Raw genomic sequence first — 56,497 nt, forward strand, 5'->3', positions numbered from 1 at the left:
CGCGCTGTTTTTTGCGATCATCATGCTGGTGATCCGGGGCGAGGACGCCAATCTGCTTTCCGTGGGCGCCGTCGACTTCGGCATCATCGTCGACTCGGCGGTTATTCTCGTCGAGAACATCTTCCGGAACTTTCAATCGCCGAAGGCGGCGCGCGAGGAGCTGCTCGGTCATTTGACCGAAGGCTTCTGGGGCGAGGACCCAACGACGCCCATGGGCGCTCACGGCCGCGCCGCGATTTGGACCAATCGGCTGCGGCTCATCTTCATCTCGGCGCTTCAGGTCGACAAGGCGGTGTTCTTCACGGCGACGATCACCGTGACGGCCTTTCTGCCGCTCTTCACGATGACCGGCGTCGAGGGCCAGATTTTCGGTCCGATGGCGCGAACCTACGCCTATGCGCTCGCGGGCGCGCTCATGGCGACCTTCACGATCACGCCGGTGCTGGCTTCGCTCGTCTTGCCGCAACATGTCGAAGAGGTCGAGACCTGGGTCGTCCGTCAGCTGCGCGAGCGCTACACGCCCGCGCTGCGCTGGGCGCTTTCCAACGCCAATCTGGCGATCGGCCTCGGCGGCGCTTTTCTGCTTCTCAGCCTTCTCGTCGCGACGCGTCTCGGCAGCGAGTTTCTACCGGCGCTCGAGGAGGGCAATTTCTGGATCCGCGCGCAGATGCCGCCGACGATCTCGCTCGAGGACGGCACGGAAGCGACGCGCAAGATGCGCGAGATCTTGCTGCGTCATCCCGAGGTGATCACCGTGGTCTCCCAGCACGGCCGACCGGACAACGGCTCCGACGCCTCGCCCTTTTCCAACGTCGAGCTCTTTGTGCCGCTGAAGCCTTTCGATAAGTGGCCCTCCCGGCTCACAAAGGAGAAGCTCACCGACATCGTCCAAAAGGAGTTCGAGGACGAGCTTCCAGGCATCAGCTTCAATTTCTCTCAATATATTCAAGACAACGTGGAAGAGGCGCTGTCGGGCGTCAAGGGCGCGAACTCGATCAAGATCGTCGGGCCCAATCTGACGAAGCTAGAGGATCTCGCCGAGCAGATCATGAAGGAGATGCGTCAGGTTCGCGGCGTCGCGGACCTCGGCGTCTTCCACGTGATGGGCCAGCCCAACCTCAACATTAAGGTCGACCGCGCGAAATGCGCGCGTTATGGGCTGAACGTCGGCGACGTCACCACGATCGTCCAGGCCGCGACCGGCGGGACCGTCGCGACGACGGTGCTCGAAGGCGATCGGCAATTCGGCGTGCAAGTGCGGCTGCAGCCGGAGTTTCGGAACTCAATCGACAAAATTGCCGCGATAAAGGTCGGCGTCAACACGCCGGCTTCGGCCAACGCCTATATTCCGCTGCGCGATCTTGCGTCGATCTCGCTCGAGACGGGCGCTTCCTTCATCTATCGCGACCGCAGCCAGCGTTATGTGCCCATCAAGTTCAGCGTGCGCGGCCGCGACCTCGGCAGCACGGTCGCCGAGGCGCAGACGCGCATAACCAAGGCGATCAAGCTGCCGACAGGTTATCAGATCCTTTGGGCGGGCGAGTTCGAGAACCTACAGGAGGCGAAGAAGCGGCTTTATTTCGTGGTGCCGGTCACCTTCGCGTTGATCTTGCTCTTGCTCTATAGTCTCTTCAACTCGCTGCGCGACAGCCTGGTCGCCATGGCCGGCATCCCCTTCGCGATCAGCGGCGGCATTATCGCGCTTTACGTCTCGGGCCTCGACTTCTCCATCTCGGCGGCGATCGGCTTCATCTCGCTCTTCGGCGTCGCGGTGATGGACGGCATTCTGAACATCACTTATTTCCGCGAGCTGACGATTCGAGGCATGGATTTCGAGGAAGCGATCTTCCACGGCTCGGAGCAGCGCATGCGGCCGATGCTGATGACCGCGCTCTCCGCCGGCGTGGGGCTGTTCCCGGCCGCGATCTCCAACGCGATCGGCTCGCAAGTGCAGCGTCCGCTCGCCACCGTCGTCGTCGGCGGCATGCTGCTCGGCCCCATCATGCTGCTTGTCGTCGCGCCGGCGCTGCGCTCGGTCTTCCTCAGCCCGCCGCGCTTCGGCGCGCATGCGTCCGAGACGGACGAAGAAGACTCCCACCGGGCGCATTGACCGGACAAGACGCCACAGCCCCACATGGCGCCGCGCCTGATGCGGTAGGGGATTTTGATTGCGGGGCGCAATGCTTTTGGCGCAGGATCAGCGCGAGGCGCTCGGGCCCGGTCCGGCGACAGATGGCGGGGAAAGCAAATGAAATGCGTGGCTGCCGTCATTCGTCCGTTCAAGCTGACCGACGTCAAAGACGCCTTGCGCAAGATCGGCGTGATGGGACTGACGGTCACCGAGGTGAAGGGCTATGGGCGCCAAGCGGGGCACGCCGACATCTACCGGGACGCGGAGCATGTCGCCATGTTCATCCCCAAAGTGAAAATCGAGGTCGTCGTCAACGCCGAGATGGTCGAGAGGGCGATCGAGAAGATCATTGAGATCGCGAGAACCGGAACGCATGGCGACGGAAAGATTTTTGTCTACACTCTGGATCAGGTCGTCCGCATCCGCACGGGCGAGCGCGACAAGGATGCGATTTGAGCGGCGTGAAAGTTGTTCCGACCGCAAGCCTAACATAGGCGTGCGCGTAACCCGCACATCGCCTCATCTAGCGATTCTCTCTCAGATTGCCGTGCCGGCGCATGCGGCGTGAATTGGCTCGAGCGAAGTCGTTCGAAAAACAATTGCATTGGCGAAAATTTCGTCGTCGTCTCATGTCATCGACGCGATAGAAAACGGCCACACGAATAAAACAAGACTGCATCAGATTCATTGGTCGCCGGACCTCCGTTCAACGCGGGGAGCCGCGCCTAAACTGGCCAAAGGGCGTGGGGTTGCTAGGCCACGCACAAGAAGATCCATGGGAGAGAAAAATGGCTGAGAAAGAAATCGAGCTCACTCCGAAGGTCTATGCGTTTGCCGCCATTGGCGCGGTCATCTTCGGCGCAGCCGGCGCCTGGGCGTTCACCGGCACGCCGGCCGGGATCGTGTCCCCTGCGTTGATCGGCGCCCTCGCTGGCGGCGCTCTCGGCATGTTCTTTTAAGCGTCTAATGCTCTCGTCGCGCGTGCGACTCCGCTGGAATCTGACCAGATCGTGACGGTGGCGGCGTCGCCTAGCGCGCGTCGCCATCTGCATCTTATTGCTTCAAACGATTGGGCGGGGACGAGGTCTCCATCAATTGACTCTGTTCTGCCTCGACACCAACGCGCTGAACTAAGCAATCTGTGTTCGCTGCCCCAGACCCCATCGCGACGAACCCGCGAAGGCTGTCCTCCACGGTCGGTGGAGACCATAGCTCAGGCGCAGATAACGTGGAACAATTCCAAAGTTTAGAGCGCGACTCGCCCGAAAAACCGGTTTCCGCTTTTTCGCATCGCACTCTAAGGGTTCGCATTTCATCATTAATGATCAGTCCGACGGCGTGAATGTACACGTATGAGCTTCGTTGACGAACGGTCCCCCTCATGGCCTCAAAGGCTGTGACCAAGCGCTGACCTCTTGATTTGTCAGAATCTCCGTGGGATGAATCTCATCGATGAAGGGTTGCGATTCCCCCTTCGGAGATCGAGATGTTGCTGGGCGCGCCCACCTGGCCAGAAACAGAATTGCCAGGAGCGCTCTTTCACGAGCACTGGTGGCTTGCGGCCGCGTCAAACGGGCAATTTCAGGAGGTCAAGGTTTCGAACGACGGCCGCGTCGTCGGCCGCCTTCCGTTCGTCGTGCGGAGACGGCTGGGCTTTGTCGAATGTTGCATGCCGCCCTTCACTCATGTGCTGGGGCCCGTTATCGACGCGGGTGTTGGGAAGCCACAAACGCAGCTGCTTCGACGCCTGTCGATCATTCGGGAGCTGATTGACCAGCTTCCAGCCTTCGACTTTTTTCATCAAGCTTTTCCCACATCGGCCGCCGATGGCCTGGCCTTCCAGGAGCAGGGCTTCGACCTAAAGCCACAATATACCTTTGAAATTGATTGCAGACACGACGAGAAAACGCTTTGGGGCGCGATGCACTTCAAGACTCGGCAACATATCCGCCGGGCGGAAGAAAAATTCACTGTCTCCAATGTCGATGACCCGAACGTATTTATTGATTTCTATTTAGACAATCTCAGGAAGCGCCACGTAGCAAGTCACACCGATTTTGCAAACTTTCCCGAGCTGTTTCGCCAGAGCCGCGCTCGGGACAGCGGGATGATCTTGAGCGCGAGATGGCCTGATGGAACGCCCGCAGCGATGGTATATCTCGTCTGGGGACACGGAAGGATGTATTATCTGCTCTCGACCAGGGCTGCGAATATCGGCGATAATGGTTCGATAAACCTGTTGATCTGGTCGGCGATCAAGCACGCGAATAGCCGCAGCCTCGTATTCGATCTCGATGGCGTCTCCACGAGCGGAACGGCGCGCTTTCTCAGTTGCTTCGGCGGATCGCCGAAGTTGCGCATGATCGTAAGCCGAGCGGGCTTGGCCTATGGTGCCGTGCGACACGCCAGACGCGTGCTGTTGTGGTTCCCGGAGCGGGAGACAAGCAACTTCACCTGAGGATTTGCGGCTAAAGCGCGATGCGAAAAAGTGGAGATCGGTCTTTTGCGCGAAATCGCGCTCTAAAATTTTAGAATCGATCGCGTTATGCCAGGGCCTGGAGCTAAAGACTTGTCGCTGCCGATAGACTCATCGAGCCAACAGAGCGCAGGCGGCCAGACGACGGTTCACCATCGAAGCGTCGAGCTGGAGTGTTCCTGGGTCGTGCCGCTGCGCGACTCCGGCGCAAGGCCACCGCTGTTTTGCGCTTGCGCCGGTGATGGCGACGGCGCCGCCTATAGCGATCTCGCTGCGGCGCTGCCGAGCGATCAGCCAGTCTATTCCTTTGGTCTCCCCGCTCTCAGCGGCCGGGAGCAATTTCCCAGCGTCGAGCAGATCGCCGAGAAATATGTCCGGAAGCTCCGCAAGATACAAAAGCGCGGTCCGTACTATCTGTGCGGCTACTCATTTGGCGGCTTGGTCGTATATGAAATGGCGTTACGCCTGATGGAAGAGGGCGAGCAAATTGGGTTGCTTGCGCTTTTGGACACAGAGCATCCATCCTACAGTCAAACTTTACCGTCGGCACAGCGGACGGATTACTATCATACGTACCTGTTCCATAGGCTCCGCAAATACGGCCGTAATGTTATCCATGGCAGGATCGACCAGATCGTCTATGACCTATTCGTGCTTTGCCGCGCGCGGTGCAAGAAGGTCGCGTTTCGGGTCTTCCGAGCGGCGTCCCGCGGTTTGGGCTGGCGGATCCCAAGCGCCTTTAGCAGTAATGAGCTCGTTTTGCTGGCGGCATGGCAAGCCTATAGGCCGCCGAGATACGAGGGCCGTCTCGTGCTCTTTAATGCGGCTGGCCGCGCCCCTGAATATAAAGCGGACAGCACGCTGGGATGGAAAACCTGTGCGACCGGCGCCATCGAGGTGCATGTGACGCCGGGAGATCATCACAACTTATTGCGTCCCCCGCATGCGCGTGACTTTGGCGAGCGCCTGACGCCCCATCTTGGCGCGACCGTACAACCGGATGGCTCGGATCGCGGAGTTGGGCCTTGATCGACTTCTCGGTCGTGATCCCGACTTATCGCAGGCGCGAGCAGCTGAGCGAGGCGATCGCCAGTGTGCTTCGGCAATCGGGCGTGACGTTCGAGGTCTTGGTCGTCGACGATTGTCCCGATGGGTCGGCGGGGGACGACGTGCGCGCGCTGAACGATCCGCGGGTGAGCTATCAGAGAAATCCTCTGCCGACCGGCGGTGTTCCCAGCGTGGTGCGCAACCTGGCGAGGCCCCGCGCGAAAGGGAGCTTCATCCACTTCCTAGACGATGACGACATTGTGCCGGAAGGCCATTACGCCGCCGTCAAGACGGCTTTCGACGCTCATCCCGGCGTGGGCCTCGTGTTCGGCCGGATCGCGCCGTTTGGCGGCTGCCCCGAGACGCAGCTGCAGCACGAACAACGCTACTTCGCCGAGGCCGCACGCAATGCAGCTGCATGCGGGAGATTCGGGTCCCGGCTCGCTTTCACGAGCCGCATGTTGTTCGGGCCTCCCATGCTGGTTTGCAGCGCCGGCGTCGCGCGCCGTGAGTGCGTCGAACGGATCGGCGGCTTCGACCCGGGGATTCGGTTGATGGAAGACGCGGACTTCTTCGTGCGCATCATGCGGGAGTGCGGCGCTCTTTTTCTTGATCGGGTTGCGCTGCATTACCGTATCGGAAGCCCGTCGCTGATGCATTCGCCCACACCCCCGCCGGCGCAACTGCAAGAGCAACGCGACGGTCGTAAGCGCATGCAGCGAAGCTATCGGGCGAAACAGGGCGCGCTGGAGTTTTACACCTTGGCGATCCTCGCGCGCACGGTATTGAAAGTGCTGTGAACGGGCGTTGATCGTTCGGACGAGTTTTTTCGCTTGTCGCCAACTCCAGGCCTCAGTTCTCGCTTTCTCGCTTCGGGAGAAATCGAAGGGGCCTTGGCCTTCCCGACAAATTTAGAGCGCGATTGGCGCGAAAAACCGGTTTCCACTTTTTCGCATCCCGCTCTCGCGATACGCTGAAATGTGACCGGCAGAATTTTTAACGCATTTCCCCCGCTTTCATGGGGAAGATGCTTTACCGAGCAGAAGCTCTACTGTATTCCTCAAGAATCGGCGATTCTGTTGATCGCGCAGTTCTCCGGTTGCGGACATCGGTCCCGTGCCGGAGGAGGATGCTTGCTCCGCAGCCTATAGGCGGGTGCTCTTCATGAGTGTTGCGTAGGGATCGAGTCGTCGCGAGCTCTCGATTTAAATGCGACTGGGAGCCTTCATGGCAGGGGCACTGACGAGGAAGGGGGGCGCGGCGGGCTGCGCGATTGTGCTTGCGGCCGGTTTGGCCGGATGCGCCGTCGGCCCCGACTTCGTCACTCCGCCCGCGCCGGTCGCAGACACCTGGCTCGAATGGCGGAGCCATTCTCTAAAGAGCGGAGCCGAAGAATATCGCGACTGGTGGCGTGTCTTTCACGACCCGGTCCTCAATCAGCTCATCGACATTGCCTATGCTCAAAATCTGACGCTGTTGAGCGCCGGCACGAAGGTGCTCCAGGCGCGCGCCGAGCTCGGCGTCGCAATCGGCGAGTTCTATCCCCAGTCGCAAAGCGTGAGCAGCGCGGTCTCCTACAATCGCGCGAGCAACGCCACGCCCGCGTCGCAAGGGGGAAACTCGACGACGCTCGGGAATTTTTGGGCCGACAGGTGGATGGCTTCGGCGATGTGGGAAGTCGACATTTGGGGAAAGTTTCGTCGCGGCGTCGAGTCGGCCGACACCACCTATCTTGCCTCAATCGCAAGCTACGACGATGTGCTCGTGACGCTTCTCGGCGACGTCGCGCAAACCTACATTGGCATCCGCACGATCGAGCAGCAGATCGCGATCGCCCGCGAGAATATCGTTCGACAGCGGGAGGCCGTCCGAATCGCGCGTGATCGCTACCACGGCGGCGCTTCGACGATGCTCGACGTCTATCAGTCGGAAAACGTGCTCGCCCAGACCGAGGCGACTGTTCCACAGCTCACGATCGAGCTCAGGAAAGGCCAGAATGCGCTGCGCGTGCTGTTGGGCATGGCGCCGGAGCCGTTAGGTTCCTTGCTCGCCTCTTCGACTGGCAAGATTCCATCCCCCTCGGGCGAGGTTGTGGTTGGCGTTCCCGCGGATCTGTTGCGCCGCAGACCCGACATTCGCGTCGCCGAGCTGCGTGCCGCCGCGCAAAGCGCGCAGATTGGCGTGGCGGAAGCGGAACTCTATCCGGCGATCAGCATCACCGGGGCTTTCGGCGGCATGGCGAGCAACGTCAGCGGGCATAGTCTCGTTCAAATGTTCCAACCCCTCGGCAGGGCCTTCACCATCGGGCCCTCGTTCAAATGGAACGTGCTGAACTACGGGCAGATCACAAATAATGTGCGCCTCCAGGACGCGACCCTGCAACAATACCTTGTCGACTACCAAAATACGGTGCTCAACGCGCAGCGCGAGGTGGAAGACGGGATCTCCAAATTCTTGCTGTCGCGCTCGCAGGCGGCCTTTCTGCGCCGCAGCGTCACCGAGGCTCGCGGGGCCTTGAAGATTTCGCTGCTCGAGTATCAGCAGGGAACCCGCGACTTCACCACGGTTCTGACGTCGGAAGAGAATCTCTACTCGGCCCAAAACAGCTTTGCGGTGGCGAGCGGCAATGTGTCCACCGGCTTGGTTGCGGTCTTCCGCGGGCTCGGCGGAGGATGGCAGATCAGAGAGGGGCAAGGCTTCGTGGACCCCGCCACGGCCCTGGATATGCGCGCCCGAACGAACTGGGGCGAGCTCTTGTCTCCGGGCGGGCAGCCTCCGCCGCCGGATCCCGGTTTGCCTGGGGCCCAGGATGAAGGGCCGAAGATTCGATTGCCTGAGTGGTGAGGAAAGGCGCGAAAGCAATGAGCGATCCCCTATGAAGCTGAGCTTTCATATCGCAAGGGGCTGGAGCAATGGCTCGGCGGGAGCCGCCGGGGCGCTAGATCACGCTGCTTTCAGGCGGAAGCGCCTGAAAGCAGAAAACGTGATCGATTCTAAACGTTTAGAGCGCGATTTGTGCGAAAAACCGGTTTCCACTTTTTCGCATCGCGCTCTAGCCCGCGTCGCCGGGGCTTTCTTCCTTGTCTCCGCGTTTATCCTCGGAGCGGCGCCGCCCGCCTCGGCCGAATCGGCCTGGGAAAAGCTGTTTCGCGAGATTGGCGGCGCCCAAAAACCTTCTCCCGGCAAGGACGCCGAACCCGCCAAAGCTGCGTCGCCTCCCGCTTCAGGCGCGGCCGCGCCCCCGGCGGGCGCTCCGACGGTCCCAGCGGCCCGCCCCAGGGTTCAGAAGGTTACCGAATATGTCCAGCTTACGGGCAACGCCACGTCGGTAAATACAGTCAATTTGATTGCTCGCGTGGAAGGATATTTGGAAAAAATCCATTTCCGGGATGGTCAGACTGTCCGGAAGGGTGACCTCTTATTCACAATACAGCAACAGCAATATAAAGATCAATTGAGGCAGGCCGAATCTCAAGTCCGAGCGCTAGAAGCGGCGGTGTACTATGCCAGGACGGAAGCCTCCCGCTATGGAGCGCTCGAGAAAAAGGGCGCCGCCGCCCAGGTCGTCGTCGATAATTGGAACTTCCAGGCTGCAAAGACCCAAGCCGACCTGGAGGCTGCAAAGGCGCAGGTCGACATTGCGAAGCTCAATCTCAGTTACACGGAGGTTCGCGCCCCGTTCGACGGTCAGATGACGAAACATTACATGGATCCCGGCAACACGGTGGGGGGCGCCGGTCAGCGAACCGTGCTTGCCGACATCGTGCAGCTCGATCCGATTTATGTCGTTGCGAATCTCAGCGAAGCCGAACTGTTCACAATTCGGAGCAATCTCAAGCAGAAATGGCCGGAATACGCTGAGCTCCTGAAAGTCCCGGTCGAGGTCGGACTGCAAAACCAGAACAATTTTCCCTATCGCGGAACGATCGAATATGTCGCGCCCGGACTCGATCCGAAGACCGGAACCTTGTTCGTGCGAGGGATCTTGAAGAACCCGACTCTCAGTCTGCTGCCGGGATTCTTCGTTCAGATGCGGTTGCCAAAAGGGCGAGTCTTGCCGGGGGCCTTGCTCGTGCCGGATAGCGCCTTGCAGTCGGATCAAGGCGGCCGCTTCTTGCTGGTGCTAAACCAGGATGACGTCGTCGAGCAGCGTTATGTTCAGCTCGGCGAGCTCGACGGCAACCTCCGTGTCATCTTGTCCGGGCTGAACGGAGACGATCGCGTCGTCCTCAGCGATTTTTGGCGCGCCTCGCCCGGAACGAAGGTTTCGCCGAAATTGATTAAGCTCGACAGAGAGGGAGAGAATCCCTGATGTCGAAGTTCTTCATCGAGCATCCTGTTCTCGCGAATGTCTTGGCCATTGTGATCGTGGTGATCGGCATCGTGGCGATCGTCAGCCTGCCGGTCTCGCAATATCCGAACATCGTTCCGCCGACCGTGGTGGTCTCGACCAACTATCCCGGAGCCAGCCCGCAAACTGTCATCGACACTGTCGCTCTGCCAATAGAGCTGCAAGTGAATGGCGTCGACAACATGCTTTACATGTCGTCGACGAGCGCGGCCGACGGCAGCTACCAGCTGATCGTCACGTTCAAAATCGGCATGGACCCTGACATGGCGCAGGTGCTCGTGCAAAACCGAGTTTCGAACGCGATCCCCTCGCTTCCGATGTCCGTTCAGGCGCAAGGCGTGACGGTTCAAAAGAAATCGACCGCTATCTTGCAGATCGTGAGTCTCGACTCGCCGGGCGGAACCTATGACGCTTCATTCCTTAGCAATTACGCGACAATCAATCTCGTCAATGAATTGGCGCGCCTGCCGGGGGTAGCCAACGTCACCGTGTTCGGCGCGGCGAAATATGCAATGCGGGTCTGGATGGACCCCCGAAAGCTCTATGCCTTCGGCCTCACCCCGGAAGCGGTCATCAAGGCGATTCGCCAACAGAGCCAGCTCGTGGCCGCCGGCCAAACGGGCATGCCGCCGGCCCCTGACACCCAGGATTTCCAATATACCGTCGATATCCAATCGCGCTTCGACGACCCGAGCCAGTTCGAGCAGATCATCGTCAAGTCGGAAGGCACGGACCAGGGCGCGCGCCTCGTTAGAATCAAGGATATCGGGAGAGTCGAGCTCGGCTCGCAGAACTACTCCCAGCAGTGCAGGTTCAACGATCAGCCGGCCGGCTGCATCGCCATCTACCAGACTCCCGACGCCAACTCCCTCCGGGTCGCCAAGGAAGTGGACGCCAAGATGGCGGAGCTCTCGCGGCGATTCCCACGCGACCTCAGATATCGGATTCCTTTCAATACGACGGATTTCGTCAAAGACTCGATCGATGAAGTTTACACGACGCTTTATGAGGCGGGGATTCTCGTTCTCGTCGTCATTCTGGTGTTTCTGCAAAACTTCCGCGCGACGCTCGTTCCTGCGACCACGGTTCCGGTGACGATCATCGGCGCCTTCGCAGGCATGGCGGCGCTCGGTTACACGATCAATCTTTCGACCTTGTTCGGCGTCGTGCTCGCCATCGGGATTGTCGTGGACGACGCGATCGTCATTGTCGAAGGGGCCTCCAAACACATTGAAAGGGGGCTGTCGGGGCATGACGCGTCGGTTCAAGCCATGAAGGAATTGTTCGGACCGATTATCGGCATCACGCTCGTCCTCATGGCCGTTTTTGTCCCGCCGGCCTTTCTGCCGGGAATATCCGGGAAAATGCTGGCGCAATTCGCCGTCGTGATCGCCACCACCGCCCTGATTAGCGCGATCAACGCAGCGACCTTGAAGCCCACGCAATGCGCGCAATGGCTGCGTCCGATCCCCCCGGGACGAAGGAACCCTTTCTACCGCGCGTTCAACCAGGCTTATGACTTCGTAGAAGCGCTTTACATGCGGCTCGTCAGCGCTTTGGTCAGGCGCTCGGGCGCGGTGGTGCTGGCCGGGCTCGCCATCTCCGCCCTGGGGATATGGGGCCTCGCGCGCTTGCCGAGGGCGTTCATTCCCAACGAGGATCAGGGCTACGCCATGACGGCGGTGCAGCTCCCGGAAGGCGCGTCGCTGGAACGAACGGTCAGTTCGCTGAGCCAGGCGGCTAAAATGGCGTTGGCCACGCCGGGCGTGAAGGAGGTGATCACGGTCGCCGGCGTGTCGGTCCTCGATTCAAGCGCGGTCCTCTCCAGCGCGGGGGTCAATTATGTGATCTTCGATGAATGGGCGAAGCGCGGGAAAGCGAAAGACCAGGGGCTTCTTCCCCTCGTTATGGGATTGCAAAAGAAGGTCGAGGCCATCTCGGATGGTAAGGCCGACATGCTCGTGCCGCCGCCAATCCAAGGCATCGGGAACGCCGGCGGTTTCCAGATGCAAGTCAATCTGCTGGGCGGCAGCTTCGACTACGCAAGACTGGGAGTCGTCACGAAGGATGTCATCAAGAGCGCGCAAGCCGATCCCCAGCTTCAACACGTTCTCACCACCTTCCGCTCCGACTCTCCGCACGTCGGCCTCAAGGTCGACCGCGTCCAGGCCGAATCGCTGAAGGTTTCGGTCGGCGACGTGTTTTCCGCTCTGACCTCTTACGTCGGTTCGACCTACGTGAACCAGTTCGCGAAGTTCGGACAAGTTATGCAAGTCTATGTTCAGGCCGACTCTCAGTATCGCCTGCAGCCTGATGATCTCCTGAACATGTATGTTCGCGGCAGCCAGGGTAATATGGTGGCCATCGGGACGCTCGCGCGTCTCGAGCCATTGACGGCGCCTCCTTTGATCGCGCTGTTCAACCTGTATCCATCAGCCGCGATCATCGGCGCGCCCGCCCGCGGCTTCAGCTCGGGAGAGGCCATGACGGATATGGAGGAGATCGCCGCCAAGAAGCTGCCCAACGACGTCGGCTTCGCATGGAACGCAATTTCCTATCAGGAGAAGGTCACCGGAAATCTGCTTTATGTCGGTTTCGCTCTCTCGGTGCTCCTCGTCTATCTCGTGCTCGCGGGTCAATATGAGAGCTGGATCTTGCCGCTTGCCGTTATTGCAGCGGTTCCTCTCGCGCTGGTCGGGCCCGCGCTAACGCTGACGAGCCTTGGCGTCGACAACAATCTCTATGTTCAGATCGGGCTGATGCTCCTCATCGCCTTGTCCGCCAAGAACGGCATTCTCATTGTCGAGGTCGCCCGCGAGGAACGACTCCTCCACGGCAAACCGACGATCGAGGCCGCGATCGAAGCGGCGCGCTCGCGCTTCCGCCCCATTCTGATGACCTCCATCGCCTTCATACTCGGCGTTCTGCCCTTGGTGCTCGCCACGGGGGCGGGGGCCAACGCGCGCAAGTCACTCGGCATAAGCGTCTTCACCGGAATGATTTCTTCGACCGTGCTTGCGGTCGTATTGGTGCCGTCGTTCTTTGTGGCGCTGCAGAAGCTCGACGAGCGCCTTGGCCGCAAGCCGCCGCCCAAGAAGAGCGCGGAGGGGCTGGAGAACACGCAAAAGAGCGTGGCTGCCGAGGAGAAGGCGTGATTGGGGCGCCCCGGCCGTTCTTCTCATGGACGCTCAAGGGGGTTGCCTGATGTTTTCCTTGAGGACCAGTTGCTTGGGTGGTGAGCGCGCTGGGACTCGAACCCAGGACCCCCCTGATTAAAAGTTTCATTCTAAAGCTTTTCGAAATTATCCGACTTCACGCCATTCTTGGATAACAGGCTGATTTTAATTTACTCTATCTGCGCCGTTGCCCGGCGTCAGTCATTCAGGAGGCGCTGCCATGTTGGTCTGTCTTCGCGGAGGTAAAGTGATCGATCCGGTCAACGGCGTCGACAGAGTGGGGGACCTATGGTTCGAGCACGGCCGGATTATAGCGCAGCCTGAGGGACGCTTAGCGGATGTAGAGCACGACGTCTCGGGCCATATCGTTATGGCCGGAGCCATCGACATTCACTCCCATATCGCTGGCGGCGGGGTGAACGCCGTGCGGCTACTCTTACCCGAGTCGCATCGCGCGCACCGCCCACAACCCGCGGGCGCTCCGTTTTCCGCCGCCGGCTGGTCCACATTCGAGACGGGACGTCTCTATGCGCAGATGGGCTATACCACGGTTATCGAGCCTGCGGTCCTGCCCCATCACGCGCTGCACGCCCACCTCGAACTCGCAGACATACCAATCGTCGATAAGGGCATATTGGCCGTTCTGGGCAATGACGACTTTCTCCTCAGCGCGCTTCGTGACCGAGAAAGCGACGCTGCATTCCGCGATTATGTCGGAGCCACGCTCCGCTCGACCCGGGCCATCGGGATCAAATGCGCGAATCCGGGCGGCGTCTGCGCTTGCAAACAAAATGTCCGGGCCTTTTCCATCGACGACACGGTTCCGCAATATGGCGTCTCCGCGCGCGAAATCATGACGCGATTGCAGCGCGCGGTCACGGAGACTCGAATTGGCCATCCTTTGCATCTGCATATGTGCAATCTCGGCATCGGGGGGAATATTGAAGAAGCGCTCACAACCATCGACGCTTCGCAGGGCCTACCACTGCATCTCGCGCACGCGCAGTTCTATGCTTACGGCAAAGAGGGCAAAAACGGCTTTTCGTCAGCGGCCGCGCAATTGGCGGAAAAAGTCAATAAAAACACAAATGTGACAATGGACGTTGGTCAAGTGATGTTTGCTGACACAGTCACGATCTCGACCGATGTCATGAAGCAGTTGAACAGTCTGCCCAGCGGACGACCTAGAAAGGGGGCGATTTTTGACGGCGATAGCAGCGGCCTAGGAGTGGTGCCTTATTCGTACAGGGTTTCCGACTACTACAGCGCGGTGCAATGGGCCGCCGGCTTGGAACTCTTTTTGCTGACCAATGATCCTATGCGTGTCTTTTTCACAACTGACCATCCGAACGGTGCGCCCTTCACCGCCTACCCGGAGGTGTTTGCTCTGCTGATGAGCGCGGACAAGCGTGCGCAGTGGCTTTCGCGTCTCCCTGCTGAGGTGCTCCAGCACACGACGCTCCCTTCAATCAAACGCGAGTACACCCTTCATGAAATCGCGACAATGACGCGTGCTGCGCCACGTCAGCTCTACGGCTTCACGGATCGTGGCGCCATCGGACCGGGCGATGTCGCTGACATTGCGGTGTACAAACCGAACCAAAAGGACACGGCGGCAATGTTCCGCGACGCGGCTTATGTTTTCAAGGATGGCGAGCTTGTCGTGCGCGATGGCAACGTGTCGCGCTATACGACCGGTCGCACGCTTTATGTGAGACCAGACTATGATAGCCAGATGAGCAAGCGCCTCGACGGATATTACCAGGAGCTTTATGGCTTGCCTCGCTCCGTGTTCGAGGTTACCGACGCGGCCTTGCCGAACAAGGACGCCTTTTTAGAGGTCGCCTGCCGCTAACGTATCGACCTCGTAGCTGGGCCACGAAATTCACGGGGCCGTTGCGCGTCTGCTGGGGCGTGAACTGGCCGCAGACGCTCTCGCGCGTTTCCCGCTCGAACGGAATCGTTCGAGCAATCAGGAATCGCGCCAAGTCAAAAAGTTAGAGCATGTCATGACCGGAAAACCGCTTCGCACTTTTCCGTGACATGCTCTAGTCTCTTCGCGGCCTCGATCGCGCCGTCGAGAGGCGACAAACGCTCAAAATTCCTGGAACGGATTTTTCCGGCCGGGCAGTCTCTAATGGGGTCGGACCGACGCTACAATGGCACATGATGACGATGAGGAAATTCTGTCCAGAACCGCCCTCGCTTGCGCGGGAGTAGGCGCAATTTTTGGTCTGTTCGTTGGATATGCTGTGTTGGGCTTTCCGATCTGTATCGCAAGCACCGTTGTGGGCGCGATTTTCGGCGCCGGTCTAGGAAAGCATCTGCGGTGAATTTGTTTACTAGGCCTTAAACTCATAAACGAGACTCCCGTCGGCGATGAAGGATGAGTCAAAGGCCCCAATGATTCTTTGGCACAACGCCTCGATCTCTATCCGACCAGCGCGCACGATGAAGAATTATTTCACACCTGTCGTAATGCAGTCATCTTACTGTCGTCACGTCTTCTAGGAAATTCTGTCTCTCGCTGCGACCTGCTTTTTTTGATACGCAGATGGAAGCTTCATGCGCGGCCTGCCCGAGATCGATATACGCTATTGGTTGCTTCTGATGACCGCGAGCATCGGCGGCGCCAATCTTGGCGACCTCGCTTCCTCGACCCTCGGATTGGGTTTCCTCGGAGCCTTCCCACCTTTCGCGTTGCTGTTCCTTGCCTTGGCGTTTGGCCGTAACCGCATCGCGTTCGTGGGCGAAATCCAGTACTGGCTCGCGATCCTCGTCTCCCGGGCGGGCGCGACCGACATCGCCGATCTCTTGACGCATCAGTTGCGCATCTCTTATCCCGCGCTGCTTTGCGCTTCACTGGTCGCACTCGTTTTGACGCTGCGCATCGGTGCGCGCTTCGGGCAAAACACGATCGTCGCCGCGCCTGGGCCGGGCGGGCTTTCGATTTTTCTCCCTGCCGCCAATGCGACCTATTGGGTCTCTATGGTCGTCGCGAGCACATTTGGAACTATAGCTGGCGATCTTCTCTCCGATAATCTCGGGCTGGGCCGGGCGGCGCTTTTTACCACGGGCGCTGCGGGATTTGCGGTCCTTGCTTCATCGTCGTCGGCAAGCTTTCCAAGCGCGGCTATTGGGGCGCCGTGCTCGCCATCCGCGCCGCGGCGACGAACCTCGGCGATCTGATGGCGAGCGAGGACGGACTCGGCCTCGGCTTTCCGATTTCTTGTGCTTTGGCTCTCGCGCTCTTGACCTGGCTCACCTCGAGCCGGCCGGTCCATCGGCTTGCGCAGACGAGCTAGCTTGGACAGTCGCAGCGATTGCTAAGGCAGACAGCCAAGCCGAACCGCAACGCCCCCGGCCGCTCGCCTCTGGTCACGCCGTTCACCAGGATACGAGCGCGTAAGAACCAACATAAGGCGGATCATCGACCAGATGAAACGGTTCACGACTTCGTCAAAGCTCGCCCGCTGCCGCCGCGCGGCGAGCTTGTCCTCCCGAGACCGTTCTCAAAAAATGAGTTGAAAAGGCTCCGATCCTGACTTGAGGCGGACTCTCATCCACGCGCAGTTGCCCGCGCAGTTGCGCAGCCGACCGACGATGATCAGTCGCCTATGCCATGGCCTGGTCTGCGCTCCGTGGTCGCCATTTGGTCGCCACCTACTGGCAGCGAACCACAACGGGTCGGCAACTCATTGATTTCCTTGGTGAGCGCGCTGGGACTCGAACCCAGGACCCCCTGATTAAAAGTCAGATGCTCTACCGACTGAGCTACGCGCTCGCTCAAGGCGAAAAGCGGAAGGACGCTGTCGCGCCTACCGCACCGAACGGAGCAAAGGCCTCCGTCTTCGCCTGTTCTTCTTCCAGCGGGACGCGCCGGATGGCTCCCACTAAAGGGCGGGCTCTTCGGGGTCAACCCCGCGCTAGGGCGTGATGCGAAAAATCGGAAACCGGTTTTTCGCGCAAATCGCGCTCTAAACTTCTAGAATCTATCACGTCTTCTGTGTTCAGGCGATTCCGCCAGGCGATCGAAAAGGACTAAGCTCCAGATCAAAAACTTAGAGCCTGTCCTGAGGGGCAAACCGCTTCGCGCTTCTCCGTGACAGGCTCTACGGGCGCGCAGGAGAAGAGGTTGACTCGCGAAGAACGATGGTCAAGCGGCCCGGACTGTCCTATCATCACTTGCAGCCGGCTGGAGGCGGCAGGTAACCGGGCCCTTTTGGACTGCGACCATGGGAGACAGGGAAGCGCTATTCGCCGAGGTCGAGGAGGCGACTCCCCGCCTTCGACGCTATGCGCGGGCGCTTTGCGTCACGGCAGGCTCCATCGCCGCCGACGACCTTGTCCAAAGCGCGATCGACAAGGCGGCCGCGGCGATCCGAAATCATGGGCTGCGGCGCGGCGGGCCGGGCGTGGCGCGCATCTGCGCCTATCATGCGCTGACCTCGGCGGCGCGCGAGGAGCTGGCCGCATTGGAGGGCGCGAAGCTTTCGGCGCGCCAGCCGGCGATTGCGCAAGGCCTGGCTTCACTGCCCTTCGAGGAGCGGGCGGCCATCCTACTCGTCGCGCTCGAAGGTTTTTCCTATGCCGACGCCGCGGAGATCATCGGCGCCAGACGCGAGACCCTGGTTGCACGAGTGATGCGCGCGCGCGCCGCGCTCTCGACGCTCGATATTCGCCCGCCCGCGCCTTCTGACGGCCAGCGCCGCGCAGGCGGCCATTTACGGCTCGTGAAATAGGCGGCCCATGGGAGCTACTCCGTCGATCGACGAAGCCGATCTACACGCGCTCGTTGATAACGAGATTTCCGGCGAAGAACGCCTGCGCGTCGAGGACCATCTCGCGGGCTGCCCCGAGGACGCCGCGCTCGTCGAAGGCTGGCGGCGGCAGAACGCGGCGCTGCGCGCGGCCTTCGAACCGGTCGCGCAGGAAAGGCCGCCGCTTTCGCTGCGCAATGCGGCGCAAAGAAACGCCGCCGCGGGCGCGCCGCCCATCGAGAGCGGGGCCATTCATTGGGGGCGGCCGTCGAGCTCGACGCGATCGTTGCGACGCCTCGAGGGACTGCAGGCGGGGAGGCGGGCGGGAGCGCTCGCTTCGACCATCGGGGCGCTGCTTGCCGGCGCGGTCATCGCCGGCGCGGCGGTCTTCGTGCTCACGCGCCCTGGCTTGCCGCCGCAGGCTGCGGCCGAGCCCTCCTATGTGGAGCGCGCCGACCGCGCTTATCACACCTATGCGTTCGACCCGCGACCCGTCGAATTTGACGCGGCGCAGAAGGAAGAGCTGCTGAACGCCTTGCGCTCGCGGCTCGGCTTCGCCCGCGCGCCCGATCTCTCGAGCCTCGACTTGAAGCTGCTCGGCGCGCGCGTCACGCCGGGCCTGCGAGGACCGGCCGGCGTGCTGATCTATGAACGTGGCGATCTCAGCGCGCGCGTCGCGCTTTATTACGAGAAAGCGGATTCGATCGGCTTTCCGCGCGACGCGCCGCGGGTCGACCAAGCGCTCACCGCAATCGAGTGGCGGGCGGCGGGTTACGACTTCGTGCTGATCGGACCGCTCGGAGCCGAGACGATGCAGCGGGCGGCCGAGCGCGCCGCCGCCGATATGCTGACTCCCGCGCCCGCGCGGTGATGAGACGGCGACAAAACCAAGAAAGCCGATCCGATTGCGCGCCGGCGCTTGAATGGCCTGACGCTCCGGTCTAGAGCATGTCACGGAAAAGTGCGAAGCGGTTTTCCGGTCAGGACATGCTCTAAGTTTTTGCTTTTGCGCGGTTCCTTATCGCTCGAGCGATTTCGTTCGAGCGGGAAACGCGCTAAGCAGCCACGAGCGCAACCCAAATAATAGGCCGCGACAATGACCGACGACCCCAGGGCGGACGCACTGAAGCAGGCGGAAATTCTGACGCAGGCGCTGCCGCACATGCTGCGCTATGACGACGCGATCGTCGTCGTTAAATATGGCGGCCATGCGATGGGCGACGATTCGGTCGCGCGCGACTTCGCCCGCGACATGGTGCTCCTTGAGCAATCCGGGGTGAACCCGGTCGTCGTGCATGGGGGCGGCCCGCAGATCGGCGCCATGCTCAAGAAGCTCGGAATCGCCTCGCATTTTTCAGATGGCCTGCGCGTCACCGACAAGGCGACGATGGACATCGCGGAAATGGTGCTCGCCGGCGCGATCAACAAGCAGATCGTAGGCTTCATCAACGCGGAGGGCGGCCGCGCGATCGGTCTTTGCGGCAAGGACGGGCGCATGGTCACGGCCGCCAAGCTGGCTCGGCCAGGGGCTTCCGACGGCGTCGACCTTGGCTTTGTCGGCGAGCCGGTCAAGGTCGACACGACCGTGCTCGACCAAGTCCTGGGGCGCGAGCTTATTCCGGTCCTCGCCCCCGTCGCCCAAGGGCAGAACGGCGACACCTACAACATCAACGCCGACACTTTCGCAGGCGCCATCGCCGGCGCGCTCGGCGCCAAGCGTCTCCTCTTCCTGACCGATGTGCCGGGCGTGCTCGACAAGGACAAGAAGCTTATCGAGCAGTTGAAGATCGCCGACATTCCAGGGCTTATCGCCGACGGCACGATCACCGGCGGCATGATCCCTAAGGTCGAGACCTGCATGTATGCGGTCGAGCGAGGCGTCGAGGGCGTCGTGATCCTCGACGGCAAGCTGCCGCACGCCGTGCTGATCGAGCTTTTGACGGATCATGGCGCGGGAACGCTGATCACGCGGTGAAGCGCGACGAGAAGGCGCTTTCGTCGCGCGCGACGATTTCGCAAGGCGAGGCGGAGCGCATCGCGACGGCTTTTTCCAAGATCGAGACTTTCGTCTTCGATCTCGACAACACGCTCTATCCCGCCACCAGCGATCTTTGGCCCAAGATCGACGACCGCATCACCCTTTTCATGATCCGGCTCTTCGGGCTGGACAGCCTGTCGCTGCGCGCGCTGCAGAAGCATTATTACAAACGCTACGGCACGACGTTGCGCGGCCTCATGACGGAGCATGGCGTCGACGCCGAGGCTTATCTGCGCTACGTGCATGACGTCGATCGCTCATCGCTGAAGCCCGATCATACGCTCGCCGCCGCGATCGCCGCCCTGCCAGGACGCAAGCTGATCCTGACCAACGGCTCGCGCGAGCATGCGGTGGAGACGGCGCGTGCGCTTGGCGTCGATCATTTGTTCGAGGACATTTTCGACATCGTCGCCGCTGATTTTGTCGCCAAACCCGAGGCCGAGGCCTATGAGCGGTTCTTTTCCAAGCATGCGATTGATCCGCGCCGCGCTGCGCTGTTCGAGGATATCGCCCGCAATCTCGAAGTTCCCCATCGCCGGGGAACAACCACGGTGCTGGTCAAGCCGTTGTCAGACGTTTCGACCGCGCGCGAGCATTGGGAGATCGCAGACGGCCTGGAGCCCCATGTCGATTTCGTGACCAGTGACCTAGCCGCGTTTCTAGAGAGCGTAACGGCGTCTTAAGAAAACTCCGCCGCTCTAATCTTTGTCAGCTTCCTCCGCATCGGCGGCGAGCTCGTCCATTTCGACGCTGCCCCCGATGCGGGCGCGCAGAATCCTTGATGGCCTGAAAGTCACGACGAGCCGCGCGGAGATCGGGGCTCCAACGCCCGTGCGCGGATCGCGCCCGAGTCGCGCAGGCTTGTCGCGGACCGAAAAGGTTCCGAAAGAGGAAAGCTTCACATCCTCGCGCGCGATGAGTCGTTCGAAAATCTCGCTGAACACCATGTCGACGAGCAGGGCAGATTCTCGCCGAGGCAGGCCAACTACGCTTTGGACGGCTCGGGCGAGATCGGCGCGAGTCACCGTCCCGCTCGCGGACCCTTCCTCTGCGGACCATTGCTCTTCGCGGGAGCAAGAACTCGAGTTGTTGTCATCTTCGCCATTTGCGGTCATGACCCAGGGTCCTGCATTATCTCGATCTGAAATGTCACGAAGCTTGGCGAGCGCGCGTTAAGAACCCATGCAATGCGCGCTAACACCAAGAACAAAATGAACGGTTGACCGCCTCGCGGGCAACGGGGCCGCTTCGGGCGAGCACCGCCGAATCATCGAAAAAACTTAAAGATTCAGCAATAAAAAGCAAGATTGCGCGGGAGTTCACGCGCCTTGGAACAGATCAGGCTCCGCGTGCTTAAAGTCGCTCCCAGACGTCGCGGGCGCGCGCGAGGGGAACTGCGCTTACGTGAAGGCTAAGAGGTTCGAATTGCATGGGCGTTGTGCCCGTGATAAAAGCCCGTCAGCTCGAACCCGGCTGCCAGAAGCCGGGACGAGAGTTTCGCGCCAATGAGCTGGAGGAACCCCATGGCCTGGACCACCCCCACAATCGTCGAAGTTTGCGTCGGCATGGAAATCACCGCCTACGAGTCGGCGGAAATCTAACTCCGACCAGACAGGGCCGGCAGCATCCCGAGCCCGTCTCCATTTCCAAGCCGGCGCAAAGCTGAGCGGCTCCGCGAGGAGCGTCGTTCCACCTTTGGCGCCGGCTTTTCCTTGTGGAATCTTGTTTTGGCTTGGCGGATGGAGGCGAGAATGAGAAAGCTGCTCGGGGCGGGGGGATTTGCGGCGCTTGCCGCGCTCGGCTGCATGGGCGGCGCGCAGAGCGCGCCGGCAAAGAGCCTCGTCGAGGAAGCCAAGGGGCATTTTCAGCCGCTGCCGTCGCTTCCGACAGGCGCCGCCGCGGGGCTGCGCGCCGAGCTCGGACGCCGGCTTTTTTATGAGAACCGCGTCTCCGCCGACGGCAATGTGAGCTGTGGCCATTGCCATCAGGCGGATCTCGCCGCCACCGACGGCCTCCCCAAGGCGATCGGTGTGAACGGCAAGGAAAATCCGCGCAACGCGCCGTCGATCTTCAATGCATCCCTGAATTTCAAGCAGCATTGGCGCGGAGACCGCGAATCGCTCGAGGAGCAGGCGGAGAAATCACCCACGGGCGCCGTGAGCTACGGCAATCCCGACTTCGCCGCCGTCGTCGCCAAGTTGAAGGCCGTTCCAGGATACGCTGACCTCTTCGCGCAGGCTTTTCCCGGCGAAGGCGACCCGATCAATCAGAAGAACTGGGGCGTCGCCATCGCCGCCTTCGAGCGCACGCTGTTGACGCCCAGCCGTTTTGACGCCTTCCTCAAGGGCGACGCCAAGGCGCTGACGCCAAAAGAGCAGGCGGGTCTGCAGAAATTTATCTCGCTTGGCTGCGTCTCTTGCCACAACGGGCCGCTGCTTGGCGGCAACTCCTTTCAGAAATTTGGCGTCCAGGAAGATTACTGGAAGGAGACCGGGTCCCCGAAACCGGACAAGGGTCGCTTCGACGTCACCAAGAGCGATGCGGACCTTTATGTCTTCAAAGTGCCGCAGCTTAGGAACGTCGAGAAGACCGCGCCCTATTTCCACGACGGATCGGTGGCGGAATTGCCGAAGGCGGTCAAGATCATGGGGAAAGTTCAACTCGGCGAAGAATTGAAGGACGAAGACGTCGCGGCCATCGTCGCCTTTCTCGACTCGCTCACCGGCCCCGTTCCCGCGAACTATCCGCCTCTGCCCTCGCTTCCAGACGCCCCGAAATAAGCGCGAAAGCAGCGCCATTAAGTTTGCGTCGGAGAGCGCGATCGGCAATTGGCGCAGCGCGTCATCGAGCGATCGCCGCTTGCGAGGACGATGTCAGTTACTGAGTGACGAGGCTGTCAGTTACTGAGTGATGTCGCCGCGCAGGCTCGAGATCTGCGTCGAAGGGAAGCTTCGAAGGCGCGGCAGTCCCGCGAGTCCCGTCTTCTTGCGATCCCGCGTGTCGGCCCTTTCGTTCAGGCCGGAATTCTTCAGTGCGGGTCGCAATTGCGTTTGCGCTGTGACCACGCCCGCGGATGCCGGCGCAGCCGTAACGGCGCCGACATGGAAGGGGCGCCAGACCCAGGCGGCCAGTAAAAGCGCGGCCACCAACGCCAAGGTTCTAAGGTGCATAGCCGGCGCTCCTCGTCGGAGAATGCTCTGTAGAGCACTGCGGGCTCGCGGTCTTGGCGGCGACGACGGCCTCCTTCGCCTTCGCGAAGCCGTTGCGCACTGCGCCACAACAAAGAACTCTGTGTACGCCCATGACCCGCCTCATTCGTGACGAAAATAAACGATTTAGTAAGGATTGAGTCAACACGAAGCGCTCTTGCCGCCAGCACGTCCATCCACGGCGAGAAGGCGTCGCCGATAAGCCAGAATCTCCTGGGAAATCAGGCGTTGCAGCGCTTTTGAGAAGGGCGGGAAAGTCAGCCTTTCCACTGTGGCGGAAATGACACAGTCGTCGGAAAAATCATCGCTCCATCAAAATCGCATGGAGCGCGAAGCGAAAGTCGACAGGGCTTTCCTGAATTGCCGCAGCGCGCGGCGTCGCGCGACGCAAAGGCTTTCCATCGCCCCGCGACAAATGTCGCGCCGGACGATTTTCGGACACAATTTTCCGCTGTCAAAGGGTAAAAGTCCTCGGGAAACTTGAGGACGGGGCCGCGGCGAGTGCTCCGCCGGCGAAAGTCATGGGACAACAACTTGCCGACGACGACTCGAATTCTGGGGACCGGATCCTACGCGCCCCTCAAGGTTTTGACCAACGCCGACCTCGAAAAGCTCGTGGCCACAAACGATCCGTGGATCGTCTCTCGCACCGGCATCAGGGAGAGACGCATCGCCGCCGAAGGCGAGAACACATCGGATATGGCCGCGACGGCGGCTCTGCGCGCTTTGGAGCTCGCCGGCGTTTCCGCAGAGGAGATTGACCTGCTGATCGTCGCGACGGTGACGGCCGACGCGGCCACGCCATCCTGCGCCGCCTTTGTGCAAGCCAAGATCGGCGCATGCAACGCCTTCGCATTCGACGTTTCAGCGGCCTGCGCGGGCTCGCTCTATGGTCTCGTCATCGCCGATCAATTCATTCGAAGCGGGGCGGCCAGAACGGCTTTGGTGATCGGCGCTGAGACGTTGAGCCGAGTCGTCGACTGGACCGATCGTGAAACCTGCGTGCTCTTCGGCGACGCCGCCGGCGCGATGCTGCTGGGCGCGACGCAGGATAAAAATCGGGGTCTGCTTGCCTCCAATCTGCGCAGCGATGGTTCGATGACTGGAATTCTCGGCATTTACGAGCATGACCTGGGTCCTCTCGCGAAGAAGCGGGCGCCTGTGAATTCGGCGCGGATCAAGATGCGCGGCCGCGAGGTCTACAAGGCGGCCGTCCGTCTTTTGCCGGAAGCGGTTCAGACGGCCCTGGATCAGGCGGGGGTCAAGGCGGATGACGTCACCCATGTCATCGCGCATCAGGCGAATTTGCGCATCATTGAATCGGCGCTCGAGACGCTCGGCGTGCCGATCGAAAAATGCTGGATCAATATCGATCGCTACGGCAACACCTCGAGCGCGTCGATGCCGATATCGCTCGACGAGGCCAATCGCGCGGGACGCCTCAAGCCGGGCGACGTGATCGCGATGATGGCGATCGGCGCCGGGCTGACCTGGGGTAGCGCAATTCTGAGGTGGTGAGAACCGCGCTTTCGCCGATCTCTCGACCGTCAGGCGGAAGGCGATTCCCCGAGCGTTTCGACGCCGCTCTCGCTCGCGACGAGCACGCTGGAGGCGATCCCGATAAAGAGCCCGTGCTCGATGACGCCGACGGTCGCGTCGAGCGCCTGCGCGAAGGCCTCCGGATCCGGTATGGCGCCAAAGGCGCAATCGACAATGGAGTTGCCGCCGTCGGTGAGGAAGGGCGTCCCCTGCGAGGTCAGCCGGATCGCCGCCTTGCCGACGAGCCCGATCTCCTGCGCAACGGCTTCAATGCGTCGTAGCGCGCTCCGCGCGCCGAAAGGGACGATCTCAACGGGCAGGGCGAAAGCCCCGAGCGTCGCCACCCGTTTCGAGGCGTCGGCGATGACGACCATGCGCTTTGAGGCCGAAGCGACGATCTTCTCGCGCAGCAGCGCGCCTCCGCCGCCTTTGATGAGCCGTAGCCTCTCGTCGAATTCGTCGGCGCCGTCGACTGTCAGATCGAGCTCGGGATAATCATCGAGCGTCGTGAGCTTCAGCCCGCAGCGTTCAGCTTGAGCGCGCGTCGCCTCGGAAGTGGGAACGCACAAGAGCTCCAAGCCCTCCCTCGCTTTGGCGCCGAGAAGCTCGACAAAATGCGCGGCTGTCGAGCCCGTGCCGAGGCCGAGCCGCATCCCCGGCCGAACGAAGGCCAGCGCCGCTTCGGCCGCCTGCCTCTTCAGTCCGTCTGTTCCGATTGCATTCATGTCGTCTTCCTTCAAAGGGCCTGACGCGCTTCAGGCCCAGCCTTGCAGCTCGCGTCGCGCCAAGGTCTCGAGCAGCCGCATGCCTTCCTCGCCGTCGTTGAGACAGGTTATGCGCGCAAATTTCTCGCCGCCCTCTTGCAAGAATTCGTCCCGGAGCTCGAGGCCAATCTCCTCGAGCGTCTCCAGACAGTCGGCCGAAAATCCCGGCGTCATGACGACGAGACGTTTCACGCCCTCGCGGGCAAGGGCTTTCACGACCTCCGTCGTGTAGGGCTCGATCCATTTCGCCCGGCCGAAGCGCGACTGAAAGGACAGGCGCAGCTGCCGCTCGGAAACCCCCATCGCCTCCCGCAACAGACGCCAGCTCGCCTCGCATTGCGCTTTGTAGGGGTCGCCCGCGTCGACTTGAGACCGCGGCAGGCCGTGGAAAGAGGCGAGCATGACCTCGGGCTCGAAGTCCAGCGCCGCGACGCCCGCGCGGAGGCTGCTCGCCAGCGCGTCGATATAGGCGGGGTCGTCGAAATAAGGCGGCAGGAAGCGCAGCGTCGGCTGGCGCCGCATTCCGCCCAAGATCCGCGCGACGGCGTCGAAGGCCGTGGCCGTCGTCGCCGCTGCGTATTGCGGGTAGAGCGGCATGATGAGGATGCGCTCGCAACCGCGCGACATCAGCCCCGTTAGACCCGCCTGCAGCGACGGCGCCCCATAGCGCATCGCGAAATCGACGAGGACGGGCGACGCGCCCGACGCGCCGCTGCGCATTCGCTCGGCGAGCCCTTCCGCTTGCGCGCGGGTGATCGCCCTGAGCGGAGAATCGTTGAGTTCCTTATTCCAAATGGCCGCATAGGCTTGGGCGGACTTCTGCGCGCGGAGGGGAAGCACGATCCCATGCAGCGCCGGCGCCCAAAAGAGCTTCGGCAGCTCCACGACGCGAGGGTCTGACAGGAATTCCGCGAGATAGCGTCGCACGGCTTGCGGCTCGGGCGCGTCTGGCGTCCCGAGATTGACGAGCAGCACGCCGATGGGGGCCGCGTCGAAGGGGGTCACGATCTCTCCATTCCAAGAGCCCGCTGGAAGGCTTCTCGCTCCTCCTCGCTCAGCCGAAAGGCGTGCTCGGGGCCGGGAAAGCCGCCCGAGCGCACGTCCCTCGCATAGGCGGCCAGGGCGGAACGCAGAGCGTCGCCCAACGCCCCATAGAGGCGGTTGTGCTTGAACGCGCGCCGCGTGATTCCGGCCAGGTCATTGACGACAAGCACCTGGCCGTCGGCTTGGGGGCCCGCGCCGATGCCGATCGTCGGCGCCTTGACTTCTCGCGTGATCGTTGCGGCGAGCTCCTCCGGGATGAGCTCGAGAACGATGAAATCCTGGCCGGCCGCATCCAGCGCGCGCGCGTCTTCCAGCAGCTTCAACGCCGCGGAAGCCGTTTTGCCTTGGCGGCGCTTTTCCGCATGGTGCTGCGACTCCAGGCCGATGTGACAGCAGACGTCGAAGCTCGACGCCTTGAGCGCGCGAACGAGTTCTGCGTCGGCGCCTTCGAACTTGACGCAATCCGCGCCCGCGTCGCGCAGAGCCCTGGCGCTGGCAAGCGCCTGATCTTCAGTCTCGTAGGTCGCAAAGGGCAGATCGCCGATGATGTATGTGTCCGGCGCGCCCCGGCGTGCGGCGGCGATGTGATGACTCATGTCGGAGAGCGTCACGTCTCGCTCATGCGCATAGCCGAGGACATTGACCCCGACGCTGTCGCCGACAAGGATGATGTCGACGCCGATCTCCGCGGCAGCTTGCGCTGTGGGCGCGTCATAGGCGGTGACGACGACGATTTTTTCGCCCCGACGCTTCATGTCGGCGAATGACGTGCGGCTTCGCGCCATCTGAAGCTTTCCGAAACGCGCTTTGCGGCCGCTCAGCGCTGCTGGGTGTCGGGGCAGGATTTTGGAACTGCGGGCACGCGCAGCTCCTGAAATCCGCCGGTGCATTTGTCGCAGCCCGAAAGCAGCCCGCAAAGCGCGGCGAGAGCCGCGAAGATCAAATGGCGCCTCATCCCTGTCCTCATGGCGTCAACCGAGACGCTGGCGCCATTATGCGTTTGGCGTCTGACCAGAATAAGGCGTTTGCTAGACCGTCTTGTCCTGCCAACGACACAGGTCGAGCAAGAGGCAGCGCCCGCACTCGGGTCGACGCGCCTTGCAGATATAGCGGCCGTGCAGGATCAGCCAGTGGTGGGCGTGGCGCTTAAATCGATCCGGCACGATGCGCTCGAGACCTTGCTCGACGATCTCCACGGTTTTCCCGGGCGCGAGCGGCAGCCGGTTCGAGACACGAAAAATATGGGTGTCGACGGCGATCGTCGGCTCCCCGAAGCCAATGTTCAGCACGACATTGGCGGTCTTGCGGCCAACGCCAGGCAGCGCTTGGAGCGCCGAACGGTCGTTCGGCACTTCGCCCCCGTGACGCTCCAAGAGCAGCCGGGAGAGGCCGATCACATTCTTGGCCTTGGCGCGAAAGAGGCCGATCGTCTTGATGTGCTCAATCAGCCCGGCTTCGCCGAGCGCCAGCATTTTCTGAGGCGTGTCCGCCAGTCGGAACAGGGCTGCTGTCGCCTTGTTCACGCCGGCGTCGGTCGCCTGCGCCGAGAGGACGACGGCGACGAGCAGCGTGAAGAGGTTGCGATAATGAAGCTCGCCCTCGGGATTCGGATTGGCGGCGGCCAGGCGCTCGAAGATCGCCTCGATGCGCGCGGCTTGGTCAGCTTTGCTCGCCGCCCGACGGCGCGGGGCCGTCACGGCGCTCGTTCCGCGCTCTTTGCGGCGAAGGCGGCTTCGGCCTCGCGCAGCAGCCGCGCTTCATGGCGTCTGACGTAAATCCAGGCGCAAAAGAGCGCATAGAGCAGCGCGACGAGCCCCCATATGGCGAAAGGGCCTTCGACTCGCCGGAAGGCCGAAGTCAACGCATAGCCTCCCAGGCCGAGGGTGAGCGCCCAAGCGACGCCGCCGATCGCGTTGCAGAGGAGAAAGCTGCGGGCGTCGAAGCGGTTGGCGCCGGCGAGAACGCCGACCCAAATGCGCAAGAGCGTGACGAAGCGTCCGAGAATCACAATCCATGCGCCCCATCGCGCGAAGAGATAGCGCGCCAGCGTGAGCCTCTCCGCGGTCAAGCCGAGCCATCGCCCGCGCCGCTCGAGGAAGGGCGCTCCAAAGGCTCTTCCCACCCCATAGCCCGCGGCGCCGCCCAGGATCGCGCCCGCCGCCGCGCTGAGGATCAGATAGTCGATCCGCAAGCCTCCCGTCTGTCCCGCATAGATCGCGCCGCCGACGAGCAGGGTCTCCCCGGGCAGCGGCAGGCCGCCGCTTTCGAGCGCGACAACCAGGAAGAGCGTCAAATAGCCGTAGGCGCTCAGAATTTGGACGATCCGATCTTGATCGAGAAGATGTTCCATGAGGTCTGCTGTTTGCGGCGTCGTGGCGTCGCCCGCGAGCTTGTCATATCGCGCCGCCTTTATGAAGCGCCGCGCGGCGTCGCGGGCGAAACCTGCGTCGGCGCGCGGCAAGCCGTCGCGCCGGCCATGCTTTGTTCCAGAGCCTCTTGAGAAATTTTCGCTTTCCTCCTAAATCCCGCGCCGCCCGAGCATCAAGCTCGGCCCGCGGATTGGGATCGGAAGGGCCATGGCCAAGGAAAAGTTCTCACGCACGAAGCCGCACTGCAACATTGGGACGATCGGTCACGTGGACCACGGCAAGACGTCGCTGACGGCGGCGATCACCAAGGTTCTGGCGGAGACGGGCGGAGCGACGTTCACGGCCTACGATCAGATCGACAAGGCTCCGGAGGAGCGGGCGCGCGGCATCACGATCTCGACGGCGCATGTCGAATATGAGACCTCGAAGCGGCATTACGCGCATGTCGACTGCCCCGGCCACGCCGACTATGTGAAGAACATGATCACGGGCGCGGCGCAGATGGACGGCGCGATCCTGGTGGTTTCGGCGGCCGACGGCCCGATGCCGCAGACGCGCGAGCACATCCTTCTGGCGCGCCAGGTCGGCGTTCCGGCGCTTGTGGTGTTCTTGAACAAGGTCGACATGGTCGACGATCCGGAGCTTCTCGAGCTCGTGGAGCTCGAAGTGCGCGAGCTGCTCAGCAAATATGAGTTCCCGGGCGACGACATTCCGATCACCAAGGGCTCGGCGCTGGCGGCGCTGGAGAACAAGACGCCCGAGATCGGCCATGACGCGATCCTCGCGCTGATGAAGACGGTCGACGACTATATTCCGCAGCCGGAGCGTCCGAAGGATCAGCCCTTCCTGATGCCGGTGGAAGACGTGTTCTCGATCTCGGGCCGCGGCACGGTGGTGACGGGGCGCATTGAGCGCGGCGTGATCAAGGTCGGCGAGGAAGTGGAGATCGTGGGCATCCGTCCGACGTCGAAGTCGACGGTGACGGGCGTCGAGATGTTCCGCAAGCTGCTGGACCAGGGCGAGGCGGGCGACAACGTGGGTTGCCTGCTGCGCGGCACGAAGCGCGAGGAAGTGGAGCGCGGACAGGTTCTGTGCAAGCCCGGCACGGTGAAGCCGCACACGAAGTTCAAGGCGGAAGCCTACATCCTGACGAAGGAAGAGGGCGGGCGTCACACGCCGTTCTTCACGAATTACCGTCCGCAATTCTACTTCCGCACGACGGACGTGACGGGCGTGGTGACTCTGCCGGAAGGCGTTGAGATGGTGATGCCGGGCGACAACATCTCGATGGAGGTGGCGCTGATCGTTCCGATCGCCATGGAGGAGAAGCTGCGCTTCGCCATCCGCGAAGGCGGCAGAACCGTCGGCGCCGGCGTCGTCGCCAGCATCATCGAATAAGGATCATGGACCGCGAGTTAAACGGCTCGCATTTACAGCGAGCGGGGAAGGGGTAGAAGCCCTTCCCCGCTCGCTCCCGAGGGGATGGCTGAACTTGAGTGCGCTTTCGAAGCCCTATTACTGAGATTCTTGGTATGACTTCGTAACAAGATAAGCCTGAAATTGTTTTTGATTTTGAAAAGACAGAAAGTCTTAATTTCCGCGCCGCTTCGCTTCTATCGTGCTTGAAAGCAGACGTGTCCAAGCATGAGCAGCTCGATTGCCGGCATCCACTAGGGATTTATAATGTTTCAATATTGCGTATTCTTAAAAAATTAAGTAAGGTATGTGAAAAAATTGAGGCGCTCTTCCGTAGCGTGAATTCTGCCTCCGAAATGATTGGGTCAAATTCGTTGCAGGAGGAGGTCATCGACTATCTTGAATTGTCAATTTACTCAGCAGCAGAGCATATTGACGATGTTGAATCTATCATCAGGTGTTTTTTTGGGGTTTATGAGCGTTATGACAAGATTCCGGCCGTTCGAAGATTTAAAGAAGAAATCAAACCTATCAGAACTCGCTTATCTGGATTTGCTAATGCGATAAAGCATCGGCAGTCAAGGATTAGATTATTACATTGCGATTTTGAGCATGGTGGTCACAGAATTTGCTTGCATGGCTTCTTCATTGAAGAATTCAAAGATGGCGCGTGTTCTCCATCTCCTATTTTTCACTCAGGTAATCAAAAAGTTATCTCTGTTACATCGTTTGCATGGAGTGTGCTTATTTATATTTATTCTATATCTAATTCATTGTGCTCTTTGCTAAATGCGCTGAATATTGTTGAGACTTACATGGTTGAGTATAATAAGAATGATTTATTAGCGAAGTGTGTTGTTGGGTTGGTAAGGCTCCCTCTTTATTCTTTTGATGATATTCACCCCTTTCACGCAACGAGGGTTATTATGCGCTTTCAGAGCAGCAAGCTGATAGATTCTGGTCTATATGGCTCGCTATCTCGACGCTGGAGCAAGAGTTCCAAAGGAGGTTTTAATAGAATAATACATGGGTATGAAGGAGACGGTGTAACCAGAAAATTTAATCTAAATCCTCCAAACGCACTTTCTCTGGAGCACTGGGATTGACGTCAGCTAATGGCGGGGTGCAGCAAGGCCTCTAACTCTAGATCACTCGCGCGGCCAATTCTCCACCCGCAATCCCGGGACGCGCTCAAAAGCCGCGTCGTCGGTCCCATCGAATGGGCGTGGGCGGCGATGAAGAGGTCGTTCGCACCCTTCGCCGGGGCCTAACCTTCCACGATGTTGAGGCGTTGCTGAATTCGCTCGATCTTGAGCTGTATGGAAGTGATCGCGCCGTCTTGAGTAACCTCGCTCTGCATGAACGCGGCCACATGGCCCTTCATGCCTCGCATGTCGGCCTTGAGATCCACAATGTTGCTCGCGATGTCGGCGAGCTTCCCTTGGATCGCCTTTAGCGTCTCCAGAAGCAGCTCGTTTGTCACATTGTCGGCCATGTCTTTCCCGATCCCTGCGGGAAGAAAAAGATAATCCAGAGATCGCCGGGGTTCAAGACGAGCCCTGGCTTCCCGCCATCTCAGCCGGCCTGCCCCTCAATCGAAAAGCCGCGCAATTTCCGCCATAGGCAGAAACAGCTTCATCGGCCGGTCCGGGAAGGGCAGGAAGCTTTCTCGCTCGTAGAACCGTCGCGCCGCTTCGTCCTTGGCGTCGACAACGACAGCAAATGAGGCGATCTCGCTACGCAGCGCGCGAAACAGCGCGTCGGCGAGCAGAAAGCGCCCGTATCCCTTTCCCTGATGCTTTCGTTCGACCGCCAATCGGCCGAGGAGGGTTGCGGGAATGAGCGGATAGCGTGGCAAGCGCCGCGCCGTCGGCTCAGGAAGCTCGCAAAGACTGAGCGCCGTCGCCGAGAGCGTGTAATAGCCCCCGACTGACCCGTCCGGCAGGATCAGCACGAAAGGCGCAGCCAGTTTCTTTCTGGCGTCCTGGCCGGCCTGGACCCGGAAATACCGGTCTAGCGCTTCGACGCCGCTCTCGAAAGCCGAGCGATCGTGCTGCGGGCCGAGAACTTCGACGCGTAGCGCTTCGCCGCCTTTGACCATGCGTCAGACGCCGGTCGCCTGCCGGTAACGTCGTACCGTGTCGCGCAGCCGTTCGTTCGCCGGCTTCGGACCGAGAAGCGCGTCGACGAAGACTTGGCTGTCACGCAAAGAAAGCTCCAGGCGCTGGTGCTCCTCGATGGCGCGACGGGCGGCTTCCTGGACGCTGGTCAAAACGAAGTCCGTCACCGTTCGCCCTTGCAGGGCGGCGGCTCGTTCGATCAGAATTTTTTGATCGGCCGTGATCCGCGTCTCCAAACGCTCGCGGCGTATGCGAGCGCGGGCGGAAGGCAAGGCTGGCTCGGCCATGGTCAATCTCCTGGACCGAAATGTACGTCCAATGGCCGGGTGCGTCAAGGATTGGACCGTGAACTCGCCTCACTCGCGCAGCCAATTCTCGACCCGCAATCCCGGGACGCGCTCAAAAGCCGCGTCGTCGGTCACGAGGATAAGCCCCAATGAGCGGGCGTGGGCGGCGATGAAGAGATCATTCGCGCCGAGCGTCGCGCCCAGTCGTTCGAGCTCGGCGCGCAATTGCCCATAATGCGAGGCCGCGGCTTCGTCGTAAGCGACCACGCCGATGCAGGCGGCAAGGTCGCGCACCGCCGCGTCGAGGGCGGGGCTCGCTTTCTTTTCTGCGCCGAACAATATTTCGCTCAAAGTGATCGTCGAGACGCACATGCGTCCCGCCTCGGCGTCGAACCTGCCTAACACCCTCTTTTCACGCCGCTTGATGACGGCGGCGCAAATATTCGTGTCGAGCATATAGCGCATTAGAAGATGGCTTCGTCATCCAGCGGCGGCTGCGTCGGGCGCTCGAAATCCGGGAACGGCGGATGCCGTTTGGCCCACTCGGTGAATCTCTTGCCGGCGGGCGAGACGATGCGCGATTCTCCGACGACGACGATGTCGACCTCCTTGACGCCCTCAGGGAAAGCGACGGCCTTCGGCAGGCGCAGGGCCTGTGTCTTATTGCTGAGAAAGAGGGTGGTGGCGGCGGTGGTCATCAGGCCTCTGCACCTTTTGTATATCCAGTATGGATATATACTGCGTGCGGGCGTCGGGATCAATTCTCGGCCGGAGGTGGACCACGAGCCTCCCGGCTCGCATGAACGCAACCGCGGGCGGCGGGCCAGTAGGCCCGCGCGCTCCCATTCGCGGTCCGCCGTCAGGCGGCGCGCGTCGACTTCTCGTCGCGCAGGAAGGCGGGCATCTGGGGCTCGGACTTGGTCTTGGCGTACGAGCGCATGCTCGCGGCGGGCGGAGCGTTCGTCACTTCGAGCGCAGCGGCGACGGCCGAAACGCCGATCTCGCGATAGAGACGCGCCAGCAGATCGTGCTGGGGATTGGGCAGCGGGGACTCGCCGAACTCGGACACTAACAGCTTGGACATGGGGCTCTCTCGGCATGGGAGGGAAGAGCAGGGAGCAAAGCTGCATCAGATTGTCGGCATCCCCTTAAAGCTTGGTTAAGCTAAGCCGTGAGTTCCGGCGCTTTACGCAGGCCTTGCGCCACGCGATAATGCCTGTCACTCGGCTTCAAACGGCCCCTTCGGCGCGCGAGGCGGGCGAAAAGCTAAGAGCGAAAATCAATGCGTCGTCACCTGCCGCCAGAACCCATCTCCCAGGCGGCCTTGTGGAGCCGTAGGCTCGGTCTTTTCGCGGCGGTTGTCGCAGCGCTGGCGCTCGCGCTCATGCGGCTGCATGTTCTCGAGCCGGTCGCCGCTTTGACGACGCTCGGCGCGGCGGTGGCGATTTCGCTCGGCGCGCTGCTTCTTTTCGTCGCCGCCTGCGTGACGATTTGGCGAAGCGGCGCGCGGGGCTTAGGGATCGCGCTCGGCGGCTTGTTCTTCATCGCCGCGACGCTCGCCTATCCGAGCTACTTGGCCTTTGAGGCCGTGAAGCTCCCCAAGCTCGCGGACGTCTCCACGGACATCGCCGATCCGCCGGATTTCTCGCGGTCCGCCGCGGCCTTGGCGGCGCGAGGCGGCGTCGCGCACGCGAATCCTCCCCCTGAGTCGCGCGCGGGACAGCGCTCGGCCTATCCCGACGTCGAGCCGATCGTTCTCGATATTGAGACGGACGAAGCCGTTCCGCTCGTGCTCAAATCGGCGGCGGCGCGCGGCTGGCGTCTCGTGGACCAGCGCGCGCCAAGCCCGCGTAGCGGCGAAGCGCATCTCGATTTTCTCGACACCAGCCGGATCTTCGGTTTCGACGTCGATGTGACGGTGCGGCTGCGGCCTCTCCCAGGGCAAACGCGGGTCGATGTGCGGTCAGCCTCTCGCTATGGGCGCCACGACTTCGGCTCGAACGCGCATCGCATCCAGGCCTTCGCGGACGAGCTGCAAAATCAGCTCGACGAGCGAGAGGAGACGCCTATCCCGCCCGAGCGGCCGCCCATCAGGCCCTCTACCGTTAAGTCGTCTCCATCGACTCGAGCTCGTCGATAAGCCCAGCGATCATATTGAGGCCGATGGACCAGAAGGCGGGATCGCGCGCATTCAGCCCGAAGGGCGCGAGCAGCTCGGCGTAGGGTTTGGAGCCGCCGGCTTCGAGCAGCGCGAAATAGCGCTCGACGAAACCCTCATGCGCCTTTTGATAAACGCCATAGAGCGAATTGACGAGGCAATCGCCGAAGGCATAGGCGTAGACGTAGAACGGCGCGTGGATGAAGTGCGGGATATAGGCCCAGAAATTCTCGTAGCCGGGGCCGAGGCGGATTGAAGGCCCGAGGCTCGCGCCCTGCACGCTCATCCAAAGCTCGCAGATGGCGTCGGCGGTGAGCTCGCCGCTACGCCGCGCGAGATGCAGCTTGCGCTCGAAACTGTAGAAGGCCGTCTGCCGCACCACCGTGTTGAGCATGTCCTCGATCTTGGAGGCGAGCATGGCGCGGCGCTCCACCTTGTCTTCGGCCTCGGCCAGTATTTTGCGGAATGTCAGCATCTCTCCGAACACGGAGGCCGTTTCGGCGAGCGTCAGAGGCGTCGGCGCCATGAGCGCGCCCTGCCGGGCCGCGAGCACTTGATGCACGCCGTGACCGAGCTCATGCGCGAGCGTCATGACGTCGCGAGGCTTGCCCTGGAAATTGAGTAGAACGTAAGGATGCGCGGAGGGCACGGTTGGGTGCGAGAAGGCGCCCGGCGCCTTGCCGGGGCGGGCCGGCGCGTCGATCCAGCTCTTCTCGAAAAAATCTCCGGCGATCCCCGCCATCTGCGGCGCAAAGCCATTGTAAGCCGCGAGGACCACGTCCCGCGCCTCGCTCCATGTATATCGCTTCGCCGGCGCCATCGGCAGCGGCGCGTTGCGATCCCAATAGTCCAGCGCATCCTTGCCGAACCACTTGGCTTTCAGTCGATAATAGCGATGCGAAAGTTTTGGATAGGCCCCCTCGACCGCGGTGACCAGCGCTTCCACCACCTCGCCCTCCACTCGATTGGCGAGATGGCGCGAATCCGCGACGTCGGCGAAATGTCTCCAGCGATCGGAGATTTCCTTGTCTTTCGCGAGCGTGTTGGAGACGAGGGCGAAGATCCGAAGATTCGCCTTGAGCGTCGCGCCGATCGACTCGGCTGCAGCACGGCGCGTCTCCTCCTTCTCGTCTTGGAGCAGATTGAGCGCGGGCTCGATCGCGAGCTCCTCGCCCAGGATCGGGAAGCGCAAGGCGGCGATCGTTTCGTCGAACAGCCTGTTCCATGCGGCGGAGCCCGTCACCGACTTCTCGTGGAACAGCTCCTCGATCCTGTCCTCCAGCTCGTGAGGCTTTTCCTTCCGGATGTCCTCGAGCCAAGGCCGCCAGTGTGACAGGGGCGACTTCTCGGCGGCGGCAAAGAGAAGCGCATCGTCGATTCGATTGAGCTCGAGCTGAAAGAACAGCGTCGCGGTCGAAGCCTCGACGACCTTGCTCTGAACGTCGGCGTAGAACTTGCCGCGCTTCGGATCGCTCACGTCGCCGGCGTGCAACAGCCCTGCAAAGGACATGAGGCGCCCAAAAAGATCCTGCAGCGCCTCATAACGCGAAACGGCGACGCCGAGCTTTTCGCTCGCCTCGCCGCTGGCCGCGAGCGTCGCGAGCTTGCCCCGATAATCTTCGGAAAATTGGCGCGCTTCCCGGTTTGCGCGATCGAGATCGTCGCGGAAAGCCGGCGAATCCGGCCCCGGGTAAAGGTCGCCGAGGTTCCATTCCGGCAAAGGGCCGATATCGGATACCGCTGTTGGGGTCGGCATAGCGTGCTCCTAAGGCTTGAACGGCGCGTGTTTCGCCTAATAGGGCGGGGGCGGCTATCGATCAAGAAGCCCACGGCGCAGGCGCAATTCTCGCATGTGCAATTCTCATGCGCAAAGCTCTCGCCGAGAGCGCGATGCGAAAAAGCGGAAACCGGTGATCCAGCGTCTCCAGGATCCCATTGTCGCGCCAATTGGAGTTAACTCCAACTTTACCCTGTTCCTCGACTTTAGGCGTAAGCGTGGGGAAAGCTTTCGTCCTCCGCATGTGCTTCGGGAGACAGGCGACGATGGCTTCGACGATTCTCATTGCCGATGACGATCCCGTCCAAAGACGGCTCTTGGAGGCGATGATTCGTCGGTTCGGCTATGAGACGGAGTCCGTCGAGAGCGGCGAGCAGGCTCTGGCCCGGCTCACGGCGTCCGATTCTCCGCCGATCGCGCTGCTCGTTCTCGACCTCGTCATGCCCGACCTCGACGGCATGGGCGTCCTCGCGAGAATGCGGGAAGAGAAGCTGCAGACGCCCGTCATCGTGGAGACGGCGCATGGCTCCATCGAAGTCGTCATTTCCGCGATGCGCGCCGGCGCTTCGGATTTCGTCGTGAAGCCCGTGGGCGCGGAACGTCTGCAGATTTCGATCAAGAACGCGCTGGCGGCCGATGCGCTCGCGGGCGAGATTCGCCGCGCCGCGCGGCGTGCGCAGGGCGTTTTCAACTTCAGGGATCTCGTCTCCCGGAGCGCCGAAATGGCGCGCGTCATCCGTCTCGGGGAGCGCGCCGCGCGGTCGACCATTCCGGTCCTGATCGAAGGCGAGTCGGGCGTCGGCAAGGAAATCGTCGCGCGCGCCATCCAGGGCGCCTCCGATCGCCGCGGCAAGCCCTTCGTGACGGTCAATTGCGGGGCGCTGCCCGCGAATCTGGTCGAATCGATTCTTTTCGGCCACGAGAAAGGCGCCTTCACCGGCGCCACGGAGAAGCACGCGGGCAAATTCGTGGAAGCCAACGGCGGGACGCTGTTCCTCGACGAGGTGGGCGAGCTGCCGCTTGACTTGCAAGTGAAGCTTTTGCGCGCGCTGCAGGAGGGCGAGATCGATCCGATTGGCGCGAAGCGATCGGTTCGTGTCGACGTCCGGCTGATTTCCGCGACCAATCAAAATCTGATCGAGCTCGTGAAACGCGGTCAATTTCGCGAAGACTTGTTCTACCGGCTCAATGTGTTTCCGATCGGCATCCCACCGCTGCGCGCGCGCAAGGAGGACATTCCCGATCTCGTGCATCGCTTTTGCGCGCGTTTTGCCGCGGAAGAGGGACGAACGATACGCGGCGTGTCGCCTGAAGCGATGTGCCTGCTTGCTTCCTATGATTGGCCGGGCAATGTCCGCCAGCTCGAGAACGCGATGTTTCGCGCCGTGGTGCTCGCGGAGGACGACGAATTGACGGTCGCCGAATTCCCGCAGATCGCCAACACTGTCTGCGGCTTCGACGTGCGCGTGCCTCCGGCGCCGAGCTTTTCCGAGTTGCGGCCGATGCGCGAGCGCGAGATCGTGCGCGTCGAGGTCCGCGATCCCAATATGTTGGGATTGCTCGGAAAGAGCGGCGATATGCGCAAGCTCGAGGACATCGAGGCGGAGACGATCCGCTTTGCGCTCCAGCATTATCGCGGACAAATGTCCGAGATCGCCCGCCGCTTAGGGATCGGTCGCTCGACCCTTTACCGCAAGATGAAGGAATATGGGCTCGGCGACGAAGGGCTCTCCGAATCGAGCCAGGATGCGAGCCTCGTCGCTTGAGGCGCTCGTCGTTTAGCTAAGATCGCAAAGCGCGCGGTGCTTCGGTTCGCGGTGCTTCGGTTCAAGGCGCCTTGGATGGCTCTGCGCCCGAGGGACGCCATTCCAGAATCAACGTCGCACGCCCCGACTTGCTGGGCATGCCGGCTCCGATCGATTTGAACCCTTCTCTTAGATAGAACCGGACCGCGCGGTCATTGTCGGCGTTCACGTCGAGACGCACGAGGCGCGGCGAACGCTCGCGTGCGGCGGCGAGAAGCACCGGCCCGACGCCCGCCCCGAACTGCTCGGGATGCACGCAGAGTTGGTCGAGCCATCCGGTCTCGGGGTCGATCGTCACGAAGCCCAAGAGAGAGTTTTGGGCCTCGTCCCAAAGACAGAGGGTCTGTGCGCCCTGCGCCTCCAACGCGGCAAGACGATCGAGGAGCCAGGCGCAGCGCGTCTCGAAGGCGATCTCGGCATATGTCGCGCGCCAGGAGGCGACCCAAAGCGCGAGGAGCTCCGTTGTCTCGGTTCCCGAGCGCAGCGCGATGCTCCAGCGGCGCGCCCTTTCCACTGAGGATCGACTCATGCTTTCCTCACCAAATCGAGCAGCAGCCGATGAATCGTTTCATTGCCGGCGCAGATTTCGTTGCGCGCTAGCATGTCGCCGCCGCCGACGAGATCGGTGACGTAACCGCCGGCCTCGCGCACGAGCACGACGCCCGCCGCAATGTCCCAGGAGTTGATGCCGCGCTCCCAATAGCCGTCGCAGCGTCCCGCGGCCACCATGGCGAGATCGATAGAGGCGGCGCCCAGGCGGCGGATGTTGCCGATCTTCGCCATCGCCGCGGCAAGCTCGATCTGGAAGCGCTCATGGCGCGCGCGCCAGGCCAGAGCAGGAATGCCGCAAGCGATCATCGAATCCGCCAAGCTTTTGCGAGAGGCGACGCGCATGCGCCGATTGTTATGATAGGCGCCTTGACCTTTCTCGGCGATGAACATGTCGTCAGTCGCCGGATTGTAAACCACGCCCGCGACGAGCTGGCCTTCGCGCTCCAACGCGAGCGAGACGGCGAAGACCGGAATCCCGTGCAGGAAATTGGAGGTGCCGTCGAGCGGATCGATGTGCCAGCAATGGCTCTTATCGGCGCCTTCGACGACGCCGCCCTCCTCCATCACGAAGCCATAGCCGGGCCTCGCGCGGGAGAGCTCCTCAAAGAGCACGGTTTCGGCGCGCCTGTCCGCCGCCGTGACGAAATCGCCAGGCCCCTTGACCGAGACTTGCAGGTTCTCGACCTCGCCCAAGTCTCGCTTCAGGCTGCGGCCGGCCTTGATCGCCGCCGCGGTCATCACATTCATCAACGCGGTGCGGATCATCGAATTTCCAGGGGGGCCATCGGGACATTCCCAATGCCCGTCCGGTCGGGGCTGCGTCAAGTCGCGGTTGAAGGCGCGAGGCCGCCCAGGGGAGGGGCGATAGCGCAAGCCGCCGGAAGGCGGCACGGCGGGCTTGCCCTAAACCGCGGAATGAGCGCCTTGTTCCGTGCAGAATGGCGCATGCAGAGTCCGCTATTGCCAATGCGTCACAATGCAGCTAAAAGCGCGCGTCGCTTGGGCGCGCTCCTAAAGGAGCCGGCGCCGCAATATGCGATGCGCCCGTAGCTCAGCTGGATAGAGCACCAGACTACGAATCTGGGGGTCAGAGGTTCGAATCCTTTCGGGCGCGCCAAGTTCCGCCGAATCTGCGATTTCAGGCGCACGACTACTCCAGACCACGAAGGCAGAAACTCGTTGTCGTAGGAGAGGTGGTGTTGGGTGCCTCTCGGCGTTCGCATCGGCGCATTGCTGTGGACAATGCGTTGATTGCAAGCCACCGCTGCTGACGCAGTCATTTGTCCGATGTGCCCAGGTGCGTTTAGCGCGGCTGGAAGCCGGGTAGGCTTCCGCGCACCCAATTCCATACCCGCAGATACCCGATCGTTATCCGAGAGTCCTGACTCCTCGCGTGCTGGTGGCTGCGAAACCAGGGTGGATTATCGGGTCTAATCGGGTATTATTGGGTATGGAATCAGATATGAGGGCGGCCTCGGCATGAGGGAGCCCAAGCTCGCACTTGGCCCCGACCTCGTGAAGCTCATCGCAGAAATCGATGAGTTCAAAGGGAGGTGGGAGGCCCTTAAGACACTCTCGCCAGACCGCCTCCACGCACTCCGCAAGGTGGCGACCATCGAGAGCGTCGGCTCTTCTACGCGCATTGAGGGGGCGAAGCTATCAGATGCAGAGGTCGAGGACCTGCTCTCGCGGGCGATCTCGATTAAGTCTTTCAAGACTCGTGATGAGCAGGAAGTGGCCGGATACGCCGAGGCAATGGACCTCGTGTTCGAGGCCTACGCCGACATGCGTCTCACCGAGAACCATATCCGCCAAATACACCAAACCTTGCTGCGTCACAGCGACAAGGATGCGCGCCATCGCGGCTCTTACAAGACGCTCTCCAACAATGTCGTGGCGCTCGATGCGGACGGGCGGGAGATCGGCGTCGTGTTCGAAACGGCCTCGCCTTTCGACACTCCGCGCGAGATGGAAGCGCTCGTCGCCTGGACGCGAAAAACGCTGGATGAGGAGGCACTACACCCTCTCCTCGTCATCGCCGTCTTCACCGTGACGTTTCTGGCGATCCATCCTTTTCAAGATGGAAATGGGCGGCTCTCGCGCGTTCTCACCACGCTCCTCTTGCTGCGAGCAGGCTACGCTTATGTGCCATATGCCTCGCTGGAGCGGGTGATCGAGGAAAACAAGGATCTGTACTACAAAGCGCTCCGGCGCACGCAGACGACGCTCAAGAGCGAAACGCCGGATTGGGAGCCATGGGGTGGCTTCTTCCTGCGCTGCCTCAAAAAGCAGAAGGATAGCCTCGCGGCGCGACTCGACCATGAGCGGATCGCTCGGAGCAGCGAGGCCGATTTGCCAGGGCTCTCGATCCAAGTCCTCGAAGCACTGCGGGCGAAAGAGCGCCTGACGATCGCGCAGCTTGCATCAATCACCGACGCAAATCGGAACACGCTGAAAGTACGTCTGCGCGAGCTGGTCGCAGATGGGCGCGTGCGGCAGCACGGCAAGGCACGCGCCACATGGTATTCACTTTGAGCGCCGAGCCGCCAACCATCGACCAGGCACAACTCACAGGCATCATCTGCGAGCGGCCACAGAATTTTGCGTGGTTTCTGGGCGCGGGCGCATCAAGATCCGCGGGGCTTCCAACTGCGACAGACATCATCTGGGATTTGAAGCGGCGCTACTATTGCCAGCAGGAGAATGAGGACATTTCCCGGCAGGATGTGCACCTCGAAGCCGTGCGATCCCGCATTCAATCCTACATGGCTTCGAGAGGTTTTCCTGCGGAATGGGCTCCCGAAGAATATTCGACCAGCTTTGAAAAAATCTTTGGCGACGACAAGGAGCGACAGCGCCGGTATCTCGCGGGTATCCTCGCCGAGGACAAAGCCACGCTCTCCGTTGGCAACCGTGTGCTCGGCGCGATGCTCTCCTCAGGTCTCAGCCGCGTCGCCTTCACCACGAATTTCGACAGCATCGTGGAGAAGGCCGTCGCCGAGGTGAGTGGCAATTCCCTTTCCGCCTATCACATCGAGGGCTCGCGTTTGGCCGCCCAAGCCCTCAACAACGAGGAGTTCCCGTTCTGCTGCAAGCTTCATGGCGACTTCCGCTATGACAGCGTGAAAAATCTTGCCGCAGATCTTGCCACCCAAAACACCGAGCTCGCGCAGGCGCTCAAAATAGCAGCGGGTCGCTTTGGCTTCGTCGTCGTCGGATTCAGCGGCCGCGATGAGAGCGTGATGGCTCTGTTCCGGGAAGCGATCGATGCTCCCAATGCGTTTCCGCATGGATTCTATTGGACGGGCATCAAGGGCGTGCCGGTCGCTCCGCCGGTCGAGGAGCTCTTGATCGCCGCGCGCGCCAAGGGCGTAAAGGCCGCATACGTCGCCATCGAAACATCCGATGCGCTGATGCTCCGCATATGGCGCAATCTTCCGGGCAAATCGCCTGAGCTGGATAAGAAGGTTCGCAAGTCACAGGCGGCGAGCGTTTCGATTCCACTGCGGGGAGCAGGGACCCGCAAGCCGATCATGCGGCTCAACGCGCTTCCCCTTACCGGTCTGCCTGGTGAATGCCAGAGCCTCGCGTTCACATGCGATAAAGAGTGGCGCGCGTTGCGGGACGTGCAGCGGAAATCAGAAGGCCGCCTGATCTTGACAAAAGCGGACACGGTTCTTGCCTGGGGAGCTGAGGCCGAGGTTCGCGAACACTTTAAGGCGGACCTCAAGACGCTTGCGCCTTTCGACATTGGCGACCGGCTATTGATGCTGGATGATCATCTCTATCTCAAGGGCTTCCTTGAGGAGGCGCTGTGCGCCGCGATCATTCGCGGCAAGCCGCTATTGACGCGAACACATGGTCGGAACGCCTTCATCATCGCGGACGCACATGCGCAGGATCAGTCCGCATTCACGGCCCTCGCCCAGATCACCGGCAAGGTTCACGGCCAGATCGACGGGTTAGTCGCGCCCGCCGACGATCATCACCCTGATCCGGAGCGCGTTCGCTGGGCGGAAGCGCTGCGCATATCTCTTGACCTACGTGATGGAAAATACTGGCTGATTGTTGATCCCGATATCTGGATCTGGCCGAGCCGAGCGCGCCGCGTCGCGGACGAATTCATGGACAGGCGGCGGGGCGATCGCTTCAACAAGAAATACAATCAGCTTCTTGACGCCTGGGTTCGCCTGATTGTCGGCACCGATGTCCGAAACACCGAAGTCACCGTATCGGCCTTCGCCTCGGGCAGCGCAGCCGAGAATCCTTCGTTCTCCTTTGGCACGCGGACGGGCTTTTCGCAAAGGCACGTATCATGAGCGGGCCGCAAAGTGAACTTTCGGGTTATGCGAGTGTGCCGGAGCCGGACCTGCTGTTCGCGGGAAACAAATTGCAAAAACACCCGCTGCTGGGTCTGATCAGTCACGGTCCTTTCGGCCTCAAATACGGTACACCCAACACGTTGCGTCTCGCGCTGGTCGCGCCGAGGCTGCATCAGCAAAAACTTCCGACCCTCATCCGCGAATTGAACGGCAGCGCCAAGCCGAAGGAAGCTGTCAACTACTATCCTGAGTATCCGGGATTCTTGAAGGTCTTCCGGATTCCGATCGCGGCGGTAAGCGACAATCTGGTTCTGACATTTCCTGATGCGCTGGAGAACCATGCGCGCAACGGCGAGAAACACGAACTTGCTCGCGGACTCTTTCAATGCCTCGCCCAACTCAAATCCCTGCGCAGCAATTTTGATGTCGCGCTGGTCTATCTCCCGGAACACTGGGCCGCGTGTTTCGAGGGCGAGAATTTTGACTTTCACGATTTTCTCAAAGCATTCTGCGCGCCATCCAACATTCCAATCCAGATTGTCCGCGAGGCGAGCTTCACGCGCGTATGCCGCGCGAATGTCATGTGGGGGCTAAGCGTCGCGCTCTATGCCAAGGCAGGCGGCGTTCCATGGAAGCTGACCGGCCTGCGTCAGGACGAAGCCTATATCGGCATCAGCTACGCAATGAAGGCTGACAGGGAAGGCAACGAGTACACGACCTGTTGCAGCCAGATCTTTGACCCGGACGGTACCGGCTTCCGGTTCGTCGCGTATGACGCGCGAGAGTTCACACAGGATGGCCGCAAGAACCCCTACCTCTCCTACTATGAAATGCAGTCCGTGCTCTCGCGCAGCCTGGAGATTTATCAAGGCGGCCATTTCGGGCGCTCGCCCAAGAAAGTCACCATCCACAAGAACACGCCGTTCAAGGAGGAAGAGCTGCTAGGCGCGCTCGATAGTTTCAAGGACGGTACTGAGGTCGAACTGGTTCAGATTGTGAAGGGCACGGACTGGAAGGGCGTGCGCTTTGATCTCAAGTCGCCGCCGCAGGCCCACAACTATCCGGTGGAACGAGGCACCTATTTTCCGCTCTCGGTGAACGAGGCGCTGCTATGGACACAGGGTAGCGTCCAGGGCGTCCACGTCACCAATCCGAGCAACAACGTCTACAAAGAAGGCGCACTCAAGCCGACGCCATCGCCTGTCCTGGTCCGTCGCTTCAGCGGCGCGGGCGGTTGGCATGAGACCTGCGCTGGAATCATCGGGCTCACGAAAATGGATTGGAACAATAACACGCTCTACAAGAAGCTTCCCGTGACGCTGGTCTACTCCAAGGCATTCGCTGACATCATCCAGCAGAATCCGGATATGGTGGATAGTGTCTTCGATTTCCGCAGTTTCATGTAGCGCGAAGCCCCTAAAACATAAGGTGAAATGGGGTCCTTGGTATCGTTAGCTGATCGGACCACTTCCTCCCCATGCGCCGAGACCGAATTGAGGTTCCACTTGGTCGTAGCAGCTTTGGCGAGCCGCGGATGCTTCTGGTGGCATCCGCGGGCCGAAGGTGGAAAATTCATAGTGCTCCAGCGGAAACGTAGTTATCAGTTTCATCTACGCTGGGACGCCATTGAAATCAATAAATTAAGCGAGCGGCGCCGTTCTAGAAGTCGATTTGGAACGGCGTTCTTCCGCCATCTGTCGAGCCCCCGAGTTCGGGGGATCGAAAAAACATCAGCCACAGCCGAAAAGGCGCCCAAACGTCGCCTATGCCGAGAACATGGCGCGTCTCGGGCGAACCGACTGCGAGAGCGCCCGCTTCATCTGTCGCGCCTGTAACAGGATCAGCGCAGGAAATTGACGAGCGTCGGCGCGGCAATAACGTTACAAACGCCCGCGAACACCATCACCAGACCCGCGATTGAGCCCTCTTCCGATCCAAGCTCATGCGCCTTTGCGGTGCCGATTCCATGCGCGCTCATTCCGAGCGCGGAACCGCGCGCCAGCGCAGACTGAATGGGAAGGCGAGACAGGATTGCTTCCCCGATAAACGCCCCCGACAATCCCGTGACAATGACAAACACCGTCGTGAGGTCGGGCAGGGCGCCAATGTCCTTCGCGACAGCCAGGGCGAAGGGCGTGCTCGTGGAGCGCGGGAGAAGGCTAAGGCGTGTTGTCGCATCGAGGTCGAGCAGCGATGCAAGCTGCCAACTCGTCACCAAGGCTGTGACGCTCCCGGCCAGCACCCCCGCGACCAGGACCGGCCAGCGCCGCCGGATCAGCTCGCGCTGCCGGTAGATTGGCGCGGCGAAGGCCACGGTCGCGGGACCGAGCAAAGACACCAGCCAACCCGTCCCGCGGATGTAGTCGTGATAGCTGCTGTGGAGTGAGAGCATCGCAATCGCCAGCGGCGCTGGCGCGGCGGCGATCGGCGTCAACCACAAGCGCGGCCAAAGTCGATACAGCCGTTTCACGGCGAGATAGAACCCGATCGTCAAGAGCGACCAGAAGACAGCCTGAGCGATGGCGTTATGGAACAGCGCGATGAGAAGGTTCACGGCGAGAGCTCCTAGAGCGTTTCAACATTTTTCAGAATCGGGAGGATTCCCAATTCTTTTGGATTGTGATTCAAGATGCTGGCTGGGCAGGAGGCCAGCATTGGATGACGCGACCCCTTTCCAATGATCTTCGCGAGCGTGTCGTGGCGGCCGCGGCGGCGGGCGAGAGCTGCCGTTCGGTGGCGCAGCGTTTCGGCGTCGCGGTTTCCTCGGTGGTGAAGTGGTCTCAGCGCCGCCGCGCCACGGGTTCCGTCGCGCCCGCCAAGATGGGCGGCTATCGCAAGCCGACGCTCGAGGCGCACAAGGACTTCATCGTAGAGCGGATCGAGCAGACGCCGCATCTGACCTTGCACGGCCTCAAAGACGAGCTCTTGGCGCGCGGCGTGAAGGTTTCCCACAACGCCGTCTGGCTGTTCCTGCGTCGTGAGGGACTGAGGTTCAAAAAAAACGCTGTTCGCGCTTGAGCAGGCGCGCGCCGACGTCGCTCGCAGGCGTCGGCGTTGGCGATCCTGGCAGGATCGTCTCGATCCCCGGCGCCTCGTCTTCATCGACGAGACCTGGATCAAGACCAACATGGCGCCGCTGCGCGGTTGGGGAGCGAAGGGCAAGCGCTTGCGCGGCTTCGCCCCGCACGGCCACTGGCGCACATTGACCTTCGTCGGCGCGCTGCGTCATGACCGCCTCGCCGCGCCCTGCGTTTTCGACGGGCCCATCAACGGCGAATGCTTCCGCGCCTATGTCGAGCAGCAGCTTTTGCCGATCCTCCAACCAGGCGACATCGTCGTCATGGACAATCTCGGCAGCCACAAGTCTGCAGCCGTGCGGCGCATGATCCGGGCGGCCGGCGCAAGGCTTTGGTATCTTCCGCCCTATTCGCCCGACCTCAACCCGATCGAGCAGGCCTTCGCGAAGATCAAGCACTGGATGCGGCAGGCCCAGAAGCGAACGATCGAGGAGGCCTGGCGCCACATCGGCTGTCTCACCGACGCCATTGAACCCGGCGAATGCGCAAACTATCTGCGCAACGCCGGATACGCTTCCGTTAAAACGTGAAACGCTCTAGATCACGATGCGTTTGAGCGGAATCGCTCAAACGCAGATAACGCGATCGATTCCAAAGTTTTAGAGCGCGATTGGCGCGGAAAACCGGTTCCCACTTTTTCGCATCGCGCTCTGGAGCATGTCCCGGAAAAGTGCGAAGCGGTTTTCCGGTCAGGACATGCTCCACCCTTTTGATTTGGCGCGATTCCTCACCGCTCGAACGATTCCGTTCGAGCGGGAAGCGCGCGAGTGCAAAGGTCAACGACGATGGCGGTCACGGCTAAGACGGCGCCTGTGCTTGCGAGGATCATGATGAGGATCTTCAGTCCGATCAGACCGAAGAGCTCATGGTGATCAAAGATCGCCATGAGGGCGGGAATGAAAAAGAGAACCATCTCTGCAAGCAGCAGATCGGCGCCCCGATCCAGCGCCGAGAGGCTCACCACCTTCGCGGAAAGCAAGGCGAGAACCAAAAGCAGTCCGATGATGGCCCCAGGAACGGGGAGACCAAGCAGGCGCGCAAACGCCTTGCCAATCAGCCAGAACCCCATCAGCAGGCAAAGCTGAGCCGCCAGCTCGAGCACGGCGGCTCGCGGGCGGGCGCCGGTCTTTCGTTCAGGCATGGCTCTCGTCTCCTTCCCCTTGTTGCGGTCATCAATAGGCTTGTTCTGATCATGCGGAAAATGAATTATAGGAATGGATATAATTCCATTTCCGAATGAGTCAGAACGTGAAAACTCGAAACCTGCGGATCTTCGTCGAGGTCGTGCGGCAAGGCGGCTTCTCGCAAGCCGCCAAGGTGGTGTTCGCGACTCAATCCACGGTCAGCAAGGCCGTCAAGCAGCTCGAGGATGAGCTTCGGGTTCCGCTGCTTGATCGGATCGGCCACCGCAGCTCGCTCACTGCCGCTGGCGAGATCGTCTATCGCCGGGCGCTCAAAATGCTCGCCGATCAGGAAGACCTGACGGCAGAGCTCGAGGCCTTGCGTGGATTGAAGCGCGGAAGGCTGAGGCTTGGCCTGCCGCCTGTCGGCAGCAGTATCTTGTTCGCGCCGCTCTTCGCCGTTTATCGTGAGCGCTATCCGAACATAGAAATCCGTCTCGTCGAGCATGGCGCGGATCGCTTGGCCGAAATCCTGGAGGCAGGGGAGATCGACCTTGCAGCGGCGTTGCTGCCGCTCGCCGGCGCCTTTGAGTCGCAGGAAGTGCGGCGCGAGCCGATCGTCGCCGTGCTATCAGCCCATCATTCGCTGGCGCGGAGGAAATCGGTTTCCTTCGCCGATCTGCGGAGGATCCCATTCATTCTATTCGAAAGCGGCTTCGCGCTTAACCGTATCATCCTGGACGGATGCGCGCGGCGCGGGTTCGAACCAAGGATCGTCGCGCGCAGCAGCCAAATCGACTTCATCATAGAACTCGCCGCTTCCGGCCTCGGCGTGGCCTTTCTCCCCGCCCTGATCGCGGAGAACCGGAGACATGCAGGCGTCCGAACGGCGTTGCTGGCCGAGCCGAATATGGAGTGGCGAATCGCGATGATCTGGCGGCGTGAAGCCTATCTTCCGGAGTCAACGCGGGCGTGGCTTGCGCTCACCAAGGAATGTCATCAGGCGCTCCCGCCCATTCTGCAATCGAATTGATTCAGGCCATGAAAACTTGATTTGTCCCGACTCGCGACGCCAAAGTTTGAGGATGTTATCGAAGCAGATTGCGTTCGTGTCGCGCAACGAAGGGCGGAGAAGCGACTATCCTCGTCCAAGGGTCATCAAGCCGGAACGGAGGTCTTTTGGTTCTCGCCAAGCCTCGCGGCGGACTGGTCGGGGAGATGCGCCTTCCACGTCACCAACGCGGCTTGTCCGGCGTCTGAGAGCGCATAGACTCCGCGCTCGACCCGGATGAACCAGCCGTAGACGTTGCGAAGCAAAATCTTCGGCGCGTCCGGAATGGCCTCCTTCAGATCGCGTGGGCGGGCGGGCGCGAGCGCCATTGCCCCGGCGCATTGCAGCGCCTGCTGTCGGTAGGCGGTCATGATGGGCTGTCGCGTGCCGCCGCCCGTCGCCGGATCTCCCCTGCGCCGCCGGTGCTCTTCGAGGATCCGAGAGCGGCGCTTTGCATTGAGTCGCGGCCGCCATGGAACCGGCTCGACCAAGACCTCCACCCTGCCGGAGTTGGATACGCAGAGCAGCCCAAAGCCGAGCATTCGACAGAGTCTCTTGACCCGGGAGTCGGACTCGCGTCCGCGTCCGCGCGCCGATGCGCGGACGGCGAGCCAAATCTCATCGCAAGCCGTGGATCGATCCACGCCCTGAAGAACAAGATCGAGCGTGAAGCTCAGCTTCAACTCGCAGATGACGAGCGCGATCGGCGCGCCGCGATCCACCGCCACGACGTCGCAGCCGCAAACTTCCCCTTTCACCTCGAAACCCAACCCTTCGAGGAAGCGCTTGACCGGCAGATAGAGGCTCGTTTCCAACCTTCGACCTCGAGGCGCGCCGCGAGCTCGCGCTCAACGACGAATCGGTAATCTGTGAGGATAATACCGGCGCAGGGGGCGATTCCAGATCAGGGTTAGAAGCGCTGCCGAACGGAAGTCATCGCTCTCCTCAACTGCTGCATTGGATGAGTCTTGCGTCCGTATAAAAATTGAACACCCGTAAAAAATATTCGCATCTTAGTATTGATATTGCATTCCGTGTCCTGCGCGACACTATGCCACGGTTCTTGTTGGTATTAAATTTTGGCGATGTATTGCCTATGTGATCTTGTTGATGCATTGCTTGCGAGGTCAAATTGAGGCTCTATATGTGCCGCTCCGCCGCCGCCCAAGATCAACTACTTGCTTCTGATGACGCTACGCCGGCTCTGGATTGGGTCATCACTTCGCGCGGCGCGCCAGCGCGAAGCCTCTCGCTCATCTTCGCTGCGAGCTTGGTTTTGGAGAAGCTGGAGAAGCTGGCGATCGTGGCGGCTCTCCGTAGAAGCGGTCTTGGCGACCATGGCTCGACGCCAATCGCCGTCGCGGTCCTATGCTTCGCCGGCCTGCGCTTTTTCATGCGCCGACAGCAATGCCTCTGCGAGCGCATCGTCATCAAAGGCGGAGCCATGCGCGTCGCCCGTTATCGACGCGGCAAATTGATTGAGCAGCGGCGCGTCAAGCTGGCGGGTCTTGCCATCGAGTGCCGCGCCGATGGGAATTCGGCATGCTCGTTTCTCGCGCTGAGGATTGACGAGAGAGCGCATAGACTCCGTCGGAGGATCGAGATCGCGCGTCATCTGACCCCCGTCGAGCGCGCGCAGTTTCTTCGCGACTTCCTATTCGCCCTATGTTCGAGGGGCGCAAATCCCGCCATCTTCGATCATGACGGCTGTCCTCTCGCCTTGAACGACTGGCTCTTCTCGCCATGCGCCGAGTCGCCCTGCCGCCCATCGTCGTGGCGGCGCGACTCCGTTCTGACGAGAGCCTGTGGATCCGCGCGATGACTCGTTCTCCCCTGCTCCACCACGCCTATCGCATTTGCGTCCTGCTTGCTCTGATCTCTGCGGCGCTGGGGATCGTGAGCGTCGGCCCGTCGAGAAACGCTCCGCAAGCCTTGTTCGCCGGTGAGTTCCGACTGGTCTCGGCGGATGGCGCACGAGTCGACAGCCAGAGCTTGAAGGGCAGGGCCTATGCCGTTTTTTTCGGCTACACCCATTGTCCTGGCGTCTGTCCGACGACCCTGGCCGAGTTCGCGGCCTTGCGGCGCGATCTTGGAGCCAAGGCTGACGGTTTCGCGCTTTACTTCATCACGCTTGATCCCGAGCGCGACACCAGCGCTGTCCTAAAGGACTACGTGGCCTCCTTCGGGCCGGGAATCGTCGGCTTGAGGGGGCTTGAAGATGAGGTTGTCGCGGCGGCGGACTCTTTCCGCGTGCATCATCGTAGAGTGCGTCTCGACGACGGAGGCTACGCGATCGATCACAACCCGGCGGTTTTCATCGTAGATCCGGAGGGGCGTGTCGTCGACATGCTCATGCTCGGCATGACCCGAGGCGCGGCGCTTGCGAAGCTGGAAGCCGTCCTAAGCCATAGCGCACGGGTCACGACGCTCAGCGCAACCGCGGCGCCCATTCCCGCGTCTTTCGGCTTCGCACGCTTGCCGTGGCGCGAGGCCGTCCCGTGAACGGCGAAAGCGCGCCAAGCCACATCCTCAAGCGCGGATCATTCACATCGCTGAGTCTTGTGCGACAAGATGCCGCGCAACGATCTCAGCTCAACTGCATAGCGAATATTGTTTCAGAGTCGTATCGTTACTTCTCTCCGAAACGGTGGTTCGCTTGAAGAGCACGGCGTTCAGAGTTTTGCGAACAGATCGACCGGTCGTCGCACTGGCCGCGGCATTTTTTGTTGTTTTTCACGCGCTGGTTCTCAGCTTCTCCATCGGAGCGGTCGCTGACGGCAGGGTGAGCTGCGCGTCGAGCCCGGTATCGTCAACCGATTCCTCTGCGCCCCTAGCCCCTGCCGTTCATCAGTTTGGCGCCTGTTGTGTCCTTCATGGGGATGTATGGGCGGGCGACGCGGTTCAACGCACCGCTTTCGTCACGCGATCGATAGAAGTTTCACATCAGCCTCCACACATCGTCTTCTTGGCAGGCTCAATCAACCAAGATCCTGAACTCAATCCGATTGCGCCACGCGCTCCGCCTGCGCGCTCCGTCTGACTCCGCTTCAACTTTCAGCTTCCCCTCGTCGCGAGCTTCGAGACGAAGGGCGCAACGGATTCACTCGGACGAGCCCCGATCTCAAGATCGAGCGCGCTCAAGGAGCTCACATGAGCATCATCATTCGGGCCATCGGCGTCGCGCTGATTGGCGGGCTTGCCGCATTTCTGGCCTTTGGGCCTGGCGCCCCACATGGCGCGCAACTCTTCTCACTGCTGCTCGGCTGGACGAGCTATAGCCGCTTCGGCGGCAGACTGGACGGCTTCAAAAGATCGACCCTACACAGCCTGGCCGGCGTGGCGCTGGCGCTGGCGGCGGTGGCTTTTGCCGCACAGCATGCGTCGATCGCTCGAAGCGTCGATTTTGCAATCTGGGCGGCGACCGGCGTTGCGGTCACCCTTGTGCTGCTGTTTCTGGCGACGAGGCTTCCGTTGCTCTCCGATTTCGGTGCCTTGTTGCTCGGCTACGCGGCGATCGCCGGAACAGCGGGCGGACTCTCGCTCGATGCTTTCCTATCGCCCTCGATCGCCAATCCGGCGCTTGGGGTCCTGATCTCTCTGCTCCTCGGCGCTTTCCTCGCCTGCGGCGCAGACATGCTTACGCAGGCTCTCGAGAAGCGCCTGCCGCATGGCCGAGGCGCCGCCGCCTGACTTGTCGCTCGGGAAGGCGGCGCGCTCCTTTGACGCCCATTCGCGTTCGGCGTCGCCACCTTCTCCGACGACCTCCGTCTGACCGCGCCCGCAGCTGCCGATGACCGGGGAAGCCTCGCGCTTGACCTCGAGCTTCCAACGCCAGCGCTCGGGCGCACGCGATCAATTGGAAATTCATCGATGAGCAACATCTTGACGACGAGGAGCGGTCCGCCATCCGCCGTCTCCAGAACTTCGGGCGTAACGGTTATCGCCCAGGACGCGGGACTCTATGGATTGGATCGGCCCGGCACGGCTTGGGACTGGATGAGGCAGAGCGGCCAGCCTCCAACAGGCGCCGATTGGGTCCGTCCGAAGGTCGCCGACGCCTGGGCCCGCTGCGTCGACGAACATCATCTGCCTACGGGCGTGGACTTCGCGCCGCGCCTCGATCCCGTGCTGACCTGTCCCGAAGATTTCGAGCTTTGGCGGCGCGAATGGTCGAGCGCCTTCACGGCGAGTCTCTCGGCCATGGCGTACGACTTCCGGTCCTACTTGGATGAGAGCAGCGTCACGCTGGTCTTATGCGACCCTCTCGGCAAAGTCTTTTATGTTCTCGACGCGGGGCTGAACATCCGGCCCGGCGGCGTCGCGATGGCGCGGATCGGCGCGGATTGGCGAGAGTGCAACATCGGCAACACGGGGATCGGCACGGCCTGCCTCCTTCGCGTGCCGGCCGCGTTCAACGGTCGCGAGCACTTCTCTCCAGCCTTTCATCCCTATGCGACGGCGGGATGCCCGATCGCCTCGCCAGACGGCGGGATCGTCGCGTTCGTCGGCCTGATCACGGACCGTCGTGACGCCGCATCCTTGATGCTCGGTTTCTTGAAGCTCGCCTGTCGGCTTCTCGAAGCCAATCTGTTCGACAGCTTCTTTTCGACTGGGCGCCTGCTTCGCCTACGCGACGGCGATGTTACCGCAAGCTCCAGCGGTCCAGAATCGCTCGTCGAGGGGCTTGTCGCCGTCAAAGAGGAGGGGCGCATCAGCGGCGTCAACCAATCCGCCCTTCATCTGCTCGGCGCCTCGACACACATCGATGTCATCGGAAAAGAGCTTTCGAGCTTCCTGAGGGTCGATCTCGCCGCCTGCGAGGGGTTCGACAGCGTGGTTCTCGCGCATTCGAATAGCGGCCGGCCGCTCAGAGTCGAGCGCAGGCTCTTCGGTCCCCTTACGAACGTCCCGCGAGCCCGGACGGAGCGCAAGTCGAGGGAAGAGCCAAGTGATACGGCTCCGGTCGCGCCGTTCTCCGCTCTCAACGCGGAGTGGCGCGACCTCATTCTCGACGCGGCCTTGCAAAAGGCGGCCAATTTGCAGGCGCAGAACATTCCGCTGCTTATCACGGGCGAATCCGGCGTCGGCAAGGACTATCTTGTGCGACGGCTGCATGGTTGCGGATCGAGAAAGGACAGAATGCTCGTCGCGATCAATTGCGCCGCAATTCCGCGCGAGCTGATCGAAAGCGAGCTGTTCGGCTATGAGGGCGGAAGCTTTACAGGCGCCCGCTCGAAAGGGAAACGCGGCAAGTTTCTCGAGGCCGATAAGGGCATGCTGTTCCTCGATGAAATCGGCGACATGGCGCTCGATCTTCAGGCGACCTTGTTGCGCGTGCTCGAGTCGTCGGAGATCACGCCGATCGGCGGGACGCGCTCCATTCCGATCGACGTGCGCGTCGTCGCCGCGACGAACTGCAGTCTGCCGGACATGGTGCAGAAGGGCGCCTTCCGCCGCGACCTCTACTATCGGCTCAATGGCGTCCAACTGTGGCTGCCGCCGCTGCGCGAGCGTCCGGATCGCCTTCAACTGATTGCGCATCTCTTGCGCCAGGAATGGCAATCACTCGGCCTGGAGGAGGAGAAAGAGCCGAGCGACGACGTCTGGCGCGTGTTCTTCAAGCATCCTTGGCCGGGCAATATTCGCGAGGCGCGCAATGTTGTCCGCGCGGTGCTGGCGGTGACGCGAGGACGGAGAATCAACATCGACGATCTGCCGAGGGATTTCCTGCAGGAGATGAATGTCAGGCCCAATCCCGCGCCTGCTTCGCTCGACGAAGCTCCTGCTTTTGCCGACGAGCGCGCGAGTGTCGGCAGGCCTGTCGACGCGCCGGGCGAGCTCGCCGATTGGGAGGCGCGCGCCGTGCATTCCGCGCTGGCCAGTAGCGGCGGGAACGTGGCCAAGGCGGCGCGCAGCCTCGGCATTACGCGCGCGACGCTTTACCACAAGATGGCGCGTTACGGCCTTCGCAGCGACAGGCGCATCGTGTCGAGGAATTGAAGGCGGGAGGCGTTTTCATGGACCCCGAGGACAAGGCCTTCATCGAAGAAGCCGCGCAGAAGCTCGATGCGAGCCTGGTGCAGCTCGAGCAGGAAGAGGCGCGGCTTCAAGAAATTCTGGGAGAGGAGCGTGTTCAGGAGCTGCGGGCCTTCTGGCTCAGCGAGCTGGAGGTCATCGACATGGAGGAGGTCCGCCGGAGCCTCGACTTCGACGACCGCTCTCTCATTCGCGTGTGGACCAGGCTTCATCGAAACCGTGCGCGCCGCGCCGCAGCCGGCCGCAGCGCCATGATCTTGAACGCTGGCCGCGGCGATGAGCTCGAAATCATTCCAAGCAAGCCACGCAGCAAGCTTTGACGGCGACGCCGTCAACCATCCACCCATCAGATGCGGAGTCTAAAAATGGCGAAAGAAATCAACTTCGGCGATCCCGTTCGGAAAGGTCTGCTCGAAGGACTGAATGTGCTGGCCGACGCCGTCAGCGTGACGCTTGGTCCGCACGGCCGCAATGTCATCATCGAGCATCGCACCGACGGACTGCCGCCCGTCGCGACAAAGGACGGCGCGACCGTCGCGGAAAGGATCAAGTTTCCTGCCGCGATCGGGAACGCCGGCGTCAGCATGGTGCGGCAGATGGCGATGAAGGTGGCGAAGGAAGCCGGCGACGGGACCACGACCTCGGTGGTGCTGACGCGTCGTCTCGCACAGGAGATCAACAAAGCGCTCGCCGCCGGCATGAATCCCCGTGACGTCCAGCTCGGCATGAGCGCCGCCTGGCGCGCGGTCGACGCGGATCTCGCGCGGCGGGCCCGCCCCTGCAAGGATCATCGCTCTCTGGCGCATGTGGCGACGCTGGCTTCGGGAGGCGATGAGGCTATCGGCGAGCTCGTCGCCGAGGCGCTCGAACGCGCAGGGGAGGGCGTCGTTTCTGTCGAGCTCGGCGACAGCGTGACGGATGAGATTGAGCTTTCGGAGGGGATGCGCTGGGGGCAGGGCTACCGCTCGCCCTATTTCATGACCGACAGCACGCGCAAGCTCGCGGAGCTCGAAAACCCCTATGTGCTCGTTTACGATCGCATCATCAACGACTTTGGCGAGTTGCTTCCCGCGCTGGAGCTTGTGCGCGAGCGCGGCGGAAGCCTGCTCGTCGTCGTCGAGAACATCGTCGAAGCGGCGTTGCCCGGTCTGCTGCTCAATCACGTTCGAGGCATTCTTCATTCCGTCGCCGTCAAAGGGCCGGGCTTCGGCGACAGTCGATATGATTATCTCATCGATCTCGCGACGCTGACCGGCGGTCGAGCGATTCTCGAAGCGTGCGGAGAGGATCTGCGCAATGTGACCATTGAGCATCTGGGACGTGCGCGTAAAGCCGTTATCAGGGAAGAGGAGGCCTTTGTGGTCGGCGGCGCGGGCGATCCGGGCGCGGTCGCCGAGCGCCTCGCCTGCGTCCAGCGTGAGGCCGAAAGGATCGAGAACAGCGACCCCAAATCCGGTTCGCCTTCCGGGAAGCGGCGGGAGCTCGAGAAGCTCAACGAAAGAATTGCCGCTTTGTCGGGAAGAGTCATTACGATTAAGGTCGGCGGCATCTCCGATATTTTGATGAAGGAGCGTCTTCAGCGAGTCGAGAACGCGCTCAACGCCGCGCGCATGGCTCGCGAGGAGGGCGTGTTGCCGGGAGGCGGCGTCGGTCTCTTTCGCGCGCGGAAAGCCTTGGCAGAGACAGAGGGACAAAATCTGGATCAGAGCTTCGGAGTCACGATCGTCCGCGGCGCGCTCGATGAGCCGCTTCGCCGCATCGCGCAGAACTCAGGGAGAGACCCGCAGGAGATCATGTTCGAGGTCGGGCGATCCGACGCAGAGTTTTTCGGTCTCGACGCGAAATCCGGGGCTTACGGCGATCTCTTCGAA

The 56,497-nt window shown here is 61.5% G+C and carries 53 protein-coding genes, 2 tRNA genes and 1 pseudogene (2 of these 56 running past the window's edge); 35 read left to right on the plus strand and 21 right to left on the minus strand.

Features of this window, described 5'->3' with window-relative positions; genetic code table 11:
- The 11 genes from QMG80_RS06650 to QMG80_RS06700 form a co-directional block, all read left to right on the plus strand.
- Positions 1 to 2,110: the 3' portion of an efflux RND transporter permease subunit gene (locus tag QMG80_RS06650; RefSeq protein WP_085772106.1), read on the plus strand. Its footprint begins 1,142 nt before the window's first position; 2,110 of the gene's 3,252 nt are visible here — the last part of the coding sequence; its start codon lies off the left edge, out of view; its stop codon occupies positions 2,108 to 2,110.
- A gap of 138 nt (positions 2,111 to 2,248) precedes the next feature.
- Positions 2,249 to 2,587, plus strand: a complete 339-nt coding sequence (locus tag QMG80_RS06655) for a P-II family nitrogen regulator (protein ID WP_085772107.1) — start codon at positions 2,249 to 2,251, stop codon at positions 2,585 to 2,587.
- A 332-nt stretch (positions 2,588 to 2,919) separates the two neighbouring features.
- The gene (locus tag QMG80_RS06660) at positions 2,920 to 3,090 is read left to right on the plus strand and encodes a hypothetical protein (RefSeq protein ID WP_199768970.1); all 171 of its coding nucleotides are present in this window, start codon (positions 2,920 to 2,922) and stop codon (positions 3,088 to 3,090) included.
- A gap of 527 nt (positions 3,091 to 3,617) precedes the next feature.
- Complete coding sequence (locus QMG80_RS06665) at positions 3,618 to 4,589, plus strand: GNAT family N-acetyltransferase (protein WP_102938100.1); 972 nt, start codon at positions 3,618 to 3,620, stop codon at positions 4,587 to 4,589.
- Between the two features lie 111 nt (positions 4,590 to 4,700).
- Positions 4,701 to 5,636, plus strand: coding sequence for a thioesterase domain-containing protein (locus QMG80_RS06670; RefSeq protein WP_158658768.1), 936 nt, complete (start codon positions 4,701 to 4,703; stop codon positions 5,634 to 5,636).
- Positions 5,633 to 6,454, plus strand: coding sequence for a glycosyltransferase family 2 protein (locus QMG80_RS06675; RefSeq protein WP_085772109.1), 822 nt, complete (start codon positions 5,633 to 5,635; stop codon positions 6,452 to 6,454). Before QMG80_RS06670 ends, QMG80_RS06675 begins: the two co-directional genes overlap by 4 nt.
- Positions 6,455 to 6,881: 427 nt before the next feature.
- Positions 6,882 to 8,498, plus strand: a complete 1,617-nt coding sequence (locus tag QMG80_RS06680; RefSeq protein ID WP_245299922.1) for an efflux transporter outer membrane subunit — start codon at positions 6,882 to 6,884, stop codon at positions 8,496 to 8,498.
- A gap of 31 nt (positions 8,499 to 8,529) precedes the next feature.
- Entirely contained in the window at positions 8,530 to 9,966 is a 1,437-nt protein-coding gene (locus QMG80_RS06685) for an efflux RND transporter periplasmic adaptor subunit (protein ID WP_085772111.1), read from the plus strand.
- The gene (locus tag QMG80_RS06690; protein WP_085772112.1) at positions 9,963 to 13,160 is read left to right on the plus strand and encodes an efflux RND transporter permease subunit; all 3,198 of its coding nucleotides are present in this window, start codon (positions 9,963 to 9,965) and stop codon (positions 13,158 to 13,160) included. Before QMG80_RS06685 ends, QMG80_RS06690 begins: the two co-directional genes overlap by 4 nt.
- A 241-nt stretch (positions 13,161 to 13,401) precedes the next feature.
- On the plus strand, positions 13,402 to 15,036 hold the full coding sequence (locus QMG80_RS06695) for a formylmethanofuran dehydrogenase subunit A (RefSeq protein WP_085772113.1): 1,635 nt from the start codon (positions 13,402 to 13,404) through the stop codon (positions 15,034 to 15,036).
- Positions 15,037 to 15,746: 710 nt separating this feature from the next.
- Positions 15,747 to 16,370 (plus strand): COG4705 family protein, encoded by a 624-nt coding sequence (locus tag QMG80_RS06700; protein WP_085772114.1) that lies wholly within the window; start codon positions 15,747 to 15,749, stop codon positions 16,368 to 16,370.
- Positions 16,371 to 16,889: 519 nt separating this feature from the next.
- Here QMG80_RS06700 and QMG80_RS06705 read toward each other — a convergent pair.
- A tRNA-Lys gene (locus tag QMG80_RS06705) sits at positions 16,890 to 16,965 on the minus strand.
- A gap of 451 nt (positions 16,966 to 17,416) precedes the next feature.
- Here QMG80_RS06705 and QMG80_RS06710 point away from each other — a divergent pair.
- The 4 genes from QMG80_RS06710 (at position 17,417) to QMG80_RS06725 (ending at position 20,662) form a co-directional block, all read left to right on the plus strand.
- Positions 17,417 to 17,923: a sigma factor-like helix-turn-helix DNA-binding protein gene (locus QMG80_RS06710; RefSeq protein WP_085772115.1), complete on the plus strand. Its 507-nt coding sequence runs from the start codon at positions 17,417 to 17,419 to the stop codon at positions 17,921 to 17,923.
- 7 nt (positions 17,924 to 17,930) lie between these two features.
- The gene (locus QMG80_RS06715) at positions 17,931 to 18,812 is read left to right on the plus strand and encodes an anti-sigma factor family protein (protein WP_085772116.1); all 882 of its coding nucleotides are present in this window, start codon (positions 17,931 to 17,933) and stop codon (positions 18,810 to 18,812) included.
- Positions 18,813 to 19,037: 225 nt separating this feature from the next.
- Positions 19,038 to 19,916 carry an acetylglutamate kinase gene (gene argB / locus QMG80_RS06720; RefSeq protein ID WP_085772117.1) on the plus strand — a complete coding sequence of 293 codons (879 nt, stop codon included), beginning with the start codon at positions 19,038 to 19,040 and terminating at the stop codon, positions 19,914 to 19,916.
- A gap of 35 nt (positions 19,917 to 19,951) precedes the next feature.
- Complete coding sequence (locus QMG80_RS06725; RefSeq protein ID WP_085773721.1) at positions 19,952 to 20,662, plus strand: pyrimidine 5'-nucleotidase; 711 nt, start codon at positions 19,952 to 19,954, stop codon at positions 20,660 to 20,662.
- Positions 20,663 to 20,677: 15 nt separating this feature from the next.
- On the opposite strand, the gene QMG80_RS06730 is transcribed toward QMG80_RS06725, so the two are convergent.
- Positions 20,678 to 21,094, minus strand: coding sequence for an integration host factor subunit alpha (locus QMG80_RS06730; RefSeq protein WP_085772118.1), 417 nt, complete (start codon positions 21,092 to 21,094; stop codon positions 20,678 to 20,680).
- Positions 21,095 to 21,502: 408 nt separating this feature from the next.
- Between QMG80_RS06730 and pqqA the strand changes: the two genes are divergently transcribed.
- Entirely contained in the window at positions 21,503 to 21,580 is a 78-nt protein-coding gene (pqqA, locus tag QMG80_RS06735) for a pyrroloquinoline quinone precursor peptide PqqA (protein ID WP_102938202.1), read from the plus strand.
- 150 nt (positions 21,581 to 21,730) lie between these two features.
- A complete protein-coding gene (locus QMG80_RS06740; protein ID WP_085772120.1) occupies positions 21,731 to 22,759 on the plus strand; it encodes a cytochrome-c peroxidase in 1,029 nt (342 codons plus the stop codon).
- A 120-nt stretch (positions 22,760 to 22,879) separates the two neighbouring features.
- Here QMG80_RS06740 and QMG80_RS06745 read toward each other — a convergent pair whose 3' ends face one another.
- On the minus strand, positions 22,880 to 23,149 hold the full coding sequence (locus tag QMG80_RS06745; RefSeq protein ID WP_158658769.1) for a hypothetical protein: 270 nt from the start codon (positions 23,147 to 23,149) through the stop codon (positions 22,880 to 22,882).
- Between the two features lie 573 nt (positions 23,150 to 23,722).
- On the opposite strand from QMG80_RS06745, the gene QMG80_RS06750 reads away from it, so the two are divergent.
- The gene (locus QMG80_RS06750) at positions 23,723 to 24,706 is read left to right on the plus strand and encodes a beta-ketoacyl-ACP synthase III (protein WP_085773722.1); all 984 of its coding nucleotides are present in this window, start codon (positions 23,723 to 23,725) and stop codon (positions 24,704 to 24,706) included.
- Between the two features lie 29 nt (positions 24,707 to 24,735).
- Here QMG80_RS06750 and rpiA read toward each other — a convergent pair whose 3' ends face one another.
- The 6 genes from rpiA to QMG80_RS06780 form a co-directional block, all read right to left on the minus strand.
- On the minus strand, positions 24,736 to 25,452 hold the full coding sequence (rpiA, locus tag QMG80_RS06755) for a ribose-5-phosphate isomerase RpiA (protein WP_085772122.1): 717 nt from the start codon (positions 25,450 to 25,452) through the stop codon (positions 24,736 to 24,738).
- 30 nt (positions 25,453 to 25,482) lie between these two features.
- A complete protein-coding gene (hemH, locus tag QMG80_RS06760) occupies positions 25,483 to 26,496 on the minus strand; it encodes a ferrochelatase (protein WP_199768971.1) in 1,014 nt (337 codons plus the stop codon).
- The gene (panB, locus tag QMG80_RS06765) at positions 26,493 to 27,320 is read right to left on the minus strand and encodes a 3-methyl-2-oxobutanoate hydroxymethyltransferase (protein WP_085772124.1); all 828 of its coding nucleotides are present in this window, start codon (positions 27,318 to 27,320) and stop codon (positions 26,493 to 26,495) included. The genes hemH and panB overlap by 4 nt, the downstream gene beginning before the upstream one ends.
- A gap of 32 nt (positions 27,321 to 27,352) precedes the next feature.
- Positions 27,353 to 27,490, minus strand: a complete 138-nt coding sequence (locus QMG80_RS06770; RefSeq protein ID WP_199768972.1) for a hypothetical protein — start codon at positions 27,488 to 27,490, stop codon at positions 27,353 to 27,355.
- A gap of 73 nt (positions 27,491 to 27,563) precedes the next feature.
- A complete protein-coding gene (nth, locus tag QMG80_RS06775) occupies positions 27,564 to 28,232 on the minus strand; it encodes an endonuclease III (protein ID WP_085772125.1) in 669 nt (222 codons plus the stop codon).
- Positions 28,229 to 28,996 (minus strand): DedA family protein, encoded by a 768-nt coding sequence (locus tag QMG80_RS06780; RefSeq protein WP_245299923.1) that lies wholly within the window; start codon positions 28,994 to 28,996, stop codon positions 28,229 to 28,231. Before QMG80_RS06780 ends, nth begins: the two co-directional genes overlap by 4 nt.
- A 115-nt stretch (positions 28,997 to 29,111) precedes the next feature.
- Here QMG80_RS06780 and tuf point away from each other — a divergent pair, with 115 nt between their 5' ends.
- Together tuf and QMG80_RS06790 are read left to right on the plus strand one after the other, a co-directional pair.
- Positions 29,112 to 30,302 (plus strand): elongation factor Tu, encoded by a 1,191-nt coding sequence (gene tuf / locus QMG80_RS06785; RefSeq protein WP_085772126.1) that lies wholly within the window; start codon positions 29,112 to 29,114, stop codon positions 30,300 to 30,302.
- 236 nt (positions 30,303 to 30,538) lie between these two features.
- Entirely contained in the window at positions 30,539 to 31,426 is an 888-nt protein-coding gene (locus QMG80_RS06790; RefSeq protein WP_158658770.1) for a hypothetical protein, read from the plus strand.
- A gap of 161 nt (positions 31,427 to 31,587) precedes the next feature.
- On the opposite strand, the gene QMG80_RS06795 is transcribed toward QMG80_RS06790, so the two are convergent.
- The 6 genes from QMG80_RS06795 to QMG80_RS06820 all read right to left on the minus strand — a co-directional run bounded on the left by QMG80_RS06795 (position 31,588) and on the right by QMG80_RS06820 (position 33,811).
- Entirely contained in the window at positions 31,588 to 31,815 is a 228-nt protein-coding gene (locus tag QMG80_RS06795) for a hypothetical protein (protein ID WP_085772127.1), read from the minus strand.
- Between the two features lie 96 nt (positions 31,816 to 31,911).
- Complete coding sequence (locus tag QMG80_RS06800) at positions 31,912 to 32,421, minus strand: GNAT family N-acetyltransferase (RefSeq protein ID WP_085772128.1); 510 nt, start codon at positions 32,419 to 32,421, stop codon at positions 31,912 to 31,914.
- Positions 32,422 to 32,424: 3 nt separating this feature from the next.
- On the minus strand, positions 32,425 to 32,727 hold the full coding sequence (locus QMG80_RS06805) for a type II toxin-antitoxin system TacA family antitoxin (protein ID WP_085772129.1): 303 nt from the start codon (positions 32,725 to 32,727) through the stop codon (positions 32,425 to 32,427).
- A gap of 69 nt (positions 32,728 to 32,796) precedes the next feature.
- A complete protein-coding gene (locus QMG80_RS06810) occupies positions 32,797 to 33,192 on the minus strand; it encodes a PIN domain-containing protein (RefSeq protein WP_085772130.1) in 396 nt (131 codons plus the stop codon).
- The gene (gene vapB / locus QMG80_RS06815; RefSeq protein WP_085772131.1) at positions 33,192 to 33,425 is read right to left on the minus strand and encodes a type II toxin-antitoxin system VapB family antitoxin; all 234 of its coding nucleotides are present in this window, start codon (positions 33,423 to 33,425) and stop codon (positions 33,192 to 33,194) included. The genes QMG80_RS06810 and vapB overlap by 1 nt, the downstream gene beginning before the upstream one ends.
- A 161-nt stretch (positions 33,426 to 33,586) precedes the next feature.
- A complete protein-coding gene (locus tag QMG80_RS06820) occupies positions 33,587 to 33,811 on the minus strand; it encodes a hypothetical protein (RefSeq protein WP_085772132.1) in 225 nt (74 codons plus the stop codon).
- 198 nt (positions 33,812 to 34,009) lie between these two features.
- Here QMG80_RS06820 and QMG80_RS06825 point away from each other — a divergent pair, with 198 nt between their 5' ends.
- On the plus strand, positions 34,010 to 34,867 hold the full coding sequence (locus QMG80_RS06825) for a DUF1499 domain-containing protein (RefSeq protein WP_085772133.1): 858 nt from the start codon (positions 34,010 to 34,012) through the stop codon (positions 34,865 to 34,867).
- On the opposite strand, the gene QMG80_RS06830 is transcribed toward QMG80_RS06825, so the two are convergent.
- Positions 34,833 to 36,641: a M3 family oligoendopeptidase gene (locus QMG80_RS06830; protein WP_085772134.1), complete on the minus strand. Its 1,809-nt coding sequence runs from the start codon at positions 36,639 to 36,641 to the stop codon at positions 34,833 to 34,835. The genes QMG80_RS06825 and QMG80_RS06830 overlap by 35 nt on opposite strands.
- 287 nt (positions 36,642 to 36,928) lie before the next feature.
- Between QMG80_RS06830 and QMG80_RS06835 the strand changes: the two genes are divergently transcribed.
- Positions 36,929 to 38,428 carry a sigma-54-dependent transcriptional regulator gene (locus QMG80_RS06835; protein ID WP_085773724.1) on the plus strand — a complete coding sequence of 500 codons (1,500 nt, stop codon included), beginning with the start codon at positions 36,929 to 36,931 and terminating at the stop codon, positions 38,426 to 38,428.
- A 61-nt stretch (positions 38,429 to 38,489) separates the two neighbouring features.
- Here the strand turns inward: QMG80_RS06835 and QMG80_RS06840 are convergent, their stop codons facing one another.
- Positions 38,490 to 38,996: a GNAT family N-acetyltransferase gene (locus tag QMG80_RS06840; RefSeq protein WP_085772135.1), complete on the minus strand. Its 507-nt coding sequence runs from the start codon at positions 38,994 to 38,996 to the stop codon at positions 38,490 to 38,492.
- Positions 38,993 to 39,784, minus strand: a complete 792-nt coding sequence (locus QMG80_RS06845) for an inositol monophosphatase family protein (RefSeq protein ID WP_085772136.1) — start codon at positions 39,782 to 39,784, stop codon at positions 38,993 to 38,995. Before QMG80_RS06845 ends, QMG80_RS06840 begins: the two co-directional genes overlap by 4 nt.
- Positions 39,785 to 40,059: 275 nt before the next feature.
- On the opposite strand from QMG80_RS06845, the gene QMG80_RS06850 reads away from it, so the two are divergent.
- The 5 genes and pseudogenes from QMG80_RS06850 (at position 40,060) to QMG80_RS06870 (ending at position 44,747) form a co-directional block, all read left to right on the plus strand.
- Positions 40,060 to 40,136 (plus strand) — tRNA-Arg (locus QMG80_RS06850).
- A 362-nt stretch (positions 40,137 to 40,498) separates the two neighbouring features.
- On the plus strand, positions 40,499 to 41,554 hold the full coding sequence (locus QMG80_RS06855) for a Fic family protein (protein WP_085772137.1): 1,056 nt from the start codon (positions 40,499 to 40,501) through the stop codon (positions 41,552 to 41,554).
- Positions 41,555 to 41,946: 392 nt separating this feature from the next.
- Positions 41,947 to 42,261 (plus strand): annotated as a pseudogene (locus QMG80_RS06860) (SIR2 family protein); the annotation flags it as partial.
- Positions 42,262 to 42,336: 75 nt separating this feature from the next.
- Positions 42,337 to 43,338, plus strand: coding sequence for a hypothetical protein (locus QMG80_RS06865; RefSeq protein ID WP_281926497.1), 1,002 nt, complete (start codon positions 42,337 to 42,339; stop codon positions 43,336 to 43,338).
- Complete coding sequence (locus QMG80_RS06870) at positions 43,335 to 44,747, plus strand: argonaute/piwi family protein (protein WP_085772138.1); 1,413 nt, start codon at positions 43,335 to 43,337, stop codon at positions 44,745 to 44,747. Before QMG80_RS06865 ends, QMG80_RS06870 begins: the two co-directional genes overlap by 4 nt.
- A 434-nt stretch (positions 44,748 to 45,181) precedes the next feature.
- Here QMG80_RS06870 and QMG80_RS06875 read toward each other — a convergent pair whose 3' ends face one another.
- Entirely contained in the window at positions 45,182 to 45,895 is a 714-nt protein-coding gene (locus tag QMG80_RS06875; protein ID WP_085772139.1) for an LrgB family protein, read from the minus strand.
- Positions 45,896 to 45,999: 104 nt separating this feature from the next.
- Between QMG80_RS06875 and QMG80_RS06880 the strand changes: the two genes are divergently transcribed.
- Positions 46,000 to 46,948 (plus strand): IS630 family transposase gene (locus QMG80_RS06880; protein ID WP_102938102.1). Its coding sequence is split into 2 segments (ribosomal slippage): positions 46,000 to 46,335 and positions 46,337 to 46,948, totalling 948 coding nucleotides; the frame shifts between segments, so codons are not numbered across the junction.
- Between the two features lie 197 nt (positions 46,949 to 47,145).
- Here QMG80_RS06880 and QMG80_RS06885 read toward each other — a convergent pair.
- Positions 47,146 to 47,559 carry a CidA/LrgA family protein gene (locus QMG80_RS06885; RefSeq protein WP_085772140.1) on the minus strand — a complete coding sequence of 138 codons (414 nt, stop codon included), beginning with the start codon at positions 47,557 to 47,559 and terminating at the stop codon, positions 47,146 to 47,148.
- 107 nt (positions 47,560 to 47,666) lie between these two features.
- On the opposite strand from QMG80_RS06885, the gene QMG80_RS06890 reads away from it, so the two are divergent.
- Complete coding sequence (locus tag QMG80_RS06890) at positions 47,667 to 48,572, plus strand: LysR family transcriptional regulator (RefSeq protein ID WP_085773726.1); 906 nt, start codon at positions 47,667 to 47,669, stop codon at positions 48,570 to 48,572.
- Positions 48,573 to 48,697: 125 nt separating this feature from the next.
- Here the strand turns inward: QMG80_RS06890 and QMG80_RS06895 are convergent, their stop codons facing one another.
- Positions 48,698 to 49,405 carry a DUF2161 domain-containing phosphodiesterase gene (locus QMG80_RS06895; RefSeq protein WP_085772141.1) on the minus strand — a complete coding sequence of 236 codons (708 nt, stop codon included), beginning with the start codon at positions 49,403 to 49,405 and terminating at the stop codon, positions 48,698 to 48,700.
- A 578-nt stretch (positions 49,406 to 49,983) separates the two neighbouring features.
- Between QMG80_RS06895 and QMG80_RS21680 the strand changes: the two genes are divergently transcribed.
- From QMG80_RS21680 to QMG80_RS06925, 6 genes are all read left to right on the plus strand, one after another.
- Positions 49,984 to 50,412: a hypothetical protein gene (locus QMG80_RS21680; protein WP_425351470.1), complete on the plus strand. Its 429-nt coding sequence runs from the start codon at positions 49,984 to 49,986 to the stop codon at positions 50,410 to 50,412.
- Positions 50,409 to 51,092 carry an SCO family protein gene (locus QMG80_RS06905; protein ID WP_158658772.1) on the plus strand — a complete coding sequence of 228 codons (684 nt, stop codon included), beginning with the start codon at positions 50,409 to 50,411 and terminating at the stop codon, positions 51,090 to 51,092. Before QMG80_RS21680 ends, QMG80_RS06905 begins: the two co-directional genes overlap by 4 nt.
- Before the next feature lie 648 nt (positions 51,093 to 51,740).
- Positions 51,741 to 52,280 (plus strand): DUF1097 family protein, encoded by a 540-nt coding sequence (locus tag QMG80_RS06910; protein WP_085772144.1) that lies wholly within the window; start codon positions 51,741 to 51,743, stop codon positions 52,278 to 52,280.
- A gap of 180 nt (positions 52,281 to 52,460) precedes the next feature.
- Complete coding sequence (locus QMG80_RS06915) at positions 52,461 to 54,590, plus strand: sigma-54-dependent Fis family transcriptional regulator (protein ID WP_085772145.1); 2,130 nt, start codon at positions 52,461 to 52,463, stop codon at positions 54,588 to 54,590.
- Positions 54,591 to 54,607: 17 nt separating this feature from the next.
- The gene (locus QMG80_RS06920) at positions 54,608 to 54,946 is read left to right on the plus strand and encodes a hypothetical protein (RefSeq protein WP_085773727.1); all 339 of its coding nucleotides are present in this window, start codon (positions 54,608 to 54,610) and stop codon (positions 54,944 to 54,946) included.
- 45 nt (positions 54,947 to 54,991) lie between these two features.
- A protein-coding gene (locus tag QMG80_RS06925) for an Hsp60 family chaperonin (RefSeq protein ID WP_085772146.1) crosses the window boundary here: on the plus strand, positions 54,992 to 56,497 show its 5' portion. 174 nt of this gene lie beyond the right edge of the window; the window shows 1,506 of its 1,680 coding nt (coding positions 1-1,506); it begins with the start codon at positions 54,992 to 54,994; the stop codon falls past the right edge of the window.

The organism is Methylocystis bryophila (genome assembly GCF_027925445.1).
GTDB classification, from domain to species: Bacteria; Pseudomonadota; Alphaproteobacteria; order Rhizobiales; family Beijerinckiaceae; genus Methylocystis; species Methylocystis bryophila.

Excerpts from the sequence above, each read along its gene's own strand:
- QMG80_RS06805 (WP_085772129.1), bottom strand. The coding sequence starts at position 32,727 with ATGGCCGAGCCAGCCTTGCCTTCCGCCCGCGCTCGCATACGCCGCGAG.
- QMG80_RS06740 (WP_085772120.1), top strand. The coding sequence starts at position 21,731 with ATGAGAAAGCTGCTCGGGGCGGGGGGATTTGCGGCGCTTGCCGCGCTC.
- QMG80_RS06730 (WP_085772118.1), bottom strand. The coding sequence starts at position 21,094 with ATGACCGCAAATGGCGAAGATGACAACAACTCGAGTTCTTGCTCCCGC.
- QMG80_RS06885 (WP_085772140.1), bottom strand. The coding sequence starts at position 47,559 with ATGCCTGAACGAAAGACCGGCGCCCGCCCGCGAGCCGCCGTGCTCGAG.
- QMG80_RS06800 (WP_085772128.1), bottom strand. The coding sequence starts at position 32,421 with ATGGTCAAAGGCGGCGAAGCGCTACGCGTCGAAGTTCTCGGCCCGCAG.
- QMG80_RS06845 (WP_085772136.1), bottom strand. The coding sequence starts at position 39,784 with ATGATCCGCACCGCGTTGATGAATGTGATGACCGCGGCGGCGATCAAG.
- vapB (WP_085772131.1), bottom strand. The coding sequence starts at position 33,425 with ATGACCACCGCCGCCACCACCCTCTTTCTCAGCAATAAGACACAGGCC.
- QMG80_RS06820 (WP_085772132.1), bottom strand. The coding sequence starts at position 33,811 with ATGTCCAAGCTGTTAGTGTCCGAGTTCGGCGAGTCCCCGCTGCCCAAT.
- QMG80_RS06840 (WP_085772135.1), bottom strand. The coding sequence starts at position 38,996 with ATGAGTCGATCCTCAGTGGAAAGGGCGCGCCGCTGGAGCATCGCGCTG.
- QMG80_RS06915 (WP_085772145.1), top strand. The coding sequence starts at position 52,461 with ATGAGCAACATCTTGACGACGAGGAGCGGTCCGCCATCCGCCGTCTCC.
- QMG80_RS06835 (WP_085773724.1), top strand. The coding sequence starts at position 36,929 with ATGGCTTCGACGATTCTCATTGCCGATGACGATCCCGTCCAAAGACGG.
- argB (WP_085772117.1), top strand. The coding sequence starts at position 19,038 with ATGACCGACGACCCCAGGGCGGACGCACTGAAGCAGGCGGAAATTCTG.
- panB (WP_085772124.1), bottom strand. The coding sequence starts at position 27,320 with ATGGCGCGAAGCCGCACGTCATTCGCCGACATGAAGCGTCGGGGCGAA.
- QMG80_RS06700 (WP_085772114.1), top strand. The coding sequence starts at position 15,747 with ATGCGCGGCCTGCCCGAGATCGATATACGCTATTGGTTGCTTCTGATG.
- QMG80_RS06920 (WP_085773727.1), top strand. The coding sequence starts at position 54,608 with ATGGACCCCGAGGACAAGGCCTTCATCGAAGAAGCCGCGCAGAAGCTC.
- pqqA (WP_102938202.1), top strand. The coding sequence starts at position 21,503 with ATGGCCTGGACCACCCCCACAATCGTCGAAGTTTGCGTCGGCATGGAA.
- QMG80_RS06745 (WP_158658769.1), bottom strand. The coding sequence starts at position 23,149 with ATGCACCTTAGAACCTTGGCGTTGGTGGCCGCGCTTTTACTGGCCGCC.
- QMG80_RS06870 (WP_085772138.1), top strand. The coding sequence starts at position 43,335 with ATGAGCGGGCCGCAAAGTGAACTTTCGGGTTATGCGAGTGTGCCGGAG.
- QMG80_RS06910 (WP_085772144.1), top strand. The coding sequence starts at position 51,741 with ATGAGCATCATCATTCGGGCCATCGGCGTCGCGCTGATTGGCGGGCTT.
- QMG80_RS06660 (WP_199768970.1), top strand. The coding sequence starts at position 2,920 with ATGGCTGAGAAAGAAATCGAGCTCACTCCGAAGGTCTATGCGTTTGCC.
- QMG80_RS06715 (WP_085772116.1), top strand. The coding sequence starts at position 17,931 with ATGGGAGCTACTCCGTCGATCGACGAAGCCGATCTACACGCGCTCGTT.
- QMG80_RS06665 (WP_102938100.1), top strand. The coding sequence starts at position 3,618 with ATGTTGCTGGGCGCGCCCACCTGGCCAGAAACAGAATTGCCAGGAGCG.
- rpiA (WP_085772122.1), bottom strand. The coding sequence starts at position 25,452 with ATGAATGCAATCGGAACAGACGGACTGAAGAGGCAGGCGGCCGAAGCG.
- QMG80_RS06855 (WP_085772137.1), top strand. The coding sequence starts at position 40,499 with ATGAGGGAGCCCAAGCTCGCACTTGGCCCCGACCTCGTGAAGCTCATC.
- QMG80_RS06905 (WP_158658772.1), top strand. The coding sequence starts at position 50,409 with ATGACTCGTTCTCCCCTGCTCCACCACGCCTATCGCATTTGCGTCCTG.
- QMG80_RS21680 (WP_425351470.1), top strand. The coding sequence starts at position 49,984 with ATGCGCCGACAGCAATGCCTCTGCGAGCGCATCGTCATCAAAGGCGGA.
- tuf (WP_085772126.1), top strand. The coding sequence starts at position 29,112 with ATGGCCAAGGAAAAGTTCTCACGCACGAAGCCGCACTGCAACATTGGG.
- QMG80_RS06770 (WP_199768972.1), bottom strand. The coding sequence starts at position 27,490 with ATGAGGCGCCATTTGATCTTCGCGGCTCTCGCCGCGCTTTGCGGGCTG.
- QMG80_RS06695 (WP_085772113.1), top strand. The coding sequence starts at position 13,402 with ATGTTGGTCTGTCTTCGCGGAGGTAAAGTGATCGATCCGGTCAACGGC.
- QMG80_RS06810 (WP_085772130.1), bottom strand. The coding sequence starts at position 33,192 with ATGCGCTATATGCTCGACACGAATATTTGCGCCGCCGTCATCAAGCGG.
- QMG80_RS06680 (WP_245299922.1), top strand. The coding sequence starts at position 6,882 with ATGGCAGGGGCACTGACGAGGAAGGGGGGCGCGGCGGGCTGCGCGATT.
- QMG80_RS06710 (WP_085772115.1), top strand. The coding sequence starts at position 17,417 with ATGGGAGACAGGGAAGCGCTATTCGCCGAGGTCGAGGAGGCGACTCCC.
- QMG80_RS06795 (WP_085772127.1), bottom strand. The coding sequence starts at position 31,815 with ATGGCCGACAATGTGACAAACGAGCTGCTTCTGGAGACGCTAAAGGCG.
- QMG80_RS06685 (WP_085772111.1), top strand. The coding sequence starts at position 8,530 with ATGAAGCTGAGCTTTCATATCGCAAGGGGCTGGAGCAATGGCTCGGCG.
- QMG80_RS06825 (WP_085772133.1), top strand. The coding sequence starts at position 34,010 with ATGCGTCGTCACCTGCCGCCAGAACCCATCTCCCAGGCGGCCTTGTGG.
- QMG80_RS06830 (WP_085772134.1), bottom strand. The coding sequence starts at position 36,641 with ATGCCGACCCCAACAGCGGTATCCGATATCGGCCCTTTGCCGGAATGG.
- QMG80_RS06655 (WP_085772107.1), top strand. The coding sequence starts at position 2,249 with ATGAAATGCGTGGCTGCCGTCATTCGTCCGTTCAAGCTGACCGACGTC.